This window comes from Paenibacillus cellulositrophicus, assembly GCF_009363095.1.
Lineage (GTDB): Bacteria > Bacillota > Bacilli > Paenibacillales > Paenibacillaceae > Paenibacillus_AQ > Paenibacillus_AQ favisporus.
The window spans coordinates 4,840,448-4,894,339 of sequence record NZ_CP045295.1; the positions used below are offsets into that span (position 1 = coordinate 4,840,448).

The 53,892-nt window shown below is 46.0% G+C and carries 79 protein-coding genes and 2 pseudogenes (2 of these 81 only partly in view); 74 read left to right on the forward strand and 7 right to left on the reverse strand.

Annotated features, from left to right (window positions below; all coding sequences use genetic code 11):
- Positions 1–100 carry the beginning of an AraC family transcriptional regulator gene (locus GCU45_RS21950; protein ID WP_152400515.1) on the reverse strand. Its footprint begins 365 nt before the window's first position, so only the first 100 of its 465 coding nucleotides appear in the window; its start codon is at positions 98–100; its stop codon lies off the left edge, out of view.
- 369 nt (positions 101–469) lie between these two features.
- On the opposite strand from GCU45_RS21950, the gene GCU45_RS21955 reads away from it, so the two are divergent.
- The 58 genes from GCU45_RS21955 (at position 470) to GCU45_RS34420 (ending at position 38,104) form a co-directional block, all read left to right on the forward strand.
- Positions 470–1,348, forward strand: a complete 879-nt coding sequence (locus GCU45_RS21955) for an alpha/beta fold hydrolase (RefSeq protein ID WP_244364206.1) — start codon at positions 470–472, stop codon at positions 1,346–1,348.
- A 74-nt stretch (positions 1,349–1,422) separates the two neighbouring features.
- Positions 1,423–1,878, forward strand: a complete 456-nt coding sequence (locus GCU45_RS21960; protein WP_152400517.1) for an NUDIX hydrolase — start codon at positions 1,423–1,425, stop codon at positions 1,876–1,878.
- A 45-nt stretch (positions 1,879–1,923) separates the two neighbouring features.
- Positions 1,924–2,427, forward strand: coding sequence for a 2,4'-dihydroxyacetophenone dioxygenase family protein (locus tag GCU45_RS21965; RefSeq protein WP_152400519.1), 504 nt, complete (start codon positions 1,924–1,926; stop codon positions 2,425–2,427).
- 82 nt (positions 2,428–2,509) lie between these two features.
- Positions 2,510–3,067, forward strand: a complete 558-nt coding sequence (locus GCU45_RS21970; RefSeq protein WP_152400521.1) for a GNAT family N-acetyltransferase — start codon at positions 2,510–2,512, stop codon at positions 3,065–3,067.
- Positions 3,068–3,149: 82 nt separating this feature from the next.
- Positions 3,150–3,728 (forward strand): histidine phosphatase family protein, encoded by a 579-nt coding sequence (locus GCU45_RS21975; RefSeq protein ID WP_152400523.1) that lies wholly within the window; start codon positions 3,150–3,152, stop codon positions 3,726–3,728.
- A gap of 207 nt (positions 3,729–3,935) precedes the next feature.
- A complete protein-coding gene (locus GCU45_RS21980; protein ID WP_244364208.1) occupies positions 3,936–4,580 on the forward strand; it encodes a hypothetical protein in 645 nt (214 codons plus the stop codon).
- 21 nt (positions 4,581–4,601) lie between these two features.
- The gene (locus GCU45_RS21985; protein ID WP_152400525.1) at positions 4,602–5,057 is read left to right on the forward strand and encodes a GNAT family N-acetyltransferase; all 456 of its coding nucleotides are present in this window, start codon (positions 4,602–4,604) and stop codon (positions 5,055–5,057) included.
- A 329-nt stretch (positions 5,058–5,386) separates the two neighbouring features.
- On the forward strand, positions 5,387–6,355 hold the full coding sequence (locus GCU45_RS21990; RefSeq protein WP_152400526.1) for a WD40/YVTN/BNR-like repeat-containing protein: 969 nt from the start codon (positions 5,387–5,389) through the stop codon (positions 6,353–6,355).
- A gap of 29 nt (positions 6,356–6,384) precedes the next feature.
- Positions 6,385–6,879 (forward strand): DinB family protein, encoded by a 495-nt coding sequence (locus GCU45_RS21995; RefSeq protein ID WP_152400528.1) that lies wholly within the window; start codon positions 6,385–6,387, stop codon positions 6,877–6,879.
- A gap of 13 nt (positions 6,880–6,892) precedes the next feature.
- Positions 6,893–7,270, forward strand: coding sequence for a VOC family protein (locus GCU45_RS22000; RefSeq protein WP_244364210.1), 378 nt, complete (start codon positions 6,893–6,895; stop codon positions 7,268–7,270).
- A 33-nt stretch (positions 7,271–7,303) separates the two neighbouring features.
- Positions 7,304–7,852: a GNAT family N-acetyltransferase gene (locus tag GCU45_RS22005; protein WP_152400530.1), complete on the forward strand. Its 549-nt coding sequence runs from the start codon at positions 7,304–7,306 to the stop codon at positions 7,850–7,852.
- 332 nt (positions 7,853–8,184) lie between these two features.
- Complete coding sequence (locus tag GCU45_RS22010) at positions 8,185–8,769, forward strand: NUDIX hydrolase (protein WP_152400532.1); 585 nt, start codon at positions 8,185–8,187, stop codon at positions 8,767–8,769.
- A gap of 83 nt (positions 8,770–8,852) precedes the next feature.
- Complete coding sequence (locus tag GCU45_RS22015) at positions 8,853–10,394, forward strand: hypothetical protein (protein ID WP_152400535.1); 1,542 nt, start codon at positions 8,853–8,855, stop codon at positions 10,392–10,394.
- Between the two features lie 406 nt (positions 10,395–10,800).
- The gene (locus tag GCU45_RS22020) at positions 10,801–11,289 is read left to right on the forward strand and encodes an NUDIX domain-containing protein (protein ID WP_152400537.1); all 489 of its coding nucleotides are present in this window, start codon (positions 10,801–10,803) and stop codon (positions 11,287–11,289) included.
- A 105-nt stretch (positions 11,290–11,394) separates the two neighbouring features.
- Positions 11,395–11,988 carry a YdeI/OmpD-associated family protein gene (locus tag GCU45_RS22025; RefSeq protein ID WP_152400539.1) on the forward strand — a complete coding sequence of 198 codons (594 nt, stop codon included), beginning with the start codon at positions 11,395–11,397 and terminating at the stop codon, positions 11,986–11,988.
- A gap of 143 nt (positions 11,989–12,131) precedes the next feature.
- Positions 12,132–12,671 (forward strand): GNAT family N-acetyltransferase, encoded by a 540-nt coding sequence (locus tag GCU45_RS22030; RefSeq protein WP_152400542.1) that lies wholly within the window; start codon positions 12,132–12,134, stop codon positions 12,669–12,671.
- A 263-nt stretch (positions 12,672–12,934) separates the two neighbouring features.
- A complete protein-coding gene (locus tag GCU45_RS22035; protein ID WP_152400544.1) occupies positions 12,935–14,116 on the forward strand; it encodes an alanyl-tRNA editing protein in 1,182 nt (393 codons plus the stop codon).
- Positions 14,117–14,247: 131 nt separating this feature from the next.
- A complete protein-coding gene (locus tag GCU45_RS34255; protein ID WP_219930283.1) occupies positions 14,248–14,343 on the forward strand; it encodes a competence inhibitor ComI in 96 nt (31 codons plus the stop codon).
- Positions 14,344–14,556: 213 nt separating this feature from the next.
- On the forward strand, positions 14,557–14,994 hold the full coding sequence (locus tag GCU45_RS22040) for a DNA topology modulation protein (RefSeq protein WP_341874521.1): 438 nt from the start codon (positions 14,557–14,559) through the stop codon (positions 14,992–14,994).
- Positions 14,995–15,154: 160 nt separating this feature from the next.
- Entirely contained in the window at positions 15,155–15,643 is a 489-nt protein-coding gene (locus GCU45_RS22045; RefSeq protein WP_167527184.1) for a DUF4830 domain-containing protein, read from the forward strand.
- A gap of 42 nt (positions 15,644–15,685) precedes the next feature.
- Positions 15,686–16,126, forward strand: a complete 441-nt coding sequence (locus GCU45_RS22050) for a GNAT family N-acetyltransferase (protein ID WP_152400548.1) — start codon at positions 15,686–15,688, stop codon at positions 16,124–16,126.
- A 36-nt stretch (positions 16,127–16,162) separates the two neighbouring features.
- Positions 16,163–16,714, forward strand: a complete 552-nt coding sequence (locus GCU45_RS22055; RefSeq protein WP_152400550.1) for a GNAT family N-acetyltransferase — start codon at positions 16,163–16,165, stop codon at positions 16,712–16,714.
- Between the two features lie 69 nt (positions 16,715–16,783).
- On the forward strand, positions 16,784–17,560 hold the full coding sequence (locus GCU45_RS22060) for a Cof-type HAD-IIB family hydrolase (RefSeq protein WP_152400552.1): 777 nt from the start codon (positions 16,784–16,786) through the stop codon (positions 17,558–17,560).
- A 91-nt stretch (positions 17,561–17,651) separates the two neighbouring features.
- The gene (locus tag GCU45_RS22065; RefSeq protein ID WP_152400554.1) at positions 17,652–18,230 is read left to right on the forward strand and encodes a 5' nucleotidase, NT5C type; all 579 of its coding nucleotides are present in this window, start codon (positions 17,652–17,654) and stop codon (positions 18,228–18,230) included.
- Positions 18,231–18,294: 64 nt separating this feature from the next.
- Entirely contained in the window at positions 18,295–19,140 is an 846-nt protein-coding gene (locus GCU45_RS22070; protein ID WP_152400556.1) for a P-loop NTPase family protein, read from the forward strand.
- Between the two features lie 13 nt (positions 19,141–19,153).
- Entirely contained in the window at positions 19,154–19,660 is a 507-nt protein-coding gene (locus GCU45_RS22075) for a DUF6886 family protein (RefSeq protein ID WP_152400558.1), read from the forward strand.
- A gap of 195 nt (positions 19,661–19,855) precedes the next feature.
- A complete protein-coding gene (locus GCU45_RS22080) occupies positions 19,856–20,584 on the forward strand; it encodes an HAD family hydrolase (protein ID WP_152400560.1) in 729 nt (242 codons plus the stop codon).
- Complete coding sequence (locus GCU45_RS22085; RefSeq protein WP_152400562.1) at positions 20,569–21,087, forward strand: DinB family protein; 519 nt, start codon at positions 20,569–20,571, stop codon at positions 21,085–21,087. Before GCU45_RS22080 ends, GCU45_RS22085 begins: the two co-directional genes overlap by 16 nt.
- 52 nt (positions 21,088–21,139) lie before the next feature.
- The gene (locus GCU45_RS22090) at positions 21,140–21,460 is read left to right on the forward strand and encodes a hypothetical protein (protein WP_152400564.1); all 321 of its coding nucleotides are present in this window, start codon (positions 21,140–21,142) and stop codon (positions 21,458–21,460) included.
- Positions 21,461–21,489: 29 nt separating this feature from the next.
- On the forward strand, positions 21,490–21,933 hold the full coding sequence (locus GCU45_RS22095) for a VOC family protein (RefSeq protein ID WP_152400566.1): 444 nt from the start codon (positions 21,490–21,492) through the stop codon (positions 21,931–21,933).
- A 29-nt stretch (positions 21,934–21,962) separates the two neighbouring features.
- Complete coding sequence (locus GCU45_RS22100) at positions 21,963–22,331, forward strand: VOC family protein (protein ID WP_167527185.1); 369 nt, start codon at positions 21,963–21,965, stop codon at positions 22,329–22,331.
- Between the two features lie 400 nt (positions 22,332–22,731).
- Positions 22,732–23,079: a DUF2185 domain-containing protein gene (locus GCU45_RS22105; protein ID WP_152400570.1), complete on the forward strand. Its 348-nt coding sequence runs from the start codon at positions 22,732–22,734 to the stop codon at positions 23,077–23,079.
- A 263-nt stretch (positions 23,080–23,342) separates the two neighbouring features.
- A complete protein-coding gene (locus GCU45_RS22110) occupies positions 23,343–24,032 on the forward strand; it encodes a class I SAM-dependent methyltransferase (RefSeq protein ID WP_152400572.1) in 690 nt (229 codons plus the stop codon).
- A 36-nt stretch (positions 24,033–24,068) separates the two neighbouring features.
- Complete coding sequence (locus GCU45_RS22115; RefSeq protein ID WP_152400573.1) at positions 24,069–24,593, forward strand: DinB family protein; 525 nt, start codon at positions 24,069–24,071, stop codon at positions 24,591–24,593.
- A gap of 75 nt (positions 24,594–24,668) precedes the next feature.
- Positions 24,669–25,709: an NAD(P)-dependent alcohol dehydrogenase gene (locus GCU45_RS22120; RefSeq protein ID WP_244364212.1), complete on the forward strand. Its 1,041-nt coding sequence runs from the start codon at positions 24,669–24,671 to the stop codon at positions 25,707–25,709.
- Between the two features lie 97 nt (positions 25,710–25,806).
- Positions 25,807–26,241 carry a VOC family protein gene (locus GCU45_RS22125; protein ID WP_152400575.1) on the forward strand — a complete coding sequence of 145 codons (435 nt, stop codon included), beginning with the start codon at positions 25,807–25,809 and terminating at the stop codon, positions 26,239–26,241.
- A 43-nt stretch (positions 26,242–26,284) separates the two neighbouring features.
- A complete protein-coding gene (locus GCU45_RS22130) occupies positions 26,285–26,716 on the forward strand; it encodes a GNAT family N-acetyltransferase (protein WP_152400577.1) in 432 nt (143 codons plus the stop codon).
- A 142-nt stretch (positions 26,717–26,858) separates the two neighbouring features.
- A complete protein-coding gene (locus GCU45_RS22135; protein ID WP_152400579.1) occupies positions 26,859–27,503 on the forward strand; it encodes an HAD family hydrolase in 645 nt (214 codons plus the stop codon).
- Positions 27,504–27,563: 60 nt separating this feature from the next.
- Positions 27,564–28,082 carry a GNAT family N-acetyltransferase gene (locus tag GCU45_RS22140; RefSeq protein ID WP_152400580.1) on the forward strand — a complete coding sequence of 173 codons (519 nt, stop codon included), beginning with the start codon at positions 27,564–27,566 and terminating at the stop codon, positions 28,080–28,082.
- Positions 28,083–28,184: 102 nt separating this feature from the next.
- Positions 28,185–28,574, forward strand: coding sequence for a hypothetical protein (locus GCU45_RS22145; protein WP_244364214.1), 390 nt, complete (start codon positions 28,185–28,187; stop codon positions 28,572–28,574).
- 199 nt (positions 28,575–28,773) lie between these two features.
- A complete protein-coding gene (locus GCU45_RS34260) occupies positions 28,774–28,869 on the forward strand; it encodes a competence inhibitor ComI (protein WP_019419116.1) in 96 nt (31 codons plus the stop codon).
- Between the two features lie 323 nt (positions 28,870–29,192).
- Complete coding sequence (locus GCU45_RS33860) at positions 29,193–29,348, forward strand: hypothetical protein (protein ID WP_167527186.1); 156 nt, start codon at positions 29,193–29,195, stop codon at positions 29,346–29,348.
- A gap of 25 nt (positions 29,349–29,373) precedes the next feature.
- A complete protein-coding gene (locus GCU45_RS22150) occupies positions 29,374–29,943 on the forward strand; it encodes an HAD-IA family hydrolase (protein WP_152400582.1) in 570 nt (189 codons plus the stop codon).
- Between the two features lie 89 nt (positions 29,944–30,032).
- Positions 30,033–30,524, forward strand: coding sequence for an NUDIX hydrolase (locus tag GCU45_RS22155; protein ID WP_152400584.1), 492 nt, complete (start codon positions 30,033–30,035; stop codon positions 30,522–30,524).
- A 44-nt stretch (positions 30,525–30,568) separates the two neighbouring features.
- Complete coding sequence (locus tag GCU45_RS22160; RefSeq protein WP_105445945.1) at positions 30,569–31,213, forward strand: HAD family hydrolase; 645 nt, start codon at positions 30,569–30,571, stop codon at positions 31,211–31,213.
- Positions 31,214–31,217: 4 nt separating this feature from the next.
- Positions 31,218–31,706, forward strand: a complete 489-nt coding sequence (locus GCU45_RS22165) for a GNAT family N-acetyltransferase (RefSeq protein WP_152400586.1) — start codon at positions 31,218–31,220, stop codon at positions 31,704–31,706.
- Between the two features lie 143 nt (positions 31,707–31,849).
- The gene (locus GCU45_RS22170; protein WP_167527187.1) at positions 31,850–32,239 is read left to right on the forward strand and encodes an NUDIX domain-containing protein; all 390 of its coding nucleotides are present in this window, start codon (positions 31,850–31,852) and stop codon (positions 32,237–32,239) included.
- 18 nt (positions 32,240–32,257) lie between these two features.
- Positions 32,258–32,641 (forward strand): hypothetical protein, encoded by a 384-nt coding sequence (locus GCU45_RS22175; protein WP_244364216.1) that lies wholly within the window; start codon positions 32,258–32,260, stop codon positions 32,639–32,641.
- Between the two features lie 17 nt (positions 32,642–32,658).
- Complete coding sequence (locus GCU45_RS22180; RefSeq protein ID WP_167527188.1) at positions 32,659–33,045, forward strand: VOC family protein; 387 nt, start codon at positions 32,659–32,661, stop codon at positions 33,043–33,045.
- Positions 33,042–33,608: an ATP-binding protein gene (locus GCU45_RS22185; RefSeq protein ID WP_152400594.1), complete on the forward strand. Its 567-nt coding sequence runs from the start codon at positions 33,042–33,044 to the stop codon at positions 33,606–33,608. Before GCU45_RS22180 ends, GCU45_RS22185 begins: the two co-directional genes overlap by 4 nt.
- 109 nt (positions 33,609–33,717) lie before the next feature.
- On the forward strand, positions 33,718–34,344 hold the full coding sequence (locus tag GCU45_RS22190) for a GNAT family N-acetyltransferase (protein WP_152400596.1): 627 nt from the start codon (positions 33,718–33,720) through the stop codon (positions 34,342–34,344).
- Between the two features lie 38 nt (positions 34,345–34,382).
- On the forward strand, positions 34,383–34,964 hold the full coding sequence (locus tag GCU45_RS22195) for a DJ-1/PfpI family protein (RefSeq protein ID WP_152400597.1): 582 nt from the start codon (positions 34,383–34,385) through the stop codon (positions 34,962–34,964).
- A gap of 136 nt (positions 34,965–35,100) precedes the next feature.
- Positions 35,101–36,033 carry a cysteine synthase A gene (cysK, locus tag GCU45_RS22200; protein WP_152400599.1) on the forward strand — a complete coding sequence of 311 codons (933 nt, stop codon included), beginning with the start codon at positions 35,101–35,103 and terminating at the stop codon, positions 36,031–36,033.
- Positions 36,034–36,082: 49 nt separating this feature from the next.
- The gene (locus GCU45_RS22205; RefSeq protein ID WP_145025694.1) at positions 36,083–36,469 is read left to right on the forward strand and encodes a tautomerase family protein; all 387 of its coding nucleotides are present in this window, start codon (positions 36,083–36,085) and stop codon (positions 36,467–36,469) included.
- Positions 36,470–36,528: 59 nt separating this feature from the next.
- Positions 36,529–37,299: a nucleotidyltransferase domain-containing protein gene (locus tag GCU45_RS22210; RefSeq protein WP_152400601.1), complete on the forward strand. Its 771-nt coding sequence runs from the start codon at positions 36,529–36,531 to the stop codon at positions 37,297–37,299.
- A 33-nt stretch (positions 37,300–37,332) separates the two neighbouring features.
- Positions 37,333–37,473 carry a hypothetical protein gene (locus tag GCU45_RS33865; RefSeq protein ID WP_167527189.1) on the forward strand — a complete coding sequence of 47 codons (141 nt, stop codon included), beginning with the start codon at positions 37,333–37,335 and terminating at the stop codon, positions 37,471–37,473.
- An 85-nt stretch (positions 37,474–37,558) separates the two neighbouring features.
- Complete coding sequence (locus GCU45_RS22215) at positions 37,559–37,963, forward strand: GrpB family protein (protein ID WP_244364218.1); 405 nt, start codon at positions 37,559–37,561, stop codon at positions 37,961–37,963.
- A gap of 12 nt (positions 37,964–37,975) precedes the next feature.
- Positions 37,976–38,104, forward strand: coding sequence for a hypothetical protein (locus GCU45_RS34420; RefSeq protein WP_280117431.1), 129 nt, complete (start codon positions 37,976–37,978; stop codon positions 38,102–38,104).
- A 53-nt stretch (positions 38,105–38,157) separates the two neighbouring features.
- Here the strand turns inward: GCU45_RS34420 and GCU45_RS22220 are convergent, their stop codons facing one another.
- The 3 genes from GCU45_RS22220 to GCU45_RS22230 form a co-directional block, all read right to left on the reverse strand.
- Positions 38,158–39,174 carry a substrate-binding domain-containing protein gene (locus tag GCU45_RS22220; protein ID WP_152400603.1) on the reverse strand — a complete coding sequence of 339 codons (1,017 nt, stop codon included), beginning with the start codon at positions 39,172–39,174 and terminating at the stop codon, positions 38,158–38,160.
- Positions 39,175–39,352: 178 nt separating this feature from the next.
- On the reverse strand, positions 39,353–40,534 hold the full coding sequence (locus GCU45_RS22225) for a glycoside hydrolase family 130 protein (RefSeq protein ID WP_152400604.1): 1,182 nt from the start codon (positions 40,532–40,534) through the stop codon (positions 39,353–39,355).
- On the reverse strand, positions 40,531–41,706 hold the full coding sequence (locus GCU45_RS22230) for an AGE family epimerase/isomerase (RefSeq protein WP_152400606.1): 1,176 nt from the start codon (positions 41,704–41,706) through the stop codon (positions 40,531–40,533). Before GCU45_RS22230 ends, GCU45_RS22225 begins: the two co-directional genes overlap by 4 nt.
- Before the next feature lie 351 nt (positions 41,707–42,057).
- On the opposite strand from GCU45_RS22230, the gene GCU45_RS22235 reads away from it, so the two are divergent.
- The 6 genes and pseudogenes from GCU45_RS22235 (at position 42,058) to GCU45_RS22255 (ending at position 45,114) form a co-directional block, all read left to right on the forward strand.
- Positions 42,058–42,267 (forward strand): KGG domain-containing protein, encoded by a 210-nt coding sequence (locus GCU45_RS22235; RefSeq protein WP_076173330.1) that lies wholly within the window; start codon positions 42,058–42,060, stop codon positions 42,265–42,267.
- A 216-nt stretch (positions 42,268–42,483) separates the two neighbouring features.
- Positions 42,484–42,921: a GNAT family N-acetyltransferase gene (locus tag GCU45_RS22240; RefSeq protein ID WP_152400608.1), complete on the forward strand. Its 438-nt coding sequence runs from the start codon at positions 42,484–42,486 to the stop codon at positions 42,919–42,921.
- Positions 42,922–43,020: 99 nt separating this feature from the next.
- A pseudogene (locus GCU45_RS34265) lies at positions 43,021–43,563 on the forward strand (O-acetyl-ADP-ribose deacetylase); the annotation flags it as partial.
- 24 nt (positions 43,564–43,587) lie between these two features.
- Positions 43,588–43,932, forward strand: a complete 345-nt coding sequence (locus GCU45_RS34270) for a nuclear transport factor 2 family protein (RefSeq protein ID WP_341874564.1) — start codon at positions 43,588–43,590, stop codon at positions 43,930–43,932.
- 48 nt (positions 43,933–43,980) lie between these two features.
- Positions 43,981–44,583: a dienelactone hydrolase family protein gene (locus GCU45_RS22250; protein ID WP_152400612.1), complete on the forward strand. Its 603-nt coding sequence runs from the start codon at positions 43,981–43,983 to the stop codon at positions 44,581–44,583.
- A 135-nt stretch (positions 44,584–44,718) separates the two neighbouring features.
- Positions 44,719–45,114: a VOC family protein gene (locus GCU45_RS22255; RefSeq protein ID WP_152400614.1), complete on the forward strand. Its 396-nt coding sequence runs from the start codon at positions 44,719–44,721 to the stop codon at positions 45,112–45,114.
- Positions 45,115–45,214: 100 nt separating this feature from the next.
- Here GCU45_RS22255 and GCU45_RS22260 read toward each other — a convergent pair.
- A pseudogene (locus GCU45_RS22260) lies at positions 45,215–45,483 on the reverse strand (excalibur calcium-binding domain-containing protein).
- Positions 45,484–45,591: 108 nt separating this feature from the next.
- Between GCU45_RS22260 and GCU45_RS22265 the strand changes: the two are divergent.
- From GCU45_RS22265 to GCU45_RS22275, 4 genes are all read left to right on the forward strand, one after another.
- Complete coding sequence (locus tag GCU45_RS22265) at positions 45,592–46,047, forward strand: NUDIX hydrolase (RefSeq protein ID WP_167527190.1); 456 nt, start codon at positions 45,592–45,594, stop codon at positions 46,045–46,047.
- Between the two features lie 87 nt (positions 46,048–46,134).
- Positions 46,135–46,590, forward strand: a complete 456-nt coding sequence (locus GCU45_RS22270) for a hypothetical protein (RefSeq protein ID WP_152400617.1) — start codon at positions 46,135–46,137, stop codon at positions 46,588–46,590.
- A 330-nt stretch (positions 46,591–46,920) separates the two neighbouring features.
- Entirely contained in the window at positions 46,921–47,046 is a 126-nt protein-coding gene (locus GCU45_RS34425; RefSeq protein ID WP_280117432.1) for a hypothetical protein, read from the forward strand.
- A gap of 56 nt (positions 47,047–47,102) precedes the next feature.
- The gene (locus GCU45_RS22275) at positions 47,103–47,579 is read left to right on the forward strand and encodes an SRPBCC family protein (RefSeq protein WP_152400619.1); all 477 of its coding nucleotides are present in this window, start codon (positions 47,103–47,105) and stop codon (positions 47,577–47,579) included.
- Positions 47,580–47,630: 51 nt separating this feature from the next.
- Here GCU45_RS22275 and GCU45_RS22280 read toward each other — a convergent pair whose 3' ends face one another.
- A complete protein-coding gene (locus tag GCU45_RS22280) occupies positions 47,631–48,548 on the reverse strand; it encodes an aldo/keto reductase (RefSeq protein ID WP_076173321.1) in 918 nt (305 codons plus the stop codon).
- Between the two features lie 323 nt (positions 48,549–48,871).
- On the opposite strand from GCU45_RS22280, the gene GCU45_RS22285 reads away from it, so the two are divergent.
- Positions 48,872–49,447, forward strand: coding sequence for a dihydrofolate reductase family protein (locus tag GCU45_RS22285; protein ID WP_152400621.1), 576 nt, complete (start codon positions 48,872–48,874; stop codon positions 49,445–49,447).
- Between the two features lie 67 nt (positions 49,448–49,514).
- On the opposite strand, the gene GCU45_RS22290 is transcribed toward GCU45_RS22285, so the two are convergent.
- Positions 49,515–49,862, reverse strand: a complete 348-nt coding sequence (locus GCU45_RS22290) for a winged helix-turn-helix transcriptional regulator (protein WP_152400623.1) — start codon at positions 49,860–49,862, stop codon at positions 49,515–49,517.
- A 189-nt stretch (positions 49,863–50,051) separates the two neighbouring features.
- Here GCU45_RS22290 and GCU45_RS22295 point away from each other — a divergent pair, with 189 nt between their 5' ends.
- The 5 genes from GCU45_RS22295 to GCU45_RS22315 all read left to right on the forward strand — a co-directional run.
- Entirely contained in the window at positions 50,052–50,993 is a 942-nt protein-coding gene (locus GCU45_RS22295; protein WP_244364220.1) for an alpha/beta fold hydrolase, read from the forward strand.
- The gene (locus GCU45_RS22300; RefSeq protein WP_152400625.1) at positions 50,990–51,505 is read left to right on the forward strand and encodes a dihydrofolate reductase family protein; all 516 of its coding nucleotides are present in this window, start codon (positions 50,990–50,992) and stop codon (positions 51,503–51,505) included. The genes GCU45_RS22295 and GCU45_RS22300 overlap by 4 nt, the downstream gene beginning before the upstream one ends.
- Before the next feature lie 271 nt (positions 51,506–51,776).
- Positions 51,777–52,343, forward strand: a complete 567-nt coding sequence (locus tag GCU45_RS22305) for a histidine phosphatase family protein (RefSeq protein ID WP_152400627.1) — start codon at positions 51,777–51,779, stop codon at positions 52,341–52,343.
- Positions 52,344–52,390: 47 nt separating this feature from the next.
- A complete protein-coding gene (locus GCU45_RS22310) occupies positions 52,391–53,140 on the forward strand; it encodes a protein-L-isoaspartate O-methyltransferase family protein (protein WP_167527191.1) in 750 nt (249 codons plus the stop codon).
- A 23-nt stretch (positions 53,141–53,163) separates the two neighbouring features.
- Positions 53,164–53,892, forward strand: the 5' portion of a protein-coding gene (locus GCU45_RS22315; RefSeq protein ID WP_167527192.1) for a phosphotransferase. It continues 240 nt past the right edge of the window; only the first 729 of its 969 coding nucleotides appear in the window; it begins with the start codon at positions 53,164–53,166; its stop codon lies off the right edge, out of view.

A 53,892-nucleotide genomic window follows, 5' to 3' on the forward strand; every position in this document is an offset into this window, starting at 1 on the left:
TTAACGCTTCCATTGCTTGGATGTTCTGAGGACCGTACGGACCTACTTGGCGCACAAAAGCAATGCGGGTTTTTGGCATCATTTCAAATTTTATAACCATGATTCATTCCTCCCTGGATGATATTGGATACACAACGCATGCTAACATGATATAAAAATATATTCATTAGTTTTTTCGAGTACCCATCAGGTTTAAGCGCAAGCGGGAGGAAAATCAGGCAATCAATCGAATATAGTGAAGGTATTGAAGGTATGCGCAATAAGATCGCAGATCAAAGAGTCAATGACTTCGCCTAACATAAGATTCACGCTACGATCGTTTGCCTTAGATGGGCAGCAGAGAAGCGCAGTGAAATCGCTCATCATCACAGACGCCTACCTGAGATAAAGCTATCTAAGGTGGGCGTTCGTCGTAAATCCACAAAACTTATCGGAAATTGCCGCACAATCATTTGTGTAAGGGGGTTGCATGATGGAAAGATATAAGCATCCATTAGGTAAACAACTGATTTATGATTCGTATGACTTATTACTGGATTCATGGGGAACGAAATATGAAGAAAGAGACGTAGATACTACGTACGGTCTAACCCATGTCATTACTGCGGGTGATCCGCAAAGTCCGCCTTTGTTGCTTTTCCATGGAACAGCCGATAATTCAGCCATGATGTGGATTTATAACGTCAAAGTGCTGTCAGAGAAATTCTATATCATTGCTGTTGATGCGATAGGTGGTTCAGGGAAAAGCGAACCCAATACTCATTATTATAAAAGCTTCAACCAAGCCACTTGGATTGATGACATTTTAAGTAACTTACAAATACATGCTGTAAACATCTGCGGAGTGTCATATGGTGCTTACTTGGCTTACCACTATACGATGAAAAGACCAATGAACGTCAACAAGGCCGTTTGTTTAGCAGGTAGAATTCCTTCCAGCCAATTTGAGGTCATTACAAAGATGATGGCAGCGTTTTTTCCTGAGGCATTATTTCCATCTGAACGTAATTGCAAAAAACTATTGCGAAAACTGAGCGGAACCAATTTCTCGACATTTGAAGATAACGATGTGTTGATGAAGCACTGGTATTATTTGTTGAAGCATTTTAACAATAAATCCATGACGCAGCACAAGATTGAAATTAATGCGGATACAGAATTATCAGTTCTGAAAGACAAAGTCGTGTTTCTGATTGGTCAATATGACAGGTTAACCAATTATCCAAAAGCAATAAAGAGATTAGAAGATAACAAACTAAATTACAAAATCATTAACAATGCAGGACATGCAATTAACCATGAGCAAGCTGATGTAATTAACAAAGAGATTATTAAATTTTTGGCATAAAGATCATTAGTATATTTGAAGATGTTGAGACACATTGACCCAAATCGACAGTAATGGATCCAGGGGGATTTAAAATGCTAAAATTGATGAGTGAACTTCCGACAGATTTCCCAATTGCTGGAGTTCACTGTGTACCCGTTTTTGATAACGGCAATCTTATGATGGTTTGGGATCGGGAAGAGAAAGTACTTACTACCATTGGTGGAAGACTCGAAGAGAATGAATCCATACAAGAGGGTTTAGAGCGGGAAGCTTTAGAAGAAGCAGGAATAGAACTAGCTGAGATAAGAATACCGTTTGCCAGCTGGTTTTGGAAGGAAACCAATTCGTATACCGTATATTTTCTAACTCAAGTTAATAAATTCGTGAGTATACCTGAAGGATTTGAAAAGACAGGCTACATCATAACAAATTTTGAAACGGCGATAGACATGATAATGAACATCGAAGGAAGAGGAGAACGAATTGAAATCATCAGAAGAGCAGGTATATTGGCGGGTCATCTCGATCAAGAAAGCAACAGCAGATAATTCTTGCTGTGATTCAAACCGTTATCATAAAAGGAGACCTATACCATGAATCCATTGATTAAAGATGCTGTAGTAAAATTAGCTGAGGATCTCCAATTACCCGAAAGGGTCTTTGATATTGAAGATTTACCTTGGGTTCCTTTTGATGAAGGGAAAGAAGCAAATTGTTATTTTAAACCTCTTCGATTTGACCTTGCCACCGGCACCTGGATATACCTCTTTAAGATAAAGAGTAATCAAGTGCTGACACGCCACCGGCACACTGGAGGATCTGTCATAGGATACAACATTCAGGGACAATGGAGATATGAAGGACGCAATTGGATGGCGAAACCAGGAACCTTTATTTTTGAACCGCCTGGGGATATTCATACGCTTATTACTGAAGATGAGGAAGTTATTACTTTATTCATTCTGGGTGGATCCTTGCAGTATTTCGATCATGATAATGTATTTATTGGTCAAGACGATATTTTTACAGTACTCAAAAAATATAGAGATTATTGTGATGAGAATGGAATCGAAGTGCGTGAAGATCTTGTTTATTAGGAGTTAAGGTGCTTAAGACAATGAACCAACTTCAAATGAAGCTGGGGATACGTTTTATAAAGATAACAGGAGGGGAATTACTATGCAGCAATTAAACAGAGCATTGGAAAGTGACAGGCTTTACCTTCGGCCGCTTGTAAGTGAAGATTCCGATACGTATTACCCGAACATGTTGAACGAAGAAGTAAGGAGACTGACGGGAACCCAAAGAATATTTTCAAAACAGATGATCGAAAATTATATTGAAGAAATACAGAATGAATCGGATCGTATTCATTTATTGATCGTTCTTAAAGAGGAAGACCGTATTATCGGAGAAGTTGCATTACAGGATATAGATTATGTAAATCGCAATTCCAATATACGGATAGCCTTATTTAATCAAGCGGATTTTAGCAAGGGATTTGGAACGGAGGCTCTAAAATTATTACTGAATTATGGCTTTGGGGTGCTGAATCTACATAGAATTGAACTGAACGTGTTCTCATATAATGCAAGAGCCATAAAAGCATATGAAAAGTTAGGATTTATACAAGAAGGAATCCAGCGAGAGGTTCTCTATTATAACCATGAGTATCATGACTCCATTACAATGAGTATTTTAGAGAACGAATTTCGAAAAAGCGAAGAAATTAAATAACACCTTATTCATGCGGATGGGCCGTATGTGATCGCTAGAGTAAAGAGCAGACCCATTAAGGAATTGCTCCAGGGGAGTGTTTATGAAAACCTATATTGATATGGTGAGGCATGGCGAATCACCTAAGCTCGAAGGAAGCGAAAGAACACGTGGGTTGACTGACAAGGGAAAGTTGGATGCGATTCGGATTACTGAAGTATTGATGAATGAGGGAATCGATACGTTTGTTTCAAGCCCGTATAGCAGAGCGATGTTAACGATTGAAGATTTAGCACGTTCTCAAGGCAAAGAGATCATCGTTTATGAAGATCTGAAAGAACTGGTCTTTTTAGACGAAGACCAAATTGTACCTGAGCAGGATTTGATGCCAACGGTAAGGAGGATGTTTCCTGAGCCGGATTTTTCGCTACCGGGAGGAGAGTCCCTTCGCAATTGCCAAAGGCGGGTAATCGCGATTTTTAAAGACATCTTAAACCAATATAATGGACATAAGGTTGTAGTCGGAACCCATGGGTTGGTCATGACGTTAATGATGGAGTATTTTGATCCACAATACAACTTGGAATTTTTATTAGGAACTTCAAAGCCGGATATTTACAAGATGGAGTTTGACGAAGGCATGTTTAGAGGAGCCGATAGGTTGTGGAAAGACCCATTTTGAGGCAACAAGGGAGTGCTCAAGTTCATGAATCAATGACTAATGAGACACTCCTTTTTACAATACAACGGCAAACTCTGCATTCGTTTCAGATCGGAAATGAGCAGGCCTGCATGTATCGGATCGGACGAGCTGCACCAGGGCAAAGGCAGGTTTTCCAAACGCATTGCAGACGACGGTGAAGGCGTAACACGAAAACAATGAAATGAGGTGAATACACTGACTGTTGTTGGTGTTCTAGGAACAATACATAATGAAGAGCTAAGACAGAAATATAACTGTTCGCTCGATCTGTATAAAGAAATTATTGAAGAGTTCAATCCAGACATCATTTGTGGCGAAGTTCATCCTAATGCTTGGGACAAATATTGTAAAAATAAGAGCGAGAGGGGATATTGGGGAGAGCCGGCAAGTGAGTACTGGGAGCTGATCTTCCCTTTATGCGAAAATAACAAGATCAAGTTCGTTCCGATCGATTGGTTTGAACTCGATGTATGGAATAACTTCGATCCCTTTGCCGAGCTTCCTGAGGGAGTAAGGGAGAACATCATGCGAATGGATGATGAGTGGTTTGACAAACAAATGGCCACGCAATCATTTGGAAGGATTCCCTTTAATTCATTAGAATTTGATACCATCACAAGAGCGAAATACGAGTGGCTGGAACAATTGAACCCAAGATCGTTTGATTTTCGATGGAAGATCCGGAATCAAATCATGATAGAGCGTGTAAGAAATACCGTCAATTCTAGCCAGGGTAAGAAAATTCTTTGCATTATAGGTGCTGATCATAACTATATATTTATTGATGAATTAACATGGCAAGACATCGAACTGAAATATCCATTAAGATAACTCAATGAGTTGGAGGTTAACATGGATAAAAATGTTACATATAGGAAGCTGCAAGTAGGTGATGAATCGATTTTTTTTGATTTAGTATTGCTGTTCAATGAGGAGTTTGAATCACCTAATACGGACTTCGTCAATCATGTTAATATTGCGGAGCTTTTATCAAATCCTTTATTTATTTGTATCGTTGGAATAAAAGGTAACGAGGTTATTGGCGGATTAACCGGATATGAGCTGCCCATGTATGATCGAATGGGTTCCAGTTTGTATTTATATGACATAGCGGTAGAAGAAAATAACCAACGTAAGGGAATAGGAAGCTGTCTGGTCAAGGAATTAGTCGAGTATTGTAAATCAAAGCAAATCAATGAAATTTTTGTTCAAGCAGATGCTATTGATCAACACGCGGTTGAATTTTATAAAAAACTTGGTGGAGAAATATCCAGTGTTTATCAGTTTACATTTACTATAAAAGCATAACAGCTAAAAGCCCTTGTGAATTTTAATTCGAGAAGGGGATAGTCACACATCCTAAAGGGAGAATTCGGTTCTCCCTATATTTAGGGCATAACACCAACAGTCTATATACCCCTACTGCGGACTCCCCTTCACAATGTATGATTTGAAGGAAAAGTAGAGTTATGTGACAAACTTAAGGGAAAGCGCAAAAAAGTATAACATTGAATTCACGCTGGGTGGCTTTAGTTAGATCTAGGATAAGAACTATTTAATCGTTTAATACTGGAATGTGATGTGAAATTTCCGGAAAAATGATAATAATTTAAAATAAATTTATTAAAGGTGAGTCCTTGAAGAAGTCTCTTTTTATATTCCTGATTGCTATTTTTGCATTTTTTCTTATGGGAAAATATTTAATTAATAACTTAGAATATATAGAACCTGCTAATGAGCTAAAGGGAGAGTGGCTGGAACTATCAAGTATAAACCGAGCATTTAATTCAATTGCACATGGTAATGATATGTTTGTTGCTGTGGGCGAAGGAATAGTGGCTTATTCTCCAAATGGACGCGACTGGGTATATACTGAAAATGAATCTATTGGAATTATAAATGATGTAACTTTTGCAAATGGACGATTTGTTGCAGTAGGTAACGACAAAATATATTCTTCTATAAACGGATTAACATGGACCGAAACGGACATCGGCAAGGATAACAATCTTTTTAGTGTTGCATATGGGAATGGTACATTCATTGCGGTAGGCTCAGTTGGAGTATTTAGCTCTATTGATGGGATAACATGGGAACACGATAGAAACAATTTATATTGGACAACTTTTTGGAGTGTATGTTTTGGCAACAATAAATTTGTTGCGGTAGGTCCATATTCTGTTGCCTCATCAGATGACGGGCAAACATGGGTAAGTAATGACATTCCATTTAAAAGTGGCATGGGGTATTTAACATCAGTTGCGTATAGTAAAGGCAAATTTATAGCTTTAGGAGGTCTCGATGATAATGGATCCATGATTTGGTCATCCGGTAATGGTCAAAACTGGAAGCCTGTTGCTAAGGTTCGGGGACTCGGATTTAAAGGGAATATTATTGATGATCAGTTTTTCTTTGCGGGGAATTCTGGACTCCTATATTCTAGTAATGGAAATGAATGGTTACTAAAAAGTTTGCCACCCGATAAAAACTTGCATGATATTGTAAAAGGTAATAATAAGTTAATTGCAGTAGGATTATTGGGTTGGGATGGTAGTTCACCTGTACCGTCTGCCCCTATCATGTTAATTGATATAAATGATTTCTAGGTACTTATAGATAATAAGGAGGCCACCGCATGCTGAAACTATTCGAGTATAACTGGCAGGTTCGTAAAGATTGGTTAGACTGGTGCGATACGGTGAGTGAAGAAGAGCTGCTGAAAAAACGCACCGGCGGGTTAGGCTACTTCCTTCCCACGCTGCATCACATTGTGGCGGTCGAGTATGGCTGGATATGCGGCGGAATCCAGGAAAAAGCAGTTGAAATCCCTCCGTTTGAGAAAGTGGCCAGTGTGCAGCAGATCAAAGATTTTTCTGCACGCTGCCACGAGGAGCTTGCTCCATTTGTCTATGATTGGAACGACAGCCTGGAAGACCGTATTATGATCGATATTACGGACGAAGGGGAACGAGAAGCCCATACATACGGCGAAGTCATGCGGCATCTGATCGCCCACGAAATCCACCACATCGGTCAGTTGTCTATATGGGCAAGAGAGATCGGAAAGAAGCCTGTTACAGCAAATTTGATTGGCAGAGGATTATTCGATATTAACAATCCCAATTTATAAGTGGAGGTATTCGATGATGAATCAGGCTGCATTTTCCGGACCATCTATGGTCTTACTTGTGAGGGATATTGAAAAATCAATCGATTTTTACAAGAAGCTGGGTTTCAGTTATGAACTAGTCGGCGGTCCGGTTGTCCAACATGTACATATGACAAGAGATAAAGTAACCTTTATTCTTCATCAGGCAGCTACTCCGGAAGATGTAAGACCCTCTTCTTCAGTTAAGGGCGGACTCTATTTTGACGCTTTTTGTTATACTGATGTTCGGAAATTGCTGGAAGAGATCAAGGATAAAGGAATCCCTATTGTGCAAGGTCCGGATTTGAATGATTTTTTTAGTGAATTTACGATTCAAGACATTGATGGGTATAGAATTGCGTTCGGGGGATAAGTTACGTTACTCAAACTGAAGGGAGAAGACGGGATGACCCCATTTCCCATATTAGAAACGGAAAGATTGGTTCTAAGACAGATTACACCAGAGGATTCAGGCGACCTTTTTCATTATTTCTCCCTGGATGAAGTAACAAAATTTTATGATGTGGAGAGCTTTACGAATGTACAACAAGCCGAGGAATTAATTGATAGGTGGCAGCAAAGATTTGAGAAAAATCTAGGCATTCGCTGGGGGATTACTTTAAAATCTGAAAACCGTGTCATTGGCACATGTGGATATCATGGTTGGATGAAACATCACTTTAAAGCCGAAATTGGATATGAACTGACACCAGATTACTGGGGTAAGGGCTTTATGACCGAGGCCATTCAGAAGGTGATTGAGTTCGGGTTTCGCGAATTTGGATTAAACCGAATCGAAGCATTCGTTGAACCGGGGAATGTGAATTCAAGGAAGGTGCTTGAGAAAGCCGGATTTAGCGAAGAAGGGATATTAAAGGAACATTTTTATTGGAGAAATCAGTTTGTTGATACTGCCATATTTGCATTGCTTAAGAAAGATTATCAAGTAAGTTAGCAGAAGACATACATCAATAATAACAACAAGAGAAAGTAAAAAACCACCCAAAGGTTGAGGCAGAAGGTGGGTTTTGTTCATATTCGACTTAGAAGGGAATAAACCATCCAAGTCAATTGTACTGACCAAGTGTTGCTGCACTTGGTCTTTATTACTTATATAATAACATAATGAAAAAAAATGTATCAAAGTGTGAATTAATTTTAGGAACAGAAAGTTGGATTGAAAGATAAACAAAAATGGCAATTTCATCACATAATGGCGTCTCAATTTGCGTGCTTAAGCCCTGGTTTGCGAATTCTCTTAATACGTTATCTGAAAGGCGGTTATCCATGTTTAAATACAACATTTGCTTCCTTAAACAAAACGATCAAATCCTGCTCCTTAACCGGGAAAAGCCGAGTTGGATGGGAAGGTGGAATGGCGTGGGCGGAAAAATCGAAGAGAACGAATCGCCAAGAGAGTCTGCACTAAGAGAGATCGAGGAAGAGACAGGGATTGCCCTAGATTCCATTGATTTTAAGGGTATTGTAACTTGGATTGTAGATGGTGAGTTAACCGGCGGGATGTATGCTTATTTCGCTGAGTTACCGTCCGATTTCATCTATGAGACTCCCATAAAGACACCAGAAGGAATCCTGGACTGGAAGAGCTTGAAGTGGATTATGCACCCGGAAAATAATGGGGTCGCGGATATCATTCCGAAAAGCATACATCGTTTTATAGACGACGCAAACTGCTATGAACACCGTTGTTTTTATGAAAATGACAAATGGACACATGATATATTGATTGAATTGAACAAGGACATGGATCAAATGACAGATAAAGAAAAGATACATGATTGGTATTTTCGTGAGCAGTTCAGAAAAGGTCATACATCAGATAACATGGTTTTCGCGCTGCAGCCCGACTGACGCCGATCCTTACTTGGGCTATGGAACATATGATCTTCCTATGATGTTGAAATCAAAAACTTAATCCGTTAGGGAGTAGAATCATGAATTATAAAATCCTGCCTTTTTCACAAATCAAACATTTGCTGCCAGTGGACAGTTGGGCCTATGTTCGCAATGAACGAAACGACGGCGAATTCGAAAACGAATCCGTCATATTACTCGAGGGAGATATTCGGCTCGATAGCTTGAATCTGGATAAGCCTTTCGGTGAGGAATCTGTCTTTATCGTACTGGTGTACGGCAATCTCGTCGTTGATTCCTATATTTATAATGAGGACACCGATGGTGCGACGGGACTTATCGTATTAGGCGATCTCCAAGTGAGAAATATGGTGGTTGGTGGTCAGGAGATTTATGTGACAGGCAATTTGCAGGTGTCGGAGTTGTTCTGGGGGGATTATAATCACGGTGATTTGACGGTAGCAGGAAATGCTGCTGCCCTTCTTTTCATGGACACCGAAGAGTATCATGTATCGATTCATGGTGAGAAGAATTTTAAGCTTCGAATCAGCGAGTGGGACGAATTCGGGAACGGGTATGACCTTGACGAAGACTTGCTTCAAGAGGTGTTTATGCAGGACTGCCTGATCCAGACCGATGAAGAAGTCATGCTGTACAGGGAGAGAATGCTGGAACATTTCGAAAAAGGACGTTCGGCCATTGTGCCAGATAAAGTCACTGCCGCAAGCAAAATCGACATCCCTTTCCTGTTTGAAAATGCTGAAATCAGCATCGTGAACCTGTGTCGGCTGACAGACTCGATCTTGATGTCGTCCGAAGTTAACGCAAACGGAAACCTGAAATATGAGTTTTGGTTGCAGGACGATTTTTATCGTGTTATTCGTTCGCAGGCGCCATCGCCATATCGGGCGGTTTATTTGCAGCAAGATTCTTTGGCTGTCATCATTGATATAAAAGAGACTGAGCAGGAGGATCGACGACTAAGCAGATGGGTCCGGCGTTCGAAAAAACAGGATTTGAGCCTGAACATCAGGTGGCGCTACATTGAAGGGGAAGATACAGAATGGCATACGCTGGACGATCATTCTCCGAACCCTACTCAACTTCTTCTGCAAAACGGTTGGCGCACATTGCTTACGCAAGTGTCCGTGTTTGAATACTATCGCCGATTCATCCGTCCGGAACGAATCAGAGCGCTCCTTTCTTTGCCTCTTGCTGAACCGTATGATGACTTTTATGACGATGATAAAAGCGGATTCTGGAGCGGCAGCATATACACTGCGTTTCGGCAGCCTGGCGTGGTGCGCGATGGAGAGGAAAAGTCGCCCTGCTTTCTTGTCGCAAGAGAAAAAGGAGAGGAGATGGATATCTACCATTTTGTACTTGAAAAAGATGCGGATGGAACGGAATGCGTCCATATCCTTTACCAGGCTGAAAATGGGTATGAACATAAAGCTTTTCCCCTCTGGGATCCGGACAAGCTGAAGACCGCCTGCTGGCTCTTTCGTATGGCCGAGAGAACGCTGCTTTCGCTCAATCGGAGCTTGCTTGAAGGGAGAGCTCCCTACGAGGCGGAAACATTTGCCATTGAGTATTGGAAACAAAAAGGCTATCTGAGATAGTCGAAGACCATTCAGATCTCAAGATTTCAGTAGAACTCATCAACGATGAACTGTGGATCTTTGGGAACAAAAGGTTGAGGCCGAAAGACACTGATCAATTTTATCTGGATGATATCTGCGTAACTGTAAGATTTATTACAAATCAAACGAATGTCACTGGTTTACTGATAACCGAAAAGGATTGGTATGCTAATCGAAAAGATGAGGGGACTGTTTTTGAGAGGATCTCATAAAAGACAACCCTGAAAACGCATCGCGTCTATCTCTTGGGAACGCTATATGAGAAATCAAGCAAATTGAATATACTTATAGGACAGAACGATCATCTTCATTTGTTTTAGGTATTGGTATACATCTTCCTCTATATGGTAAATTCACAGTCAAATGATCCTTCAGGAGGGTGTATATGAATCATTTCTCTATTTCAGCGGGTGGTATTTTATTTAACAATCATTCCGTTCTGCTGGTAAAGGTTGATTATGGTGCTAATCGAGGAATGTGGATGATTCCAGGTGGCTTCGCTGAACAAGGAGAATCCATTGAAGAAGCTGCTGAAAGAGAGTTTAAAGAAGAAACGGGTTTAGTAACCAAATCAGGTCGAGTCGTATGTCTCCGCTCCGGAACACTAGAACGAAATGATGAAATACAAGCGAGTTTGTACATTGTTTTTGAAATGAAACTTGTCTCAGGATCCATGATAAAAGATGAAGCAGAAATAGCTGACATGAAATATTGGCACATTGAAGATGTGAAAAGCTCAAATGAGATTATTGAGTTGAGTAAGAGCATCATTACGACAGCGTGGGAAACCAAGAATGGTTTATATGCTGGGAATACAATCAGGACAAACAACAATTATAGAACTTATCATTACTATCTACCAAACCCATTGTAAGATTCATTTATGGTAGACTTTCTCCCCCTGTATCAGACACCAGCTTTCTGTAAACAAATATGAATATATACCAATACCGCTGCGAGAAAAGGAACGAGCATAACTATGGAAAATAAAATGAACCCCAAAGTAGATGCATTTGTAGGCAGAGCCACGATGTGGCTTGAAGAAACGGAGAAATTGAGAGAGATCCTTCTTGACTGTGGGCTTACCGAAGAATTGAAGTGGGGCAAACCTTGTTACTCGTCACAGGGGCGAAATATCGTGATCATCCAAGGATTTAAAGCCTACTTGGCGCTTCTGTTTTTCAAAGGTTACATGTTACAAGATCCCCATGGTATTCTGGTTAAAACCGGTGAGAATACGAAAGTAGGGCGCCAGATCCGGTTTAATGATACCCAAGAAATCGTCGAGCTGGAACCCATCTTGAGAGCTTATATTGCGGAAGCCATTGAGGTCGAACAATCCGGTGTGAAAGAGGATATCATCAAAGAGACACACCTCGATATTCCCGAAGAGTTTCAAATTAAACTAGATGAAAACCCTGCCTTGAAAGCTGCTTTTGAAGCACTGACGCCGGGGCGGCAAAGAGCGTACGTGTATTATTTTTCCGCGCCCAAGCAATCCAAAACCCGGGAGTCCCGGGTCGAAAAATGTACACAGCAAATCCTCGATGGGAAGGGATTAAACGATCGGTAAAATCCGCTGCGCAGGGCATAGCCAAATTCAGTTTTTAAGACGGATTTTACATCTGGAAAATGCAGCATTCATCCAATCCTCTAAGTCCTTTTATATACTTAATTCTGAGTATAGCTAATCACAAGGACTAGGGTGGCGATGACATGTTAAAACAACGTGAGTTGCACGAATGCCATGTACTGTACAACCTGATGACGGATCCGGCCGTTTTTCCCTATGTCCGTTATCCATGCCAATCGTATGAGGAATACTTATTCATCACCAAGCAGTTGATCGTTGAGGAAGAGCAGGGGACGTGCATCTCCAGAACGATTCTTGACGACATCGGCCATCCCATCGGCACCATCGATCTATATCATATCCATCATCGAACAGGCTTCCTGGCGACTTGGATTGGGGCCCCTTATTTTGGAAAAGGGTATAACCAACGCGCGAAGGAAGCATTTTTGGCTGAATTGTTTCTTAGACAGGATATTGAAACGATCTTTTTGAAGATCCGCACTCAGAACATCCGGTCGAAGAGAGCAGTGGAAAAGCTGCCATACGTCAAATTAGCCAACGAGCGGTACGAGCAGGTCTATCAATCGATTAATCGTTCGCAGCAGCGCTATGATTTGTATGGTGTGGAGCGGTCTGATTTTTTGGAAAGTAGTGGAGGCTTACAGCATGGGGTTGCGACATAACCGATCGTGCAAAAATGTTCTAACATATCATGAAGACCGTACTGTCGGGATGCTGCAGGCGATTTTTCTTTTTCAGGAGGTTTTGGCAGGGACTATTTTAAGAGATCAGAAAGTATAAGCTTCGGAGCCTCCGCTTCCTGCTCTCGCAAGAAAAACTTCCGCTAAATGCGGTCTGTCTTCTTTGAAGGTACGTCGATAGATGTTTTTCTTATAGTAAGCTGGGTTTAAAGTGAATTTAACCATGAAACAGTGAGGATACGAACATGACGAAAAAGCTATATTACGAATCTGCATATACCCGGGAATGGGAGACGCGTATCACGCGCAAAGTGGAGAGGGAAGACGGAACTTATGTGGTCCTGGAAGAGACGGCTTTTTATCCGCACGGCGGTGGGCAGCCCTGTGACCTGGGATGGATCAATGCGATCCCGGTGCTGGATGTCGTTCTGGAGGAAGGAGAAATCCTGCATAAGGTCGAGCGTTTTCCTGAAAAAGATGACGTTCGCTGCCGATTGGATTGGGACAGAAGGTTCGACCATATGCAGCATCACAGCGGCCAGCACTTGCTGTCGGCGATGTGTCTGGAGGTGTGTAAAGCGGAGACGCTCAGCTTCCACTTAGGTGAGGATTACGCCACCATTGATATCGCAAGGTCCGATCTGCCTCCGCACGAACTGATGATGCTGGAGCTGGAAGTGAATGATCAGATTTACTTGAATCGAAAAGTAACGAGTTATTTTGTGAATCAGGAGCAGGCGGCGGACCTGCCTCTGGTGAAGCAGCCGAAGGTAACCGATAATATTCGGATCGTTGAGATTGAAGGCATCGAGTATAACGCCTGTGGCGGTACGCATGTCTCCGCAACGGGAGAGATCGGGATGATCAAACTGCTGAGAGCGGAGAAGCAGAAGGGGCATACGCGTGTTTATTTTAAATGCGGCTATCGTGCGCTCAGGGAGTTTAATGCCGGCGTGGAGATTCTCGGCAGCTTATCGACCCGGTTCAATACCGCCAAGGAAGAAATTATGGACCGGATTACAAAATGGGATCAGGAGCAGAAGCAGCTCCAGGCTGAATTAACCGCAGTAAAAGCTGAGAATGACGCTTACCTGGCTGAGAAGCTGCTAGCTGACCGTCAGGGCAGCCTGATCAAGCATGCATTTGCAGACAAGCCGCTGAAAGATATGCAGAACCTGGCGGCCAAGCTTACCGAGCAAGCGGATGTGATCGTGCTTTTCGTATCGGGGGTAGACCATAAGGTGCTTCTCGCCCGGGGAGGGGACAGCGAACTCGCCTGCGGTGCGCTATTCAAGCAGCATCTGGCCGATTATCGCGGTAAAGGCGGAGGCAGCGACAAAATGGCGCAGGCCGGTTTTGCCAACGGGGAGGATGCGATAGCGTTTTACCATTTTGCGGGGGAGTTATTGGAGTCGGTGGATGAGTAAACTAATAGGCGCCCAAACCACTTTTAAATACCGAACAATCGTTCTTCATACTAATGGTAGATGATGGTATGATAGGGAAAGACAATTGAATCTTGGGTGGGCATGGTTTCCCTTCGAAAGGAGGTGAAGCCATGGAGGTTAAAGATGCGTTGACGATCATGTTTTTATTTGGATCGTTTATCCTTGCACTTTTAACATACATCAATTCGAACAACAAGAGAAAGTAAAAACCCACCCCAAGGTTAGCGCCAAAGGTGGGTCTTTATTCTAATCGCTTAGAAGGGAATAAAACCATCCAAGCCAATTGTTCAGCCGAGTGTTCCCGCACTCGGCTTCTTTATACAGTATGATAACATAATTGGAAAAAGAAGTGAACCCAAAAGAGTCTTATATAAGGGAATGTTGAATAAAAATGACCTTCAACGAAAGGACGATAACCCTTGACGAATCGAATCGCGATCATCGGCTCAGCCGGCTCCGGTAAATCTACCTTATCTCAAAAGTTAGGCGAGATTCTATCATTGCCTGTTGTTCATCTGGACCGATTTTATTGGAAACCGAACTGGACTCCAACCGTAAATGACGAATGGGATGAATTTGTGAAGGATGCTGTAAGCGAAGATCAATGGATTATCGATGGAAATTACACCAGAACCTTAGGTATTCGTTTGAGTGAAGCGGATGCCGTCATATTTTTAGATATGCCCAGACTCTTATGCATTTATAGGATCATGAAAAGACGAATCCGATATCATGGAAAAACACGACCCGATCTCAACGAGGAATGCCCCGAAAAACTGGATTGGGCTTTTTTTATTTGGGTCTGGAATTATAAAAAAGAAGCCGATCCAAGGTCATGGAAGCGCTCGGACAGGTAAAGGGTCGAAAACAAGTCGTCATATTAAAGTCGAGGAAAGAGGTACAGGAGTTTTTGGACCAGGTGAAGAATGATGGGAAAATTTAGGTGAATTTTGTGTTATATATGCGGTATCATCAATATATATGTGGGAAACCAAATGTAAGGAGGCAGGTCATTCCTTGCGATCGAAGACGATTATTTTAGTTATACTGATTGTCCTCGTATTTACAGGGTGCAAAGAAGAAAAGAAAGAATATATGCCGTTTTATAAGCCAATGCACACAGACTATTTGCAAAAATTTGGCTGGCAGGCGGAACGCTTTGCATCGGAAACAAAATATGAAGCAAAAACTTTGCAGAGTTATAAGGATCATGTCGATACTATCCGAACGGAAGGGAACATTGATTTGGCACCGTTTTTTAACAAGGAGGTTGTAGAGACGGGTTATGTCCTTAAGGAAAAAACGGATCTATATAATCAGATTGTTGCCTATATTTTAGAATCCGAAGGAAAGGTCATCGGAGGCTATCTAGATTTTAATCATGAGGTGCTGCAACCGGATGGAGTGATCGAAGTTCACCCTGGCCAAACTACACCGATGTTCAATCCCAATGATTCCAACAAGCGATTTGTGATTGGACGTATTATAGAACCGGACAGTAATTGAGTAGTGGCATTTTACTTTTGAAAATCAAGGAGAAGCTGTTCAATGATTACTATAAGAGAAGTCACCAAAGGCGATCTGAAAGACCTATGCCGTCTGTACGAGGAGCTCATGGATCATCAGCCTACCAATTACGAAAAAATAGTAGAGGTATATGAAGTCATGCAAGCAAGCGGTAACTACCATGTCCTGGGGGCTTTTAAGGATGGAGTACTGGCAGGGTCTGTTATGGGAATTGTCTGCCAAGATCTTGTCGGAGAGTGCAGACCCTTCATGGTCATTGAGAACGTTGTCGTTTCAGATCATTTTCGCAGGCTTGGCATAGGGAAGCAACTCATGATGAACCTTGAAGCCATAGCACGGGAGAAAAATTGTTCTTATGTTATTTTTGTATCTGGTGGACAGAGAAAGGAAGCCCATGCCTTTTATGAGAAATTAGGATTTAAAGATGAGAAGGTCGAGGGGTATCGGAAGCATTTGTCTTGAAGAAGGGATGACAAAAAATCTGAAGGATGTGTCGCCATGCCGCAACTTATTGGTAGCCGGATTGTTCTGCGAGAGTACAGAAAAGAAGATTTAATTTTTATGAGAAAGTGGTGTAATGACCCAGAGATCGTCGATAACCTATCGGATATTTTCTTATTTCCACATACCTTAAATGGTACAGAGCAGTACTTAAATTCAATACTTGAGGGTAAAACGGAACAAAAAGGATTTATTATAGCAGACAAAGATACCGAGGAGTATATCGGGCAAATTGATTTGTTTCGATTAGATTGGAAAAATAGATCGGCTGAGCTTGGCATTGTCATTGGAATAAAAGAGCATCTTGGCAGGGGATATGGTACGGAGGCTATAAAGTTGCTGCAGGGATTTGTTTTTAACAGATTGAATTTGAATCGATTGCAGTTAGAAGTACATGACTTCAATGAACGGGCTTATCAATGTTATTTGAAATGTGGATTTAAGGAAGAAGGAAGGTTACGGGAAAAGATTTTTATCCATGGACGTTACTCAGATACCATTTATATGAGTATTTTGAAAAGAGAATACGAGGAGCTAAATCAGCCATGACCAGTAAGATCTAGCGAGAGCAGGCTATATGACTACAGCTGGTAAATGTTCTAACACAAGGAGATAAATATGTATGAAATTGTATTTTGTGATGTCGACGGAACTCTATTAAGTGAAATTGACAGGACTTTGCTGAACAGTACGAGAGAGTCGATAAATAAATTGCATGATAAAGGGATTAAGGTGGCAATCGCAACAGGAAGACCACATAATCCATGCGAAGAGCTTATAGAGCTCGGAATTGATACTATTATCTCAGCAAATGGAGCTCTTATTAAATCCGGGAATAACGTTATTCACAAGTCAAGCCTTTCAGCAGAAAGCGTTCGTGATTTATCGGAATTTGCGCAAATAAACGGACACAGCGTATCCTATTTCACTGATGTGATTTCGATGAACGGACTTGGGGCAGAAGATGATCGTGTAAAGAAGGCGTTAGAAGAAACATTAGGTCTGACTCAATATCCCGAGAAAATAGCCTTATTGTTAGAAGAGATATATTGTATTTGTTTGTATGCGGATGAGAGTAAAGCTCAAAAATTTATAGATCACTTTCCTAGCCTACGCTTTGAACGTTTTCATAATTATGTCCTGAATGTTCTCGAACAAACAGATGTTTCTAAATTAACGGCTATCAAAAAAGTGCTGGATCATTATAAAATCGATAAGGCTAATGCTATCGCATTTGGAGACGGTGGAAATGACATTGAGATGATAGAATACGTAGGTATGGGAATTGCTATGGGAAACAGTGTGGACAAGTTAAAAATGAAAGCAAATTTCGTTACGAAAAAAGCAAGTGAAGATGGAATATATTACGCTTTATCGAAATTTGGCATTATTTGATTTTACAGGGGATTGGAAGGATCTAAGAACAACATTGAAGACGGAAATGATGGATTTTGGGACTCCGCTAGAAAAATGAAGGGAGAACATTATGCATATCGGTGTCGACTTGGATAATACCCTACTTGATGCAACTACTGCCCATTTGCAATTTTACAATAAAGCATCTGGATTAACCTTAACCCATGAAGATGTTAATGATTTTTATCTGTACAAAATGTACGGCTGGGACAAGACGGAGAGCGATATGATTTATCATAAACATGGATATGATATTCACTGGAATTCATCCCCGTATCCTCAAGCTATACAAACGCTGGCCTCGCTTTTTAAACACCATACCATTTCAATCATTACCGCAAGACCAGCACAGTTTCGGGATGTTACCGTTAAATGGCTCGAACACCATAGCGTTCCATACAACAATATCGTATTTATTGAGGATAAACTTAAGGAATGCATGAAGCTCCAAGTCGAAGTAATGATTGATGACGGGCCTCATTATGCAGAAGAATTTGCACAAAAGAGTATGCCTGTCATTTTATACGAGCAGCCCTATAACCGATTCGTAAGACATGAGCTTGTTTATCGTGCTATGAACTGGAGTGAGGTCAAGGCGCATATTGATTATTTACAAAAGAATTCCCACGCAAAATCGAAACCATCGTAATCGCCCTGCTCCAGTCTGCTCCTAAATTCGCAAAAAAGATAAGAGTTAAAAAGGAGACATCATCTTGACCCAAACAAAATTAATTCTAGTGGAAGGTATACCCGGATCGGGTAAAACCTCTACAGCTCGATATATTAAGGGGCTGCTGGATGCTCACGATAAGGACAATCACTTGTACCTGGAAGGGGATCTAAATCATCCGGCGGATTATGAGTCCGTGGCTTGTTTGGACTTTAAAGAGTATGAAGTGTTGAAAAATAAGTACTCTGAATTAAGCGACACCATAGATTCATTTACTCAAAACGTCAGACAATATCAATTGATTTACTACGGCAAATTACAGCAGCATATACCTATCGACCAATATAAAAGCCTCATCGATGAGTTAGCAGGATTAGATGTATACAATGGACCGCTGGATCGATATCAAGAGCTCGTCATTGAAAGATGGGAAGAGTTCGTTAGCGATGCTCAAAAAGCGGAAGGAACCGTCATATTAGAATGCTGCTTTTTGCAGAATCCGCTGACTATGATGTTCGGGAGGTTCAATCAGTCACAACAAGTGATTACTGATTTTATAAAGAGAATAGAAACGATTATTCAACCTTTACATCCTAAAATCATTTACTTTTATCAAGACGATATAAGGTCAACCATCAGCAGAGTCACTCAGGAACGATCGGATGATTGGCTGCGCCATATTACGTGGTATTTCACAGAGCAGGGATTCGGTAAGGCAAAGGGATATCACGGTGTGGATGGCCTTTGTGAGCTGCTGAAGGTACGCAAGGAATATGAATTAGACATCATGGATCATTTGAAAATCGATAAATTAACGATAAATAATACTGAATTTGATTGGGAAACCGTGTTACAGGAGGTAAGGGGGTTCTTGGGAGTAGCGCGTTGAAAGGGGAATACATATGAAGCTGTTTCATTTTAGCGAAGAACCCGGCATCCAAGTCTTTGAACCTCGGACCATATACGATCAAACCGATGCGAAAGTCTGGACGATTGATGAGTACCATGCGCCGCATTATTATTTTCCACGAGCATGCCCCAGAGTCTGCATTTGGCCAAAGGATGATACAAGTGATATGGATAATGAACGTTTTTTTGGGATGTCGAAAACTAGCCGGATGATAGCCATTGAGACCGGGTGGTATGAACGGGTAAAAAAGGGTTCTATCTATCGTTACACTTTGGATGCGGCATATTTCGAGTTGGAAGAAGAGAATGCGGGATACTATGTATCAAGACGTCCGGTTATACCAATGGAGGTAGAGAGAATCGACGATTTGATAACTGCGATTTTGGATGAGGGTATAGAGCTAAGGATCACTCCATCGTTACAACCCCTGCGAGAACAAATATTGAAGTCCACCGTCAACTTTTCCATGATCCGTATGAGAAATGCAAGACAAGAATAATAGGTTGAAGAGATTTCATCCACCAGGGGGCTTTCTCCTATTGGTCATCTGCATGTATAATCATGGAAAAAGCGTCAGACAACACACGACCCAGCCTAAGATAAGAGTGATCTATGGCTGGGTTATTTCATATAGAAGAGCGGAAGAGGAAGAAATCGTTTAAAGAATGAACGATTATGCGAAGGGACCGAGGTAATGAAAGTAAAGGCAATCTTTCTTGATTTTTATGGAACGTTGGTTCATGAGGATGACGATATTATTCCAAACATCTGTAAAGAAATTAAAGAGAATGCTAGTGAAAGTTGTGAAATCAGCGATATCGGAAGGTATTGGTGGAAAGAGTTTTCTACAATGTTTCAAAACAGTTATGGAGAAACTTTTCAGTCCCAACGAGAACTTGGGCTTCTTTCGTTAACCAACACGATCACAAAATACAAAGCGAAATGCGATGCGCATTCGATCATCCAAAGTCAATTTGACCACTGGAGACAGCCTACTATATACGAGGATACCCTTCCTTTTCTGAATGAATTCAAAAATTACCCCGTCTTAATCTTATCGAACATTGATTCATCTGATGTACTAGCTGCGACGCAATATCATGGTATAGAAGTAAATGACATCATTACAAGTGAAGATATGAAATCCTATAAGCCAAGACCTGAAATGTTTCTAGAAGCATTAAGGAGACATAACTTATCTGCTGATGAAGTTATACATATTGGAGATTCTTTTACGAGCGATGTTGGTGGAGCAAGCGATGTGGGCATTAGAACCGTATGGTTAAATCGCCTAAATAAGAAGAAACCAGATGGCGCTGAACCAGACTTTATCTGTAGGGACCTATGGGAAGTAAGGGATGTCATTAACGGGCTCGAAGAAGGCAGTATCGTCAAGGAGGAGCCAGGATGCTCTACGACTTAAAAGGTGGGGCCAACATGGCTCCAATGGTGGGAATCTTATATTCTGCGGTAAAAGAGAACATCCGACGACTACAATCTATCACGAACGGTATGCTGCAAGAAGAGATGGATTACAAGGGGCCCGATAACAAGTTTAACAGCACAGCTCAGTTAATCAGTCACCTCATGTACGTGGATCTGAACTGGGTTTACAGAATAAAGGGGCTCCCGCTTCCACAGTCGCTTCAAAAGCAGTATGGCCCCATGATCGATGAGCATGGCAGGCTACCGATGGTCCAAGGGGTGTCTTTGAATACACTTATGACTCAATATGATGGTGTATTAGGCATGCTGGAAGAGGCATGTACGCAATTAACCGATGCAGATCTTGAGAAAACCGTTTCTTTTGGACATGAAAATGAGAAGCAGGCAACGATACGCTGGGGGATATGGCATATGGCCGACCATAACCGCTATCATCAGGCGCATATCAATCTGCTTCGAAAGTGGTATAAAGAAAAGTGAATTCAAGGCAAAGCAACTGGTGGAGAGAAATGTTCTAACAGTCTAAGGAGGTATGATGAATAATGTTATGAAGGGGGCCCTTGGCCTGGCTGGTGCTGCATTGATAGTTTTAGTGATGACCTGTCCAAATGAGGAAGATTACACGAAATGGCTTTCCACGGAACACGGCATAGTATGCGTGAATACCGGATCGGACATGGGGTGCAGGAGACAAGAAGCCGAGGTGAAGTGGAATTCGAGATATATTATGCACGCGGGGATTTATATGCAAGTAAAGGATAAGTATGCTGAAGGAAATATGGATTATGAAATAAAGGCCTTCGGGATTTTTAATCACTTTTTTGATTATTCTTCTATCCCTAATCGCGACTAAAAACCATCGAAAACGAAGGAGTGTATCCAATGAGTCCAGCGTTTGCTTTCTCCCGTATTGGCTACGTATATGTTCCGACAACCCGTATTGATGAATCTATTGCGTGGTACACGGAAAACCTGGATTTTAAGTTAATGAATAAGTTCCAGGACCGCGGGTCTTATATTGCCGTGCTGCATCATCCTCATCAACACTCTATCGCTTTGCTGCTCATTGAAACAGAAGACAAGCAGCCGCTTGAAATTATGAGGAACGGCAAGCCTTTTCCGATCATGGCGATAAACTGTCCGGACATTGAATACACCCATCAATTCATGAAGGACAAGGGGCTGATGGTCGAAGATTTGCAGACTCTCGGAGCTGGAGAAGCTAAATATTTTTACTTTAGAGATCATGAGGGGAATCTGCTGGAGGCCGCTTGGTCCATATGGGATCCACAGGACGAATTGAAAGAGGATTTTGTAAGGAGTTAACCCATATCAAGAGAGGAAGGCGATGTTTAATGGAATTGTTGAGTGGCTACATTTATATCCCTGTAACGAATCTAGAACGCTCCGTAGAATGGTATGCCAAATATCTTCATTTTGAAACTGCGTTTGAAGACCCTTTGTACGTGGAAATGAGGTCAACAACGGGAGTTCGGATCATGCTGATCGTAAGTGAAGAAGCGGTAAATTCACAGATGGCGTATTCAAATGGTCCGCAAGCTGCGTATGGGTTTGTCGTTTCCGATATTGATCAAGCCAGGCAGTGGCTGATAGATCATGGGATTGAAGTCAGACGGATTTCGAATTACCAGGGGAAGTCTTTTGGATTTTATGATCCGGATGGGAACATCATCGAATTATGGAGTGACTATCCGAAGGCATAACCCATGCCTGAAAGATTTACCAAAAGGGTGATTGCAAAAATGATAAAGAGATTAGCGCTAGTTCCATATAATGTGCTGATGCTGCTCGTGTGGATGTACTGGTACAGTCTTTTTTATTGGTGTATGGAGGGTTATGTGCCAGCCTATCTCATCATTGGAAGCTGCTTGTTCCTCGCTCTGGTGTGGATTTGCGGTAATGTTTTTTGGATACGAAGGGCTCAGCTTGCTTGGGGAAGTTCCGTCTTCATCATTGGATTAACCCTAATTTTGATGTGCTTCGACCCTGTATTAAAGCCCGTTTATTTTGAAAAGATCAATTCGAAAGCGATGCATCAATCTTTTCAAATACTAGCGTATTTTAGAGATTGGAAATCATGATTTAGCAACTGGAGTGACTAAGATGTTCAAAGATCAGAGTAATAAGAAGTACTTTTTGTCAGCGGATCAGATCGTACAGTTCGTCGACTCGAATGAAGGGTGTATTGCAAGCGATCGAATCACGGTGGATGGCTGCAAGGTCGGATTTATGTATCGGGAAGAAGTTTCGGGTAGCCCATATCCGGACAGCGGATGGCGGTTCATGGCCGGTGACGAAGACGAAGAATATATGGACAATGCCGATAACCATGCCATCTATCTGGTGAACACCATATGTAATTACGATCCAGACATCATCCCTTTTCTTCACTCGCCGCCAGGGACGGCATTCATACGGAATGAACGTGGCGCATTGGTGCTGGATGAGTAAGGGACGCAGCGAAACACTTCAAGTTCTTGATTGAGAATTTTTGTTGATATAATTCACGGTTCACAAATCTATTTAAATTGAACTTAAGAATAGGATGAAGGCAAGGGAGTAAAAGGATTCTGAAGAAGCGAAGCGGTCGTATTTGGCTTTCGGGTTTCCACCTTAAATAGGGCCTGTACCATCAAGAAATCCGAAAACAAGAGCGATCGTAGGAACATTTTACGTACTTGCCCCATCATCCATTACTTTTAAGGAGTTATTAAATGTCAACCCAAGATCCTATCTATACGAATCAATCTAACATGTATGACGCCATGGTCAGCCGTCAGCCTGATCTATATGACATCATCAATACAATCAGAGTTTTCAAAAATTTGGACGTGCTGGATTTAGGCGCAGGGGCGGGGCGATTATCGACGGTGATTGCGCTTGAGGCGAAATCTCTAATCTGCACGGATATCTCCCGTCCGATGCTGGACATCTTGGAGAGCAAGCTGCAGGGGATGAACGGTCCGCTGAATTGGAAAACCGTGGTGTCGGACCATAGGCAGCTGCCCATACCCGATCAGAGCGTTGACCTGGTTGTTTCGGGGTGGAGTATTTGTTACCTGGCCGATACGTCGGATACTCATTGGGAACAGAATCTGGAACAAATCATGGCCGAGCTGCAGCGGGTATTAAGGCCGAATGGAACGATTATCATTTTTGAAACGATGGGAACAGGATATGAGACGCCGCATCCCCCTGGATTTTTACAGCCGTATTATGCATTACTTCAAGACAAATACGGATTTGACCATCAATGGATCAGAACCGATTATGACTTTGGAAGTATCGAAGAAGCCATTCATCATACGGAGTTTTTCTTCGGACCAGAACTCGTTGATCGGATCCTTCAGAATCAGTGGGCATCGGTTCCGGAATGTGCGGGGATCTGGTGGAAGCATTTTTGAAGATGAGCTTTTACATAGCTAAAAGGAGTGTTTGATATGAACTTCCATTTGAATGAAGCCCTCGAAATTTTGGAGCGCACACCGCAAACCTTGGAGCGCTTCTTGTCCGGTCTATCCGAGGGATGGCTGCATAGCAATGAAGGGGAAGGAACCTGGAACCCGCTTGAAGTCGTTGAGCACCTCGTTGAAGCGGAGAAGCATAACTGGATCCCGCGGATGGAATCCATTCTTGCGGAAGGGGAAAACAATCCTTTTCCCGTATTCGACCGCTATGCCCACTTGAAAGACACGTCTGAGAGAACCGTTGAAGAGGCATTATCAGAGTTCCATACCATCAGAATGGCGAACATATCCAAACTGAGGGCGGTCGTCAGTCCTCTCGATCTGGAAAAGACCGGTCTGCATCCGGAATTCGGTGTCGTGAAGTTAAGGGAGCTCCTCTCTGCATGGGTTGTTCATGATTTTACGCATATGGCGCAAATGGTCCGGGTGATGGCGGAGAGATACCGGGCTGATGTTGGGCCGTGGAATGCCTATTTAGGTATTTTAAAAAGGAGCTGATCTCTTCTGCTTTCGAAGAGCTGCCTAGCTCGCCATAGCGTTTAGCCCTAATTTGAAGGTAGGATGGTGTCGGCCATGAAGACCGGGATCGAGACGAAAGAGTATCAAGCAAGTTTAGGAACAGGTACGATGAGGGCGCTTGTCTATGAAACTTACGGACAGCCGGATGTTCTTCGGATTGAAGAGGTGGAAATCCCTAAGCCCAAGGAACATGAAGTGTTGATCGCGGTCCACGCCGCATCTGTAAACTCCTGGGACTGGGATCTCCTGCGTGGAAAACCGTTTGTGAACCGTATTGGTGGGATGCGGAAGCCCCGTTACCGCATTTTAGGTGCAGACATTGCAGGAAGGGTTATCGCTGTGGGGGCGGCCGCCAAGCGGTTTCGTCCCGGCGACGAAGTGTTCGGAGATATTTCCGGCTGCGGCTGGGGAGGGTTTGCAGAGTACGTCTGCGCTGACGAAATAGCACTGACGCCGAAGCCGGAAGGGGTGAGCTTCGAGCAGGCAGCAGCCATCCCTCAAGCAGCGATTCTGGCCTTGCAAGGACTACGTGATAAAGGAAAGCTATCGAAAGGCTGTCACGTTCTCATCAATGGAGCCGGCGGCGGTGTAGGCACGTTCGGGATTCAATACGCCAAGCTGCACGGGGCAGTGGTAACCGGCGTAGATCGGGCGGAGAAGCTGGAAACGCTGCTTTCCGTGGGGGCGGATCATGTTGTGGATTACATGAATGAAGATTTTACTGCAGGTGACAAGCGGTATGATCTGATCCTCGATGTGGTCGGAAACCGATCCGTATTTGCGATCCAGCGCGCACTCCAACAGGGCGGCACCTATGTCATGGTGGGTGGTTCCTTTCCGCGTATTTTTCAGACATTATTGACTGCACCGTGGACGGCTAAGCTTCAAAAAAAGAACTTGGGATTGCTCATCCATAAGCCGAACCATGAGGACCAGTTGATCTGGAGGTCTTTGGTGGAAACGGGTCAAGTCAAGCCCGTCATTGATCGGGTTTATTCGTTGGGGGACGCGGCCAAGGCTTTTGAGTATTTCGGCCAAGGTCGAGCGATAGGCAAGGTGGTCGTTCGAATAGACAGAGGCGTTCCTGAGAAATAAGGATGTTTTAAGGAAAAACCTTGTAAATTTTAGGAATCCGTATAAAATGAATTCAATGTTTTATGGGACGTTACAAAATATCAGAGGAGAAGAGGATATGATTCAATCCATCGTGCACATCGCGCTAGTAGTTAAGGATTACGATGAGGCTATCGATTTTTATACGAAGAAGCTTCATTTTACGTTAGTTGAGGATACGTATCAGCCGGAACAGGATAAGCGCTGGGTCGTCGTTGCTCCTCCGGGTTCGGCAGGCACGACCATTTTGCTCGCGAGGGCATCGAAACCCGAACAGGAACCATTCATTGGCAATCAGTCGGGCGGAAGGGTGTTTTTATTTCTGAATACGGATGATTTCTGGAGAGATTACAACGATATGATCGCCAAAGGGATCGAGTTTGTGAGGGAGCCGAAAGAGCAGCCCTATGGAATGGTCGCCGTCTTTAAAGACCTGTATGGGAACCTGTGGGACTTGCTTCAATTGAAAGAAGGCCATCCGATCATGGAGCGAATGAAAGCGGGTTATTCCTAAGAAGAGAAGGAGTAAGACGATACGAACCCAACAGGAGGATACGATGCCCGAAATCTCCAAAATACGAAGAGGAACAGCCGATGAAGCGAATTACGTAAGAAATAAATTGATTGAATTTAACTCCAAGCAAGTTCCCAATGGCGTTTATGAAGAAGTGAACCTGTGCATAAAGGACCAAGAGGACCGCATCATAGCCGGCCTAAACAGCGTGATATGCTGGAACTGGATGGAAATTGATATTTTGTGGGTGGATGATGAGCATCGTGGAAGCGGACATGGGAAAAGGTTACTGGAGGAAGCGGAAGAAATTGCATGCTCAAAGCAGTGTACTTTCATTAAATTGAACACCTTCAGCTTTCAAGCTCCCGAGTTCTATAAGAAGTACGGATATAAAGAAATGGCTGTGATCGAGAACGCACCTCTAGGAAATAAGCATTACTACTTCATAAAAGAGTTAATCGATCATCAAGTTTAGGAGCATGATTGGAGTGACAACAAGATCAGGCAACGTAAGGGCTTGTTTTTTATACAAGTATTTATTGGTGAGCGGGTGATGTCATTCTGGACAGAACCCATCATCCCAAACCAGCAATTAGAAAGCAGGTCGACATTAGCTCATGAGATACAAACATCTTTTATTTGATCTGGACGGCACGATTACGGACCCTAAGATAGGGATTACTAAGTCGGTACAATATGCACTGAACAAGTTGGGGATCCAAGAGGATGACTTAGATAAGCTGGAGCCGTTTATCGGTCCCCCGTTGAAAAATTCGTTTATGGAAATCTATTCCTTTTCCGAGGACCAGGCGCTGCAAGGCGTTGAATATTATAGGGAGTATTTTAGGGAGCGCGGAATGTATGAAAATGAGCTGTATCCTGGGATGCAGAGCGTGCTGAAGCAGCTGCAGGATGATGGATTTACGCTGTATGTCGCTACCTCTAAACCGAAAGTGTTTGCGGATGAGATCCTCAAATATTTTGAAGTAGACCATTACTTTGAATGGGTCGTTGGCAGTCATCTGGATGGGACGCTGTCCGACAAAACCGAAATCATTACATACATCCTTCAGAACAGAAATCTTGTTAAAAGCGAAGTGGTTATGATCGGCGACCGAAAGCACGATATGATCGGGGCCAAAAACAACGGGATTGACTCTATTGGAGCCGAGTATGGATATGGAAGCGACGGAGAGCTGCTCCGTGAAAATTGCACTTATTACATCAAGAAGATTGAGGACATTCTGGGAATAGTCTATTAGGAATGGAGTGTCGCGGACGGTCAGACGATAAAACAAATGTGAATGAGGAGAGCAACCGAGATGAATGTACGATTAATCAAACCTACGGCAGAACTGCAAGAGGAGTACCTCTCTTTTTATCTGGACTGGAAGGAAAGCAACGAACCGATTGTGCCTTGGGTAGTTTCGAAGGATCCTGCGGATTTTGCAGGGATGATCCGATTTTTAGAGGACAATGAACAAGGCAAGGACCTGCCGGATGGATATGTAAGGAACTCCACGTTGTGGCTGGTGACGGAGACGAATCGGATCGTTGGAGCCGTAAATATACGACATGAGCTTAATGAAAAATTATTGGAAAGCAGCGGACATATCGGATATGGGATCCGTCCTTCGGAAAGGCAAAAAGGCTACGCCACTCAATTGCTCTCCTTAGCCCTTCAAGAAGCAAAGAAGCTTGGAATACATAAAGTGTTGGTGGTCTGCGATGCCTATAATATAGGCTCCAAGAAGACGATCCTCAACAATGGCGGGATTCCAGACCAAGACTTTATTGAGGAAGACGGAAATGTCTTGAACCGATTTTGGTTCGAGGTCTAAGGGCAGCACAGACCGGAAAAGAATACTTTCGATGACATGGCTCACACCGTCAGAGGAAGAAGCGGATTTTCACCCAGTAGACTTCAGTTGAGAGGGAGTGGGATGACAGTGTTGGTATCCATATCGGCGATGGTATTCACTATTTTGACTTTAATTGTGGTGCTTTTTCAACTGGCTTTAGCACTAGGAATGCCATGGGGAAGTTATGCGATGGGTGGAAAGTTTCCGGGGAAATATCCGCCGGGTCTGCGAGTGGGGGCGATTGTCCAGGCTATCGTTCTTCTCGCCATCGCGTCGATCGTGCTGAGCAGGTCGGGCTTCATCTTCACGGCTTGGGATTCATTTGCCAACAAAGCGATCTGGTTTGTGGTTGCTTTTTCAACGATTTCAACCATGCTGAACCTGATTACTCGAAGTAAATGGGAAAGAAGGATCTGGTTGCCCGTCTCTGTGTTATTGCTCGTAACGAGTGTGATTGTTGCGGTGGGGTAGCTATGTTAGATCAGGCGGATGTGGAGGTAAGAGAGAGGCTCAAGGAGCAGCTGTTTGGGGAATCTTCATAAGATTCTTAAGGATTCACAATCCTGGAGAAAGTGACGGGAACGCTTGTGCGTATATGTGTTAAAAGGTAAAATATAACTACAATTGAATCTTGGGTGGGCATGGTTTCCCTTCGAAAGGAGGTGAAGCCATGGAAGTAAAAGACGCATTAACGATCATGTTCCTATTTGGGACGTTCATTCTTGCTCTTTTAACATACATCAATAATAACAACAAGAAAAAGTAAAAACCCACCCAAAGGTTGGAAGCAAAAGGTGGGTTTTTTCCTTTATACTGACTAAGAAGGGGAATCCCATCCAAGCCAATTGTATGGACCAAGTGTTACCAGCACTTGGTCTTTATTACATATATAATAACACAAAAAAAATATGTATCAAAGATGATGCAATTTAGGATTTGATCTTTTTGTAGGTGCGCATTTGTAGGATTGTAAGGAACGCGAACAATTATAAAGATCCGAAAGAGATTAAAGGAAATGGTCCGAATCATTTTGAAGTAGCGAGACGGATCAACGAGTATATTGAAAAATTTATTTAATGGAGGCTTGTAATGGCCAAATTCATCAAAATTGAGGGAATCGTCGAAGTTCGAGATGATGAGGATAACGATATTTTTATAGACGAATTTTTAGAATTCATAGAGAGGCATCAATGGTATTTCGGTGGCGGGAGCAGAGAAGTGAATGAGTCGGGAGAGGATCTCTAATTCTAGTGAAGGGAGGAGGAAGTATTTGAACATATTATGGGACTTCGATGGTACCTTGTTTAATACATACCCGGCCTATACGAACATTTTTTATGAGGTGTTGGAACAGCAAAGACCCACAGAAGAAATCCTGCAGCAACTGAAAATCTCGTTTACTCACGCAGTTAAGTACTTCAATCTAACGGAGTTTCAAATCGAAGAAATTTTTAGAAGAGAAGAGAGCCTGCAACCGGAACAAACACCACCCTTCCCCGATTTAGAGAACATTCTACGGACAGCAGAAAAGAATGTAATAATGACTCACAAACCTCGGAGAGAAGTCATCCAAATACTGCAACATTATCACTGGGAGTCTTATTTTGTGGATATCGTGGCCGGGGACGACGGCTTTCCCAGAAAGCCGGATCCGGCGTCATATCTACATTTGCACCATAGAAACCGAATCGATTTCATTATCGGCGATCGGGAGATCGATATATTGCCTGGTAAGGCTTTAGGAATTAAAACCTGCTTGTTTCAAAACGAAACCCCAGGCGCCGATTTTTACCTAACCAACTACAGAGACTTTTTCAACGTTATACCCTTAGAGAAATAACGACTCAGGCGCCGGTCAATATTCCTATTAAAGTATGCGGATGTGATCTGTTTTTAGTGGGTAAATCGAGTGAATAGGAGGAGGGCGTTATGTTTTTCGTTAATGCGAGGGCCATCATTGAACGCGTTCACCGCAACCAAACGGAAATCATTCTTCAGACCCGGAACAAGCCGGGCGAAGAATCGTTGGAATTGCCGGGAGGGAGACTGGAACTCTTTGAACCGATCCTGGATGGATTAAAACGCGAAGTGCGAGAAGAGACAGGGCTCACGATCGTCGAAGTCGAAGGCGGCGAGAAAAGGATCGATACGGCCGGGATCAACCCAGGGTTTGAGGTGGAGTGCGTCGAACCCTATTGTGTATACCAGACCATCAAAGGTCCGGTTGATTCCATTGGCATGTATTTTTTATGCAGAGCGGAAGGGACCTTGCTTCGAAATGGCGATGAAACGGCGGATGCCGGTTGGAGACCGGTCGAGGAAATCCAGAGGATGATGAAAGAGGAACCAAGACAGTTTTCCGATGTGGACCGGGCTGGGATCATGTATTATTTGAAGCATAAGTTTGGGTTGTTACAGTAAAGTAAAGCAGTATAACTGCAGGTTGGGCGAAAGGGAGGAACTTCATGAACAGCGCATTTATTTTTGATATGGACGGCGTCATTATTGACAGCGAACCGATTCATTTTGACGTGGATATTAAGACATTGGATTACTTTGGTGTGAAAACGACAGAACAGGAGCTGGAGCGGTTTGTCGGGATGACGAATCCCGAGATGCTGGGCATTTTCAGGCAGGAGCATAACTTGGTGCATACGATTCAGGAAATGATTGAGTATCAACTGAATTTGAAAATGAATATTCTCAATAATCTCGAAATAGAGCCTATAGAAGGCATTCGGGAGCTGATTGCTCAACTTAAGCAGCGGAATATTCCGATGGCGGTCGCTTCGTCTTCTCCGAGGATTTTTATTGAAGGTGTTCTTGGAAAATTCGGGTTGAGCCATTTTTTCAAGACCGTGGTCAGCGGTGAAGAGGTTCCAAAAGGAAAACCCGCACCAGACATTTACCTCGAGACAGCAAAGCAGCTCGGAGTCGACCCGCAGAATTGCGTCGTCCTTGAAGATTCAAGAAACGGGGTAATCGCCGCCAAGAAGGCTGGCATGATGTGTATTGGATATCTGAATCCGAACTCGGGGAACCAGAACCTGGACCAAGCGGATATCACGGTTCATTCCTATGATGAGATCAAGCTTGGGGAGATTTTTTAAGCGGATGGAGATTCTGGTTACAAAGGCAGCCGATTCGCAAAAAGAATTATTAGCAAACTTACTACAGTTCTATGTATATGATTTTACCGAATTCACTAATATCGCTATTGGCGAAGACGGGTGTTATCCAAAATTGCCTGAACTGGATGCTTACTGGGATCCTGCCAGTGGACATCATCCCTATCTGATCAAAGTGGACGGTGAAATAGGCGGGTTTATTTTAACAATAGAAATAGAACATCCCAGAAAGTACAGCCGATTATGCCATTTTTTTATTCTTCGCAAATTTAGGAGGCTGGGAGCCGGTACAGGGGCTGCTGTGGACTTTTTGAAAAGTAGTTCGGGGGAATGGGAGCTAAGCCAACTTAGCAGCAATATTCCAGCTCAGGCGTTTTGGGATAAGGTCATAGACAAAGTAGCCGTTGAGGGCCAAGTCAGCGTAAGAATGGAGAAGGGCAGAAGGTATCAAAATTTTATTGTGAAAAAAGGATAAACTCATGCGCTAAATGAGTATGGCTTCCAGTGAATATTTCGTTATATCTCATGAAAGGGAGGATCAGGATGCCAATTTGTATCAATCAAAATGGGGATGTGTTTGACGAATTTCTGCCCGTGTCCGAAGAGGAAGCAGCCCAAATGAACCTGGATTTTCCGATAACTCACGCCTTGGTCGTTGCCAGGAATAAGGACGGATTTTTGCTGCTCCATAATACATGGAAAAATCACTGGGAATTACCCGGCGGAATATTGGAGCCTGGCGAATCCCTTCGGGAATGCGCTATACGCGAGATGGCTGAGGAGACCAATCAAATCTCGGATCGTGTTGCGTTTAGAGGAATGATGAAGTTCCGGTTAAAGGACGGCAGGATTGAATACGGTGGATTATTTTGCGCGGATATTGACCAGGAGAGGCCTTTTGTCATCAATAATGAAGCGAGCAGAATTGTATTCTGGGATGGTCAACAAGACATCGGTTATATTGATGAGATCGACAAGGAATTATTGAAATATTATGAGGCTACCTAATTCAAAGGAGAGTTGCGGTTGAAATCTCCAGGAGGCTCAACCTATCCCTATTACTACAAAGGCGGGGAAATCCATTGTTTGAAGTACGGAAACAAATACAAAAACCACGATCAGCTCTTTGCCTTAATGAGGCAGGAGGAAGCGTTTATTTTTCAACACAGCAACAAGAAGCTGAAGATTTGGGTCGATTTCTACAAAACATCCGTGACGAAGTCTGTGATTCAAGAACTGATCCATAACATGGATCACTTGAACCCCCGCATTCAGAAGCTTTCGTTTGTGGGATTGTCCGGGTTTAATCAGTGGAGGGTCAGACGGGGTTTGAAGAAGCTAAAGGCGGATTATAAGGTTTCCTTTTTCTCAGACCCTGAGGAAGCCAAAACCTGGTTGATCCGTGAATAGTGAAGGGAGGAAGTATTTTGAACCATCTCGTAGAGAACGTCGATCACGTGCAATTGCCGGTGCAGGATATTCCGCAAGCGGTTGAGTGGTATAACAAAGTGCTGGGTCTTGAAGTGATGACGGTGTACGATCACGCGGCTTGGTTAAAATTTAGCTCTGGTCCGGTTCTCATGCTGCACCGCAGCACAAAGAATGAGAGGACATTTTGGCTGGCGGAAGATGAATTTCCGATGCCTTCTTTTATGTTCATCACCCGGCAGATCGAACGCCTGCACGATACCCTGCAGGACAACGAAGTACATATCAGGCAGTACGAAGATCACGGATTCGGTTGGGTCATCAAATTTGTCGATCCGTTCGGAAATGAGCTGGGAGCTTATCAGCCTAAGGAGCAGCCGCAGTGAAGAGGCTCGTCATCCTGACTGTAGGGGTAACCCACAGCGGTAAATCGACGTTTGCCCAAGCCTTGGAAGGACAGCTGCCGAACTCCCTGGTCATTGATCAGGACAACCATGCAGACTTTATCAATACCCACTACCGGGCTTTGCTGCCAAAACAAGGACCTAATCGGATCAAATACGCTGTGACTCAAACCATTGTGGATTATGCGGTAAACCAGACCTCCTATCATCTCATCCTGTGCAACTCTAACCGCCATCGCCATGCCCGCCTCAAACTGATCGATTATTACAGAAATCACGGGTTTACAACAGTTATCGTTTATTTTGACCTTCCGGATGCGGTTCTTCAAGAACGGGTAGCTCACAGCAAGCGCAGCACTTCCATCTTCAGTAAGGCTTCTTCCTTTAAAGCAGTTTTGGATCGGCAGCAGGCGGAATCTCCGGCCAGCGGCGTCATAGAGCCTACGGCAGAAGAAGCGGACCATTTCTTTGTGATCCGGAACGGTGATGATGCCGGTGACGTGATTCGTCAGGTTGCTGAACTGGCAGCACCCAACTTCGACTGAAAAGGGGCGGCGTTCCGATGAGAAAGCCCCTTCTGCAATCTATCGTTTTCTCGGCAGTCTACGATCATCATTTCAACTTTAGTTATCCCCCACAAGGAGGACCACGAATTTGAATACAGACACGCTATTCGACACCTTTCCTACCTTACACAACGACAGCATTGAACTTGGTAAAATCGAACCGCCACATTTAGATGACCTGTACGCGATTTATTCCAACGACCGCGTGTTTGACTACTGCGGGATCATCCCCAAGCACAATAAAGATACGGTGAAAAAGATGATCGGGCATTTCGAACGCGACTATAACAAAAAATCGAGAGTGAAGTGGGGCATCTTTATCCCGGACTCCTCCCGAAAGCTGGTCGGTATTGCCGAAGTGTATGATATCAATTCCAAAGTGAATATGATCTCCATCGGCTATTTTTTAAATGAAGATTATTGGGGGCAGGGCATCGCCACGAAAGCGGTGCAGCTGCTGACCGACTATTTATTTGAACAGGTGGGGGTCAATCGGCTGCAGGCCGAAGTGATGCCGGCGAACGATGCTTCCAAGCGCGTGCTGCAGAAGAACGGTTTTATACTGGAAGGGACGCTAAGGCAGGCCACCGTCTGGTCGGGTAAAGGCGTTGTCGATTTGGAGATCTACGGCTTGCTGAAAGAAGAATATGCTGCCTCCCATACGGCGTTGAGCAGTTCAAAAAATATAGAAGAGCCCGGGGTTCGTTTCAGATAGCTGTAACCTAGGCTGCCCTTTCTGAGAGGATGATTCGTTTGAAAATTGCGCTGGTATTGTTCGATGGCGTTACGTTTCTGGATTTTGTCGGCTTTTATGATGTCATCTACCGCTTGCGGCAGTTTGAGCCAACGAAAGATACGACATGGGACATTTGCGGTTTAACGGAGGAAGTGACGGATGAACTGGGGATGCGGGTCAGCGTGAATGTAATCTGGCCGGATTTATCGGCGTATGACCTGGTGTTCATTCCTGGGGGAATGGGAACGCGAAAGCTGCGGGAGGATGCGGATTTTATCGACTGGATTCGAACGGCTGAATCGGCGGAATTCAAAGTGTCTGTATGCACGGGTTCCCTGCTGTGGGGAGCTGCGGGGTTTTTAAAAGGACGGAAAGCGACGACCCATCCCAACGTCTACGACTTGCTGCAGCCTTACTGCGAAGAGGTGGTTCAGGCCCGGATTGTAAAAGATGGCCATTTCATCACGGCCGGCGGGGTAGCTACCTCCATTGATCTGGGCGTATACGTCATTGAACGATTCGCAGGAGCAGAAGCGGCGCAGCTCGTGAAAAAGCAGATCGACTACCCTTACCAAGCCGCCGGTATTATAGAGGTATAACCAGGACAGCGCGGGTAAGCGGCCTGTCTTAGGTGCTTCACGGGTCGCATGGATTGTTTTTATTTTCCGGAAATGATAACTTGAAGTAATGACCAACGGAGGAAGTTGGATTTTATACTCAGGAGTGTTAACGGAAATGACAATCGCCAAGAACTTAACTGAACTTATAGGAAATACGCCGCTGCTGGAGCTGGGCCATGTGATGGAGAAGCACGAGCTTCAGGCGACCCTCATTGCCAAACTGGAGTATTTTAACCCGGCAGGCAGCGTAAAGGACCGCATCGGTTATGCCATGATCAAGGATGCCGAGGAGCGCGGACTGCTGAACAAGGACTCGGTGATCATCGAGCCGACGAGCGGAAATACCGGGGTAGGCCTGGCTTTTGCGGCAGCGGCTCTCGGTTACAAGCTGATTATTACCCTGCCGGAGAGCTTTAGCCTGGAGCGCCGCAAGCTGCTGCTTGCGCTTGGGGCCGAGCTGGTGCTGACACCGGCGAATGAAGGGATGAGCGGTGCCATCCGTAAAGCCGAAGAAATCGCGGCATCCACCCCGAACTCTTTTATTCCGCAGCAATTTAACAACCCGGCCAATCCGGCGATTCACCGGATGACGACAGCAGAAGAGATTTGGAGAGATACCGGCGGAGATGTGGATATTTTCGTCAGCGGCGTCGGTACAGGTGGCACCATCACTGGCGTTGGCGAAGTGCTGAAGGAAAGAAATCCGTCCGTGCGGATCGTGGCGGTGGAGCCTTTTACCTCGGCGGTTCTGTCCGGAGGGAAGAAGGGTGCACACCAAATTCAAGGCATCGGAGCGGGCTTCATACCGGATAACTTCAATCCGTCCATCGTAGATGAGATCATCCAGGTCAAGGACGAAGACGCGCTGGAAACGGCCCGGTCGCTGTCGAGATGGGAAGGACTGCTGGTGGGCATCTCGTCCGGGGCTGCCGTGTACGCGGCCATTCAATTGGCCAAAAGACCGGAGTATCACAATAAAAGGATCGTCGTCCTGCTGCCCGATACAGGGGAAAGATATCTCTCGACGCCTCTTTTTCCTAACGTATAACCCAATCAGCGTCCCGGGATGATTCTATTTCATGGAAGGGGAGAGACGGATGGCTCAAATTAAAATTTTCGGTCTGCGTTCCACGCTGAAGCCGATCCAGAGCGCTTTCTCGGATGTGCTTCATGCCTGTGCCGTGGAGGCACTGCAGCTGCCTCAGGATAAAAGGTTTCACCGGTTCTTTTTCATGGATCAAGAAGACTTCATTTACCCCGGTGACCGCACCGACAAATATACGATTATTGAAATCAGCATGTTCGAAGGACGATCGGCTGCTGCGAAAAAGCAGCTGATCCAGCTCCTGTTCGAAAAAATTCCCGCCTTGGGGATTGGCGTTTCGGACCTGGAAATTACGATTTTTGAAACACCGAAAGCGAATTGGGGAATTCGCGGCCTTCCGGGGGACGAGCTGCATCTCAATTATCGGGTGGACGTGTAGAGCAAGGGGAGCGGCAATGGACAGGGAATTTGAGTCGGACTTCCCGGAGGAGGCAAGCAGTGAAAGAGATCATAAAGCAGAGTTTAGTGGATATTGAACAGAAGCATCAGGTGAAGATTCTTTTCGCTGTGGAATCAGGAAGCCGTGCATGGGGTTTTCCTTCCAAAGACAGCGACTACGATGTTCGTTTTGTCTATGTGAACAGACCCGAATGGTACCTGTCTATCGATGATAAAAGGGACGTTATCGAGCTGCCGATCAACGATATGCTGGATATCAACGGGTGGGACATCCGAAAAGCGCTGAAGCTGTTTAGAAAGTCCAATCCTCCGCTATTGGAATGGCTCGTTTCTGACATCGTTTATGATGAAAACTATGGATTTAAAGACGAATTGTTAGACATCAAAGAGAAGGTGTTTTCTCCCAATGCATCCATGCACCATTATCTAAGTATGGCCCAAGGGAACTTCCGTGAGTATTTGCGCGGTGAGCATGTGAAGATTAAAAAATACTTCTATGTGCTGCGGCCCATTCTGGCATGCAAATGGATCGAAAAGTATAACACGAGTCCTCCAATTCTCTTTCAGGATCTCGTTTCGGATTTAATTTCGGATGAGTCCCTTTTAGAAGAAGTTCATTCGCTCTTAAGCCGCAAGATGGCTGGGGAGGAACTGGATTATGAAAAGCGGATCGATCGCATCAATGACTTTATCGAAGCCGAAATTGAGCACGTTATCGATTTTTTGAAGGACTTTAAGACAGAACTCCAAGATCCGACGCCGCTGCTGGATGAATTATTTCGGAAGTACTTGAAGGTGGTTTGGAGCTAATGTAAGCAGTTATAACGATTGGAGGACAATCGCATGCTATTTCTGTTTGTCATCCTGCTGATCGCTCTGGTTGCCATCATCAATAACCAATATGCAAGCCTGAAGAAGATGGACGCGCTGCAGCAAACCCTGCGGGAGATCAGCGCAAAATTAAGCGACCGCAGAAGGGAATAACGCCGGCGCGCATCCGATCCCAATGAAGACAGAGAGGCGTCCGCGTGGATTCCTCTCTTTTGTGTCGCCAGGAAAGGAGCCAGATATGGAAAACCAATGGAGAATTGCGCCGTACGATCCGGCGTGGAGACATCTCTTTTCTGAATTGGGGATGAAACTAAGAGAAGCCTTGGGGGAGGCGGCCGTGCGCATCGACCATTTGGGATCGACCTCTATTCCCGGGATGGATGCGAAACCGATCATTGATGTTCAGGTGTCGGTAGCGGCATTGCAAGATGTTGCGCGTTACCGGGACAAGATGGAGTCTGTCGGTTTTATGTTCCGGGAGGATAATCCAGACCTGACGAAAAGGTACTTTCGTGAAGTTCCCGGCACCCGCAGAACGCATATCCATGTGCGGCAGGCAGGGAGCTGGTCCGAGCAGCTGACCCTATTGTTCCGGGACTACCTGCGCGAGCATCCCCAAGACTGCCGGCTTTATGCAGCCTAGAAGCACCGCCTGATGCAGCGGTTTCAGCACGAACGTGAGAAATATGTGGAGGGAAAGGGTCCTGTCGTATGGGAGATTCTGCAGAGAGCGCATGATTGGTCGCAAGCGACCGGCTGGACGCCGCCGAAATCGGATGCATAGCGAAGCGGAAGATCAGCATGCCGCAGCATCGTAAGGTGGGATCACGGTCAGACTCAATCTGTAGAGCCTGCTTTCTTCACGGAGTTTCTGTAAATGATTTTGCCTTGAACAAGAACGCGGCCGAAGCGCATTTCCGGCGAGCTGATTTTCTTCAGCAGGGAATGGACGGCGGTCTGGGCCATTTGCGGCGTATCGACCTCTACCGTCGTCAGGTGCGGTTCAGTCAGGGTAGCGAACACATCATTATCAAACCCGACCACTGAGCAGTCCTCGGGTACACGGTAACCCTGCGATTTGAGCTTGAGGACGAGCAAATGGGCAACCCGATCACAGTTGCAGACGAAGGCGGTAGGCATATCCTCCGGCAGTTCCATATCGATCAGCGTTCCTTCCTCATCACGGTCATTGACGATCCAGCGGTCGTTCAACGGGATTCGGTGCTCGAGCAAAGATTTATAGTAACCCAGGTACCGGTCCTGGATGCTGCTGGTCGAATACAGATTGCCGACGTAGCCGATCTTCCGGTGTCCCTGCTGGACCAGATAGTTCGTGATTTCATAGGCACAGTAGAAATTGTCAGTCGTCACTGAGTCGATGTCGGAGTGCTCGTCATAAAAGTCGAGAAACAGCTTCGGCTGTTCCATATGCTCCAGCGCTTCGATATAAGGCTTGCTGATCTGGCCAAGGAGGATGAATCCGTCCACTTTGCGGTCATAGTAGATGCGCGGCAGGTGGAGCAGTTTCTCGTCTTCGGCGGACAAAATATGTAGAATGCCGTCGTAGTCGTATGGCTCAAGGGCCATCGAAATCTGCTGGTATACTTTCAGGTAAAAAGACTGCGTCTGTCCGGTAAAACGCTCGGGAATGACGACGCCGATGTTATAGGTTAAGCCTTCTTTCATCGATTTGGCGACTTTGTTGATGCGGTACCCCATTTCGTCCGCGAGCTGTTTGATCCGCTCCTTTAATTCGTCGCTGACGCCTTCCTTGTCATTCAAAGCCTTTGAGACGGTGACGCTGCTGACGCCCATTCGCTCGGCGATGTCCCGCAAGGTGATATGCTTGTTCATTCCACCATCTCCTTACAACAATTGGTTATTCGAAAAAGGTCCGTTACATTGAACGCCGGCTGCCTTGCGGCAGCCGGACGCTCCATACATCATATAGTACAAGTATAGCCTGCTTTGGCCAGCGAATAAAGAAAGATGTATCTAAATAAGGCCGGGGATATACTGTGTTCGTTAAAACTTAAGCGCGCTCGCCCAGCAGCTGTTCGTTCTGTGCGATCAGCTTGGCGCGCTGGGCCGCATTATCCAGCGAGCGGAACTCATCCGCCGGCGTGTTGAACGTGTAGTCGACCAGCCGGTCTACCGTCGTCGTGGCCACATGGATGCGGGTATCGCTTGAAGCATAATAAATAAAGACCTCATTTTTCTCGTTGACGACGGCTCCGTTGCAGAAAATCACGTTCGAGACGTCTCCGACGCGTTCGTCATCGTACGGTGCGATGAAGTGGCCGCCTGGCTTAGCAATAACCTTGGCAGGATCGTCTAAGCTGGTCGCAAAGGTATACAGGACATAGCGAAGACCCGCCGCCGTATTGCGGACGCCGTGGGCGATATGGATCCAGCCGCGATCGGTTTTGATGGGAGCCGGCCCCTGGCCGTTCTTCACTTCGTACACCGTATGATACCGCCGCTCGTCGATCACCGTCTCCTGTTCAATGACCGGATTCAGGATGTCCTCGCACAATCCAAAAGCGATCCCGCCGCCCGAACCGGTGGAGATGAAGCCGTCCTGTGGACGCGTGTAGAACGCATACTTGCCGTTTACGAATTCCGGATGAAGCACCACGTTCCGCTGCTGCGGTGAACCGGTCTGAATGTTCGGCAGACGCTCCCAAGTTATGAGGTCCCGGGTGCGGACAAGTCCGGCCTGCGCTACAGCGCTCGACGTATCGTAAGCCGGAGCCTCCGGGTCCTTCTGCTCGGAGCAGTAGATCCCGTAAATCCAGCCGTCCTCATGCTTGACGAGGCGCATGTCGTACATATTCGTTTCGTTCGGGTCGACATCGTCCCAGACCAGCGGCTGATCCACGAAGCGGAAGTTATCGATTCCGGTCTCGCTTTCAGCCAGGGTGAATATCGACTTGCGGTCCAGGCCCTCGGTCCGTACGACCAGAATATATTTACCATCGTGATAAATAGCTCCCGGATTCAGTGTGGCGTTAATGCCCAGTCGTTCCATAAAGAACGGATTGCGCTCGGCATCCAGGTCAAATCTCCAGTGGATCGGCACGTGGTGGCGAGTGATCACAGGGTACTTGTATCGGTCATAGACTCCGTTGTAAAACTCCGTATTCCGCTCATTGGGCCGGGACAACAGTTCCTCCTGGCGGGAAGCCAGCTCGGCATATTTTTCATGGATCATGCTTCATTCATCCTTTCGATCATTTCGATACAAAATCGGCTGTTATGATAAGGGCACTTCCAAGGTCCGGCTATTTCACGGTCATCCGGCTGCCCGTTCGCCTGAACGGACCAATACCATTCGCCGCCGCCCCTGGCGTCAACGATATGGGTCTTCGTATACGTCCACATCCGGTCGATCAGATCCAGAAAACGGGTGTCGCCCGTCCGCTGATAGGCGTTGTAAAAACCGACCATAGACTCGGCCTGCACCCACCAAATGCGGGTATCGTCGATGCGGTCGCCGTGCTGCTCGTTCATCAGGGAGCCGTCTTCCGATACTGCGGTATCGGCGATCTGATAAGCGATGTCTACCACCATCTTTGCGTAATCGGCATGGTCGGAACCGATGGCTTTCATCGCATCGTCAATGAGCCAGCTGGCCTCAATGTCATGACCGAACGAGGTCAGGTCCAGCAGGGAGTTCCAGCTGCGGTCAAAAAATACGTTCAGGCGCTTTTTCTCGGGATCATAAATCCGGTTGTAGAGCATGGACAGCAAATTCTCCAGTGCGGAGCGAACCCGGGGATCCGGCCATACGCGATACAGCGTCGTATACGCCTCAAGCACATGAATGGTGGTGTTCATCGTGATGTCCGCGTTCAGCCCATTTTCGCTGAGCATTTCGTTTGGCTGCTCATGCCACTCGCGGTCAAACTCTTCTTTATAAGCCTGAATGCCGGTATCGTAGCCCTTCTCTTCAATCAGCCCGAAAAGCTCGCGTGCCAGTCCAAGCGCCCCCGCATCGCCGGTGGCCCGGCTGTATTCGCTGAGCGAGTAGACGGCGAAAGACTGGGCATACACATGCTTGCGCGTGTCCAGCGGCTGTCCCTCATGATCGACCATCCAGTACATGCCGCCGTGCTCCCGGTCAATGAGCTGGTCCTTCAAAAACGAATAGGCATGCTTTGCATGGGATGCCCACACTTCTTCGCCCGTTACCCGGTAGGCTGCGGAAAAAGACCATAGCTGGCGCGCGGTGGCGATCCCTCCCTTGGGAGCTAGAGTGTCCGTTTGCAGGTCTACGCTCACTTCGCCGTAATATCCCCCATGCCGGTCATCCCGTAATCCGGCCCAAAAGGGGAGGATATGCTCAGTCCATTCCCTGTGGATTTCCTGTTCAATGGATTTCAACGCTCAACACACTTCCTTTTATTAAGTTATCGTTAACTTTACAAATTAATATTAATAATCCGGGAACGATATTGTCAATGAGAAAAGAGGAATGGCGAAGCTATACAAGAAGCCGCAGCAGATAGAGTGGGGATGTTCCCTTTTTTTTAATATAAGGTGATACAGAAAATGATGTCTGTTACTCTGTTCTATAACCTAAACGATTAGGTAACGGAGGACGAACTAAGCCGCACGGGCGTAAGGTAAAAATTTCATGCTGGCAAACGGGAAGAGAACCTGTTTAATATTTTTTCATGCGGTTAAATACATGTCGTGAAGGAAATTCCCAAAAATTCAGAGGAGTGATTGATCATGGCAAATAACCAAAATGGCAAAATGAGTCCGGAAGAACGAGGCCGTATGGGTGGAGAAGCCACGGCGAAAAATCATGACAAAGAATTTTATCAGGAAATCGGCCGCAAAGGCGGAGAGGCTACAGCCGAGTCGCATGACAAGGACTTTTACCGTAAAATCGGTGAAAAAGGCGGCGAAGCCCGTGCGCGTCAGCGTGACAACGATTAATACGATGACCCCCTAAATTGGAATATGACATTAGGATACGCGGCGCTTAAAGCCGACTTTTCGAAAGAAAACCGGACCCGGCGATCCGTAGAACCCAAGCCTAAGAATAAAGCCCGAGAAATCTCGGGCCTTATTCTTTTTGTTTTGCAAAAAACGATTGAACTTTGGAATCTGACTTGATACTATTGCCCTTAAATACATAAGGGGTGGATATATATGGAAAATATTGACGGAGATTTGGTGATCAGCACCGACAAGTCGAAACTGGACGTGGATAAGGTTTGCGATTTTCTGTCGCGGAGCTATTGGGCGAATAAACGGCCAAGGGAAAGAATCCTGAAGTCGATCGAAAACTCGATTTGCTACGGGGCTTATATCGGAGACAGGCTGGTCGGTTTTGCGCGGGTCGTGACCGACGGGGCCACGATGTATTGGTTGTGCGACGTGTTTGTGGATGAGGAGTATAGGGGGCACGGCATCGGGAAAAAGCTGGTCGGCACGATTGCCAATGCCGATGAGTTCAAAGATTTGAACGGCCTGCTTGGTACCAAAGATGCGCACGGTTTATACGAACAATACCATTTTACAAGAATGGAAATGATGCGGCGCATGGCGGATTACATCAGAAATATGGATAAGGGCGGCTCGGTATAAAAACGGTCCATATCGATCAGAAAGGGTGAGGGGAATGGGGGAAAACGTCTATCAAGACCTCCCCGTGCTGGAAGATTCAGGCCGAAAGGAGAACGATGCATGGAACGAAACTTTCAATCTACCGTGATTGAATTAATCCAAGGAGACATTACTCGCGCTGAAGTGGATGGCATCGTGAATGCTGCGAATTCGAGCCTGCTGGGCGGGGGCGGCGTCGACGGGGCCATTCATCGTGCCGGCGGGAGCGAAATTCTTGAGGAATGCAAGAAAATCCGGGCTAGACAGGGAGGCTGCCCCGTAGGCGAAGCCGTGATCACGACGGCTGGCCGGCTGCCGGCCAAATATGTTATTCATACTGTGGGGCCCGTGTGGAACGGTGGACAGCATGAGGAAGAGGCCAAGCTGCACAGCTGCTATATCCAATCGCTGGCGATGGCTGATCAGTACGAGCTGGAAAGCGTAGCTTTTCCAAACATTAGCACGGGAATCTATGGTTTTCCCAAGGCGTTGGCAGCGCCGATTGCCATCCGTGCGGTAAAGGAGTTTCTATCCGCTCATCCGCAGACCTCCATCAAGAAGGTGCAGTTCGTTTGCTTTGACAAGGAAAATGAAGAGATTTACCGGAAACTGTTAGAACAGGATGCCGAGCTGCTCATTCACCGTTATATCGAAGCTTATAACGCATTTGACATCGAGGGGATGTTAAGTGTGCTTCATCCGGATGTCATTTTCAGAAATATCGTCGGTAACGAGGTTTCGGTGGAAACGAAAGGACTGCAGCCATTTCGGGCTTTGGCGGAAAAGGCGGCAGCCCTGTTTTCGACCCGGCTGCAAACCATCTTAGAGCTCCGGGAGATAAACGGCCGGATTGAGGCGGACATTGATTACACGGGTGTGCTGGCGTCAGATCTTCCTGACGGAGTAAAGGCTGGGGATACCATTCGGTTACAAGGAAGGTCGGTCTTTACGATCAAGGATGGAAAGCTGTCTCTTATTGAGGACTACAGTTAATCCAAAAAGCAGAGCTCTAACGATTTACTATAGAAAGAGATGGTAAACATGAATTTTCAAACATCCAGAAAGGCACTGGTCATCATACTCCATGAAATCTATGGGCTTAACGAGCATATTCTTGCTTTTGGCGATAAGGTCTCCCGGGCGGGTTACAAGGTGCTGACCCCGAACCTGCTGAAACGGGAGCCTTTTCCATATGAACAAGAGGAAGAGGCCTACTCCTATTTCGTGAGCCAGATCGGCTTTGACCGGGCCGCTGATGAAGTGAGGCAAATGGTACGAGATCACCGGGATCCATACGACTGCATCATGATCGTCGGCTTCAGCATTGGAGCAACCATTGCCTGGCTGTGCAGTGCATCCGAAATCGACGGGATCGTCGGATTTTACGGATCAAGAATTCGCAATTACGCCGAAACGGAGCCGAAGTGCCCGGCTTTATTGTTTTTTGCAAGGAACGAAAAATCCTTTAACGTATCAGAGCTCGTTGTAAAATTGGAGCATCGTCAGAACACGCACGTCCACGTCATCGAAGGGGAGCATGGTTTCATGAACCCTTACTCCAAAAGCTACCTTCCCCAAGCCTATCAGGCATGTCTGGAGAGAAGCTTTGACTTTTTGCAGTGGATAGCGAAGGGGAAAATGTAGTCGAGGCTTCGGCAGATGACAGCGAGCCGAGTATGGATCGGGACCACAGATGGATATCTAATATTTTTGCTTTACATGCGAACATACATTCTTGTAAAATGTATTTGGGCATAAATTCCAAATGGAGGTTCAGATATGGAATCTGGGCGAATTCTAGGGATTGCTTATAATGTTATCCCGGTGAAAGACGTGGAGAAATCGGCGGAATGGTTTGTGAAGCATTTCGGATTTAACATTCGCAATAAGCGCGACGGTTATCTGAGTTTGTTCAGAGAGAACCGGCCGATTCTTGATCTGATCCAAAGTGAGCACGACTCGAGAGCGGTGTTCGAAGTGAACGGTAGAAAGCGCTGGGTCATCACCTTTTTTTCGGACGATATCGGGTCGCTGCACAGGCGGTTACAGGCTGAGGACGTCAAGGTCGGCAGCCTAAGCGACGAAGGGAAGTACGGGAAGTTTTTCGTACTCGAGGATTTAGACGGCAACCTGTTTGACGTATGGGAGCATCAGGATTGCGAGCTGGTTTACTAGAGCCGGTCATGCGGCCATCTTAGAACGGGTCAAAACGCAAACAAGCACGACCCCATAGTTAAGGGATCATGCTGCTAGAACACTGTTCATAATCTGTTCGTTATCTTTCACACGCGATGAAATCTTTGTCCCGGTCTTTGCTTTTGTTGGCGTCATAGAGCTCCTTAGAAACATAAGGCTTATTTTGGTCTTGCCGCCTTTGTTTTTGACAGAAGCCGAGCGGGCGACGCCCCCCTTGTAATCTTTGTTTAATTCAGCGCAGTTCTGGTACTTCTTCACTTGACCTGCCGCTTGCGCATGACTGATGGTGCCCAGACTGATCCCGGTACATAGAATCACACTTAGAGAAAGTAAAATGCTTTTTTTCATTCTCCAAATCACCCCTGTTCGTCTATTATGGTTCATAGGCCCATCGCTATCATAGCATGCGGTATCGGGAATTTGGAGGGGAAAATTGAACATAAACGGAGAGATGGAATGAGCTCAGAAGAAAACATCATTGTCGCCAGCGTTTCCGTTCTGCGGAACGAAGAGGTGTTCATGATCCAGGAGAAGAAGGCCTCCGCGTATGGTCTGTGGAACTTTCCTTCAGGGCGGCGGGAGACGGGGGAAGATTTGGCCGAGACCGCTGTTCGGGAAGTTAAGGAGGAGACTGGACTGGACGTACGGCTGAAGGCTGTTACTGGTGTGTACCCGTTTCGAAGCACCAGTGGTCAGCAGGTGATCCTGTTTCATTTTGTCGGCGAAGCAGCGGGTGATGCATTAAGAATACAAAATGATGAAATTATGGATGGCCGGTGGGTTGCCATCGATACGCTGCTCCATCAGCCGGATGAACAGCTGCGGGAAGCGAAAGTCATCAAGCAGATCACCAGGCGGTTGTTACGGAAAGAGTTCTACCCGCTTGACGTATTTCATGGAATGATTCGGTGAGTATCATGGAAATAGAGTAGCATAGTAGTAATGAATGAAAGAGCCTGTCTTTTGACAGAACCATCTTGTAACCGTTAGGAGAACAGCATGAAATTAATGCCTGAATACGCCCACAATATTATCGTCGGTGTGGTTTTTCGAAACCAGTGGAGCTGGTACATAACGGAGAGGGAATACTGGTTTTTGAATGTGGAAATGGAAGACCGCTTCGGTATTGAAGTGCTGGATGAAACCACGGCAGCTGAATTTTTTCGTCTTATCGCGGACTTTCGAGTGCCTTCAACGGAGCTCTCTCAAATGCTCGTGGATTTGGAGGACTCTTTTCGGCACCAGGATGAGGTTCTCGAGTTTGTTCCGGCGCTTTACGTCCATTTCGATGACCGCGTGCTGTATTCGCTGTTCCCGGAACCGATGTCCTTCGAGCATTATGTCCCCGAGGGATGGGCTGGGGAATATCGTGATTTTATGGAACTGGTGCCGGAAGCGGAACGGTATTGGATGATCCAGGGGGAAAACTTTTTTAATACGATGCCGCAACGGTAAGCAGGGGAGGGAGCTTTTGATATACATTTTAGAGGAACCCCGCGGCAGAGCTTATGAGGGTTTGATCTCGATGGCATTCCGTGTGTGCAATGAATTCATTCTGGTCAAAAAGGATCAACTAACGCTAACTCCTGCAATGGAGGCTCTGGCCGAACGATTAAAGCCTTACGTCAAAACGGTCAAGAAGCAGGACGCTTGGCCGGGAACCCAACTGTTTGGGCATTATGCCGACGTATATTATTTTGATTGCCAGCCGCCATTGGAGAAGCTGATCTTGGAGTCCGCTGATGGCCTGTATGACTGGGTGTGGCCGAATTTGTTGGAGGATCTATGTTTTTTAAAGGCAGTCAGCCTTGGCTTGTTAATATCGCCCATGAGCATGAAGCGTGGATCAAGACGGATGACCGTGAGGAAATTTTGCAATTTAGAGAGATCGAAGGATTGATGGTGTACTAGCTTTTAGGAATTCAGTTCAGTACACTATTTTAAACCATCAAGACAGGATGAACGGTATGTCGACGATACGAGAAGAAATAATGATATATGCACCGATCGACGTCTGCTTTGACGCCTCTCGAAATGTGGATGACCACTCCCGGACGGTCTGGCCTCACACCCATGAGCGGGTCGTCGCGGGAAGGATGAGCGGTTTGCTCGAGGCCGGGGACACGGTGGTGTTCGAAGCAAGGCACTTTGGGATTCGGCAGCGGCTGACCTCGAAGGTGACCGAGATGGATAAGCCCTATTCTTTTACCGACGAGATGCAAAAGGGGGCCTTTCGCCATTTGACTCACTGCCATGAATTTGAGGAGGTTCCCGGAGGAACGCTGGTCAGGGACATTCTCGATTTCAGCGCTCCGTTCGGATGGGTTGGGCGGCTGTTCGATGTGCTCGTGTTGGAAAAATACATGAGGGCCTTTATCCGCTACCGTCAACGGACGCTCAAGGCACTCATCGAAAACGAAAACAGCCCCAAGTCGTCGACTTGAGGCTGCTTCTGTTTTGCCGTCCGTACATACGAGCGGCCGTTATGCAATGATTTATGGCAAAATGTTACCGGCTGCGCGGTAAATTTCGTACCATTCTTCGCGCGTCAAGGTCACATCGCTTGCTTTGATGCAGTCTTGAAGACGCTCAAGGTTCATCGTGCCGATGACCGGCTGCATGTTGGCCGGATGGCGGAGGAGCCACGCAATAGCGATGGTCGTATTGGTTACGCCGTATTTACCGGCAATTTCGTCGATCTTCTTGTTCAATTCCGGGAATTTGTCGTTTCCAAGGAACACGCCTTCGAAGAAGCCGTATTGGAAAGGCGACCAAGGCTGAACCGTAATGTCGTTCAGTCTGCAGAAATCCAGCACGCTGCCGTCACGATTCACGGCCGATTCATTTTCCATGTTCACATTAATGCCGGCGGAAATCATGGTGGCGTTCGTGATGCTGAGCTGCAGCTGGTTGGCTACAATCGGCTGCTTCACGAATTTTTTCAGCAGTTGGATTTGCATCGGGTTCTGGTTGGATACGCCAAAATGGCGCACTTTGCCGGAGGATTCCAGCTGCTCGAACGCTTCAGCAACCTCTTCAGGTTCAACCAATGCATCCGGGCGGTGCAGCAGCAGAACATCCAGGTAGTCGGTTTTCAGTCTTTTCAGAATGCCGTCCACCGAATTCAGGATATGCTCTTTGGAAAAGTCGAACATGCCCTGACGGATGCCACATTTGGATTGAAGAATGATTTGCTCACGGACGTCGCTGTTCATATGGATGGCGTCTGCGAAAATTTCCTCGCAAGTACCGCCGCCATAGATATCGGCATGGTCAAAGAAATTGGCTCCTTGCTCCAGTGCCGTTTGTACGAAACGCTCCGCTTCGTTTTTGTCCAGGGAGTTGATGCGCATGCAGCCTACTGCAACTACAGGTACTTCCAAGCTGCTGCTGCCAAGCTTAATCGTTTTCATGAATCCTGTCCTCCGTATTCATATGGGTTTGGATGTTTCGACTCCAACACGAAAGTTCCGGCTTCCTGCTGAAGTTTCCTCTAGTAAGCGTGATCTAGTGATGAATAGTTTTGCAGACAGTCCCCTGTTTATAATGACACCGCGTGTGGCAGGATTCAAGTCTTTTTATGAATAAATAGCAGATTATGAGTTTATGGCGGGAAACTGGAGGGAATGAAGAGATAAGAAACCTTTTCCAGTGACTAAAAGCTGGGATCCGAAGTGTATTCGTAGACTAGAGAACAGATCGTCACTTAAACAACTTGAACAAAGGAGAATTGAAGATGAGAAAACTTGTTTTATTTTTGCATTCATCGCTTGACGGTTTTGTAGAAGGGCCAAACGGCGAAATGGACATTGGCTGGGTTTCCTACGATGCAGATTTGGAGAAACACGCGAAAGAAATTCTGAGTACTGCCGACACAGTCATTTGGGGACGTGGGACTTATCAGATGATGTACAACTACTGGCCGACTGTGCCTTCGAATCCAACAAGTACACAGCATGAACTGGATCATGCCGAGTGGATCGAAAAGACAGCCAAAGTCGTCTTTTCCACGACGCTGGAGAATGTCGAATGGAACAATTCCAGACTGGTGAAAGAAGATGTCGAGGAAGAGATCAAGAACCTCAAACAGCAGCCAGGCAGAGATATGGTCATCCTTGGTAGTCCTAGGTTCGCGCACTACCTTATGGGGCTTGATTTAATTGATGAGTATAAGATCACGGTTTCTCCTGTCCTGGTCGGCAGCGGGCTGCGGTTATTCCAAGGCATCAAAGAGAAGACCAATCTTAAACTTATCGAGAACAAAACTTTTGATTCTGGGGTGATTGGTCTCGTTTACCAGGCGGTTAGATAACCTTGTTTCGTAGATTAGCATGCTTTTTTTTAACAACCCCCTTCCATTTGGAAGGGGGTTGTTGTATTTAGGCTTGGGCTTCCTTCAATTCCACTGTATGCGCCGTTGGACAGGGCTGCTCGGCCCACTCCCGCATGGCGGCAAAGATCGGCTGAAGGCGCCGGCCTTTATCCGTAAGCTCATATTCTACATGCAGCGGCACTTCTGAAAAAATGGTCCGCGTGACGATGTGATTATCCTCCAGGAGGCGCAGCCGGTCGGTCAGCGTTTTCGGGCTGATGGGATGCAGGGACCGTCGCAGCTCCCCGAAACGATTTAACCCGTTGAAGAGGTCGCGCAGAATCAGAAGCGTCCATTTTCCCTCCAGCAATTCGATGACCGGGGTAATCGTATCCGGACATTTGGGATCGATCATGATGAAACCCTCCTAGTTCATTTTTTGAAACTAGTGCACTTAAATGTAACTACTTTTCAAATGTACCACAGTCGACTAATCTTAGGAAAGGGAACGGATTCCATAAAATTCCGTTCCCGACCCATAATCGATTATCGGGCTTGCTGGATCCAAGTCTTGGAATATACCAAATGAGAAGATAGGAGAAATATGATGCAAAGGCCCTTTGAGGTAGACGTTTCGGAATATCCGTTTCTGGATCATTGGCTGCCTTACCGGGACGGTGCGATTCATTATATCGATGAAGGCGAGGGGCCGGTTGTCGTGCTCCTGCATGGCAACCCCACATGGTCTTATTTGTACCGGCATGTGATCAAAGAGCTGAGCGGCCAGTGCCGGCTGATCGCGCCGGATTATCCCGGCTTCGGGATGTCGAAGGCCCCTACGGGCTATGGCTATACACCCCAGGAGCATTCGGAAGCAGTGACGACACTGATCAAGCAGCTGGATCTGCAAAATGTAGTCCTCGTCGTTCAGGATTGGGGCGGACCGGTTGGGCTCCATTATGCGGTGCATCACCATGACAACATACTCGGCATCGTCCTCATGAATACATGGGCCTGGCCGGCCAAAATCTTGCCGATGAAGCTGTTTTCGATGGCCATGGGAGGCTGGCCGCTCGGATATTGGCTTCAGACCAGGCGGAACTTTTTTGCCAACACGATTGTGCCCGGCGGTATTCACCATAAGGAGAAGGTCACGGCAGCCTTGCGGAAGGCGTATACCGATCCTTTTCCTACCCCGGCGCTTCGCAAACCGACCTGGGTGTTCCCCAGAAGCATTCGCAAAGCCGGACCTTGGCTGGCTGAAATTGAATCCAGACTGCCTCTGCTGGCGGAGATTCCTGCGCAAATTTTGTGGGGACTGAAGGACAGTGCCGGTTTTCCGGTAGAGGAAATGCAGCGCTGGCAGGGCATTTTGCGAATGCACGAAACGGAAGCTTTGAGCGATGCATCCCATTATGTGCAGGAGGATCGCCCGGGCGGAGTGGCGGCGTCCATCCGCAGAGTGCTGGAAAGAACAAATGGCGCAGGGAAGCGGCCAAATACGATCAAATATACGGAAACGAAATCGAGGAGGATATCCATATGAAAACGATTCTTTGGGCGGCGCTGTCCGCCAACGGAAACTATGCGCAGTCGGGGCCTGACAACCCGCCGAAGCCGGAAGCTCTGGCCGATTTTGCGGCCCATGCCGGACGATCGGGTAACTTTATCGTGGGGCGCAGAACCTTTGAGGGGATGCAGGCCGGTGGCGGTGGAGCGGCCTTTGAAGGGCTAGATATCGTGGTTGTCACCAAGCGTGTCAAGGAGATCGCAGGCGTGACGGTCGTGAGTTCTCCCGAAGAAGCACTGCAGTATCTCGCGAGCCGGGGGCATTCCACCGCGCTTTTGGCGGGTGGGGCCGAGTTGCATAATGCTTTTCTGGGAAGCGGGCTTGTCGACGAGCTGGTGTTCAATGTAGCTCCGGTGCTGGAAGGAAAAGGGCTTAACTTGGTCACGGACCAACATGAATATCAATTTAAAGATGTGGAGCTGCTGGATTGTAAACCGCTGGGATCCGGTGTGGTGCAGCTGCATTATGCGGTCACGGGTTCGTTATAGATGCAGTGTAATTGTAAAAATAAGCGGACGATAAGGAAAGCTTCTTCCTGATGCATCGGGAGGAAGCTTTCTCTTTTTTGTAGGGACGATAGTGAGGCAGGGACATTTTACGTACTTGCCCCCATCATCAATTTATACAAGCAGTTTTTGTTTAAAATGGTGAGTCTGCGCCCTAAAATCCATGCTAAAATAGATCCACATCACAACGGACATCGGAGAACGAAATATAAGTGTAAGCTCATATTCTTTTTTTAGAATCGGGGGAATCAGAGTGGAAGTCGTATTTGTCCGTCATGGGCACGGGGAGCATTTGCTGGATTATCCTAACCAACTGAACATGCTGCATCCCGGGTTAACGTTGTATGGAGAGTCACAGGTGAATGAGCTGCGGGGGCGTTTATTGCTGAACGGTAATGAGCAGGTTGTCGTCAGCCCGACTAAACGTACCATCGAAACGGCGAGGATCTTACTGTCAGACGGTCCTTTTGTGATCTCTCCGCTGGCAGGGCCGCGCATGTTCCCGCAAGATCCTTCGTATTCGCCCTTCGTCTGCGATCAAATCTATTCGAAGGAGGAGATTCGCGAGACGGTTCCAGATGCCGTGATCGTGGATTTTGGCTTGGACCTTTGGGAAGAAGGGATCAACCGTATCGGACAGGAAGCCTTCGAGACCTATGGGAGGCGGCTGCTGGATTGGTGCAAGGCACAGGCGGAACGTGTTATCATCATTTCCCATGACGGGACGATTACGAATTATCGCATGCTCCTTGGCGAACAGGGGCTGACCCGGAAGGACTTTCTGGGAGAAGCGGGCGTATACCAGGCGAAGTATGAATAAATCAGCAGAATTGCTCACCTGAAAAAATTCATGTGGGAGGAATGAGGATGAATCCCAATCATCTTATCGAGTTGGATGGCTTACATGTATCACCGTCTATCCTAAATGCGTTTGAGCACGTCGACGGAGCCAAGTTTCTCTTCCACCAGGACGGTTCCCGGGTCATTCAAAGCACCAATCCTCGCTTTATGGCGGAAATGCTTGAGTGTCTTCAGGTTCAGAAGGGACAGCGCGTCCTTGAAATCGGAACCGGAAGCGGATTCAATGCGGCACTAATCTCCAACTTGATCGGACCGGAAGGGACCTTGCATACGGTCGAGGTGGATCCTTCTGTTGCCAAACGGGCAAAGGCGAAGCTGGAAAGTTCGGGAATCAGAAATGTAAAAGTCATTTGCGGCGACGGGTTTTACGGATATCATCAGTCAATTCCATACGATAGAATTATAGCGGCAACGAAGCCGCCGTTTCTTCCGCAGCCTTGGATCGATCAGTTAGCCATAGGCGGAATATTGGTTACGCCGCTCGATCTTGAGGCGCTTGGTGACGCCTACGTGGTCGCTTTTAACAAAGTGTCGGAGCATTCACTAGTCAGTCTTAGTCTTATGAAAGGCAATTTTATGAGGATGGCGCCATCCGTTGAGCAGCTTGTTCTAAAGTCAGGCAAGCCGAATATGGTCCAAACTGACTTCGACATCGATCGTTTACAAATCAGGGCTCGTCGGAATCCGAACCGAAAAAATAAATGGACGGACCAAGCGAGCTTTGACGCATGGGACTTCGAATACATCGGTTTGTAAACAAGCCGAAGGGGGAGTTTTTAATGTACAACCTGAGCCAATTCGTTTTGCCGAACGGAACGCTGAGCGAAGAGGGGCTGTGGAAGCGGGAGGCCTTGTACCAAGGCATGAACGGCAAATTCGTGGAACGGTTCTACCCGGATCGGCAGCACAGCTACATTTTCAAGCCGCTGACCAACGGGGAGAGCGTGGACCGGGAAGCCTGGATTTACCGGCATGTGCTGTCCGGCTTTCCGGACATTTACCCGGCGCTGCTCGCCTCTTCGGAGGAAGGAGCCGGGGAGGAGGGATGGTCGATTTTTGAAGATCTTGGCCCCCTTCGCCATGAGTACGATGTAGAAACCGCCATGAAAGTGGTACAGCAGATCGCCTGGTGGCATGCGCTGCCGGAGGAGCGCCGGGAGGGTTTGAGCGGGTCGGGGCCTAAGCCGCAGATTGAGCAAATCGCCGCCGATCTCATGAACAGACGGGATGAGGCTGTGGCGGTTATGAACGAAATCGGCGAGCCCTGGGAGCTGGACGGCATGATACTCAGCTTTGCGGAGGGCCTTGCACTCCCGAAAATAAAGGTGGTATCCCACGGGGACCTGCATCTGGGCAACTACGCTGTTGCGGCTGACGGCCGCTTGTACATCATGGATTGGGAGCATGCCCACCTGAATACCCCGTTCTGGGACTTGTATCATCTCATCGACATGTCGCATCCCTTGTTTCCGAAACAGGTGACCTCTGCAGATCGGGAAAAGCTCCTG

Coding starts and splice junctions, on each gene's coding strand:
- GCU45_RS33865 (WP_167527189.1), top strand. CDS start 37,333: ATGCTATTTCTGTTTGTCATCCTGCTGATCGCTCTGGTTGCCATCATC.
- GCU45_RS22235 (WP_076173330.1), top strand. CDS start 42,058: ATGGCAAATAACCAAAATGGCAAAATGAGTCCGGAAGAACGAGGCCGT.
- GCU45_RS22280 (WP_076173321.1), bottom strand. CDS start 48,548: ATGAAAACGATTAAGCTTGGCAGCAGCAGCTTGGAAGTACCTGTAGTT.
- GCU45_RS22010 (WP_152400532.1), top strand. CDS start 8,185: ATGTTTAAATACAACATTTGCTTCCTTAAACAAAACGATCAAATCCTG.
- GCU45_RS22030 (WP_152400542.1), top strand. CDS start 12,132: ATGTTAAAACAACGTGAGTTGCACGAATGCCATGTACTGTACAACCTG.
- GCU45_RS21960 (WP_152400517.1), top strand. CDS start 1,423: ATGCTAAAATTGATGAGTGAACTTCCGACAGATTTCCCAATTGCTGGA.
- GCU45_RS22145 (WP_244364214.1), top strand. CDS start 28,185: ATGACAGTGTTGGTATCCATATCGGCGATGGTATTCACTATTTTGACT.
- GCU45_RS22240 (WP_152400608.1), top strand. CDS start 42,484: ATGGAAAATATTGACGGAGATTTGGTGATCAGCACCGACAAGTCGAAA.
- GCU45_RS22025 (WP_152400539.1), top strand. CDS start 11,395: ATGGAAAATAAAATGAACCCCAAAGTAGATGCATTTGTAGGCAGAGCC.
- GCU45_RS22135 (WP_152400579.1), top strand. CDS start 26,859: ATGAGATACAAACATCTTTTATTTGATCTGGACGGCACGATTACGGAC.
- GCU45_RS22125 (WP_152400575.1), top strand. CDS start 25,807: ATGATTCAATCCATCGTGCACATCGCGCTAGTAGTTAAGGATTACGAT.
- GCU45_RS22170 (WP_167527187.1), top strand. CDS start 31,850: ATGAACCTGGATTTTCCGATAACTCACGCCTTGGTCGTTGCCAGGAAT.
- GCU45_RS22115 (WP_152400573.1), top strand. CDS start 24,069: ATGAACTTCCATTTGAATGAAGCCCTCGAAATTTTGGAGCGCACACCG.
- GCU45_RS22300 (WP_152400625.1), top strand. CDS start 50,990: ATGAAAACGATTCTTTGGGCGGCGCTGTCCGCCAACGGAAACTATGCG.
- GCU45_RS22255 (WP_152400614.1), top strand. CDS start 44,719: ATGGAATCTGGGCGAATTCTAGGGATTGCTTATAATGTTATCCCGGTG.
- GCU45_RS22035 (WP_152400544.1), top strand. CDS start 12,935: ATGACGAAAAAGCTATATTACGAATCTGCATATACCCGGGAATGGGAG.
- GCU45_RS22075 (WP_152400558.1), top strand. CDS start 19,154: ATGAAGCTGTTTCATTTTAGCGAAGAACCCGGCATCCAAGTCTTTGAA.
- GCU45_RS21975 (WP_152400523.1), top strand. CDS start 3,150: ATGAAAACCTATATTGATATGGTGAGGCATGGCGAATCACCTAAGCTC.
- GCU45_RS22250 (WP_152400612.1), top strand. CDS start 43,981: ATGAATTTTCAAACATCCAGAAAGGCACTGGTCATCATACTCCATGAA.
- cysK (WP_152400599.1), top strand. CDS start 35,101: ATGACAATCGCCAAGAACTTAACTGAACTTATAGGAAATACGCCGCTG.
- GCU45_RS22055 (WP_152400550.1), top strand. CDS start 16,163: ATGCCGCAACTTATTGGTAGCCGGATTGTTCTGCGAGAGTACAGAAAA.
- GCU45_RS22020 (WP_152400537.1), top strand. CDS start 10,801: ATGAATCATTTCTCTATTTCAGCGGGTGGTATTTTATTTAACAATCAT.
- GCU45_RS22295 (WP_244364220.1), top strand. CDS start 50,052: ATGATGCAAAGGCCCTTTGAGGTAGACGTTTCGGAATATCCGTTTCTG.
- GCU45_RS22140 (WP_152400580.1), top strand. CDS start 27,564: ATGAATGTACGATTAATCAAACCTACGGCAGAACTGCAAGAGGAGTAC.
- GCU45_RS21955 (WP_244364206.1), top strand. CDS start 470: ATGATGGAAAGATATAAGCATCCATTAGGTAAACAACTGATTTATGAT.
- GCU45_RS21985 (WP_152400525.1), top strand. CDS start 4,602: ATGGATAAAAATGTTACATATAGGAAGCTGCAAGTAGGTGATGAATCG.
- GCU45_RS22095 (WP_152400566.1), top strand. CDS start 21,490: ATGAGTCCAGCGTTTGCTTTCTCCCGTATTGGCTACGTATATGTTCCG.
- GCU45_RS22225 (WP_152400604.1), bottom strand. CDS start 40,534: ATGATCCATGAAAAATATGCCGAGCTGGCTTCCCGCCAGGAGGAACTG.
- GCU45_RS22005 (WP_152400530.1), top strand. CDS start 7,304: ATGACCCCATTTCCCATATTAGAAACGGAAAGATTGGTTCTAAGACAG.
- GCU45_RS22165 (WP_152400586.1), top strand. CDS start 31,218: ATGGAGATTCTGGTTACAAAGGCAGCCGATTCGCAAAAAGAATTATTA.
- GCU45_RS22060 (WP_152400552.1), top strand. CDS start 16,784: ATGTATGAAATTGTATTTTGTGATGTCGACGGAACTCTATTAAGTGAA.
- GCU45_RS22100 (WP_167527185.1), top strand. CDS start 21,963: ATGGAATTGTTGAGTGGCTACATTTATATCCCTGTAACGAATCTAGAA.
- GCU45_RS22110 (WP_152400572.1), top strand. CDS start 23,343: ATGTCAACCCAAGATCCTATCTATACGAATCAATCTAACATGTATGAC.
- GCU45_RS22065 (WP_152400554.1), top strand. CDS start 17,652: ATGCATATCGGTGTCGACTTGGATAATACCCTACTTGATGCAACTACT.
- GCU45_RS22290 (WP_152400623.1), bottom strand. CDS start 49,862: ATGATCGATCCCAAATGTCCGGATACGATTACCCCGGTCATCGAATTG.
- GCU45_RS22105 (WP_152400570.1), top strand. CDS start 22,732: ATGTTCAAAGATCAGAGTAATAAGAAGTACTTTTTGTCAGCGGATCAG.
- GCU45_RS21970 (WP_152400521.1), top strand. CDS start 2,510: ATGCAGCAATTAAACAGAGCATTGGAAAGTGACAGGCTTTACCTTCGG.
- GCU45_RS22310 (WP_167527191.1), top strand. CDS start 52,391: ATGAATCCCAATCATCTTATCGAGTTGGATGGCTTACATGTATCACCG.
- GCU45_RS34425 (WP_280117432.1), top strand. CDS start 46,921: ATGTTTTTTAAAGGCAGTCAGCCTTGGCTTGTTAATATCGCCCATGAG.
- GCU45_RS22015 (WP_152400535.1), top strand. CDS start 8,853: ATGAATTATAAAATCCTGCCTTTTTCACAAATCAAACATTTGCTGCCA.
- GCU45_RS34260 (WP_019419116.1), top strand. CDS start 28,774: ATGGAAGTAAAAGACGCATTAACGATCATGTTCCTATTTGGGACGTTC.
- GCU45_RS33860 (WP_167527186.1), top strand. CDS start 29,193: ATGGCCAAATTCATCAAAATTGAGGGAATCGTCGAAGTTCGAGATGAT.
- GCU45_RS22285 (WP_152400621.1), top strand. CDS start 48,872: ATGAGAAAACTTGTTTTATTTTTGCATTCATCGCTTGACGGTTTTGTA.
- GCU45_RS22215 (WP_244364218.1), top strand. CDS start 37,559: ATGGAAAACCAATGGAGAATTGCGCCGTACGATCCGGCGTGGAGACAT.
- GCU45_RS22205 (WP_145025694.1), top strand. CDS start 36,083: ATGGCTCAAATTAAAATTTTCGGTCTGCGTTCCACGCTGAAGCCGATC.
- GCU45_RS22270 (WP_152400617.1), top strand. CDS start 46,135: ATGAAATTAATGCCTGAATACGCCCACAATATTATCGTCGGTGTGGTT.
- GCU45_RS22220 (WP_152400603.1), bottom strand. CDS start 39,174: ATGAACAAGCATATCACCTTGCGGGACATCGCCGAGCGAATGGGCGTC.
- GCU45_RS34420 (WP_280117431.1), top strand. CDS start 37,976: ATGCAGCGGTTTCAGCACGAACGTGAGAAATATGTGGAGGGAAAGGGT.
- GCU45_RS22090 (WP_152400564.1), top strand. CDS start 21,140: ATGATGAATAATGTTATGAAGGGGGCCCTTGGCCTGGCTGGTGCTGCA.
- GCU45_RS22080 (WP_152400560.1), top strand. CDS start 19,856: ATGAAAGTAAAGGCAATCTTTCTTGATTTTTATGGAACGTTGGTTCAT.
- GCU45_RS22130 (WP_152400577.1), top strand. CDS start 26,285: ATGCCCGAAATCTCCAAAATACGAAGAGGAACAGCCGATGAAGCGAAT.
- GCU45_RS21995 (WP_152400528.1), top strand. CDS start 6,385: ATGCTGAAACTATTCGAGTATAACTGGCAGGTTCGTAAAGATTGGTTA.
- GCU45_RS22050 (WP_152400548.1), top strand. CDS start 15,686: ATGATTACTATAAGAGAAGTCACCAAAGGCGATCTGAAAGACCTATGC.
- GCU45_RS22120 (WP_244364212.1), top strand. CDS start 24,669: ATGAAGACCGGGATCGAGACGAAAGAGTATCAAGCAAGTTTAGGAACA.
- GCU45_RS34255 (WP_219930283.1), top strand. CDS start 14,248: ATGGAGGTTAAAGATGCGTTGACGATCATGTTTTTATTTGGATCGTTT.
- GCU45_RS21965 (WP_152400519.1), top strand. CDS start 1,924: ATGAATCCATTGATTAAAGATGCTGTAGTAAAATTAGCTGAGGATCTC.
- GCU45_RS22155 (WP_152400584.1), top strand. CDS start 30,033: ATGTTTTTCGTTAATGCGAGGGCCATCATTGAACGCGTTCACCGCAAC.
- GCU45_RS22000 (WP_244364210.1), top strand. CDS start 6,893: ATGATGAATCAGGCTGCATTTTCCGGACCATCTATGGTCTTACTTGTG.
- GCU45_RS22160 (WP_105445945.1), top strand. CDS start 30,569: ATGAACAGCGCATTTATTTTTGATATGGACGGCGTCATTATTGACAGC.
- GCU45_RS22275 (WP_152400619.1), top strand. CDS start 47,103: ATGTCGACGATACGAGAAGAAATAATGATATATGCACCGATCGACGTC.
- GCU45_RS22265 (WP_167527190.1), top strand. CDS start 45,592: ATGAGCTCAGAAGAAAACATCATTGTCGCCAGCGTTTCCGTTCTGCGG.
- GCU45_RS22085 (WP_152400562.1), top strand. CDS start 20,569: ATGCTCTACGACTTAAAAGGTGGGGCCAACATGGCTCCAATGGTGGGA.